A 57,671-nucleotide genomic window follows, 5' to 3' on the forward strand; every position below is an offset into this window, starting at 1 on the left:
TTGATAGAAACTGTGCGGTTACGACTGTCATGAATGGGCGTGGTGGTAATATACCGCTCCGGCAGAATACTCCGCTTTCCACGGGCACGGCCTCAGCCTCCTCGAGGAAAGATCGCCTCTCTAGGGGTCTTCGGACACGTGCTATTCCCGCAGGACAATGGTTTTCGGTGGGGCGAGTAATCGCAGTCCCAAGGAAGGCTTCGGCAGCATAATCATCGCACGAAGAAAATTGTTCTTTATTTTCGAGGAGTCTACGTATTCTGCCTGCGCTGGTTTAGTATTCTAATTATTGTTAGTTATTAATCATATTTTTGGATTTAAGTGGTTCTATTGCCCTTAATCACTTATTACTAGCGAAGGAAATACACGGAGACTCCTTGAAAAAGAAAATCACTTTTTCTTCGTGCGATGTATCGCTTTCGTAGCGTTCCTTGTCCTGCGGGAGGATAGGCATCGGTGAGACCCCGCAAGAGCAAAATAGGGGTTCAAAGGCTAGGAACGCCTCATCCTGAGGCAACGCCTTTGTGACCAACATCCTGTTGGCCCGTGGCTCACCAGTCGCCCCTTGCAGGCAGTAAAAGCGGAGTGTATTTCCGTAGCGGGTATGATGCTTCGTCCAAAATCCTTAGTTACCGCACGGTTTCAATCAACCATGATAATAAACTAAAACTAAAATAAACCAAGCCAGGTACCGATTGCTGCACCTAAATAATTACCGATAATATAGCCAAGGGTTCCAACAATCAATACTGGTGCAACTAGTTTACTCCAACCTTTTGAAATAGCCATCGCTGCCGCTGTTGTTGGTCCACCTATATTCGCATTACTTGCAAGGATAATTTCTTCCAGATTAAATTTAAATAACTTACCAAATCCGAATGAAATTACCATATTTAAACCAACCATGATAAACACTAATACAAATAATAACGGTGCGTTTTGTAAGATTACAGGAAGGGAAGCTGGAACACCGATCACAACAAAAAAGATATATATGAGGTATGTCCCTATCTCCTGCGCTCCATTAATCCTCTCAAAGAAGCCGGAAAAGATTGTTACAGCTAGTAAGGTGACCGTTGTAAGCATTAGGTAATTATCACCTAGAATTCCGTTCAGTGTGTTTAATATAACATTTACATTATCTCCTGATGGGATGAACTGTTTAAAAACTTCAGCTAACTTAAAAGAAATTGCGACAAGTACAAAAGCCGAACCTACTGCAAGCCCTATATCCATTAATGAGATTTCTTTACCCTTCCAATAAGATGCCGCTAAATTGTGATTGTCAGAAGAATTTTCAACCTCTTCCTGATATGGTGCACTATATCGTTTACGAAAAAAGGCTAAGGTTGGAATAACCATCAAGACTAAGAAATATAATGCCATCATTAAATTGTCGGCAACAACTGTTGAAGATATCAATTCTCCAGGAGTATCAAATCGAGCAGATAGTGCAACTAAATTCACGCTGCCACCTATATAAGAGCCCGTCATCATTCCAACAACTTTGTACAAATCTGGTATGAAGTCCTTTAACAAAAAGAAACCGACAATAGCCCCTACTACCGTTCCAATTGAACTAATGAGAAAAATCAGTAATAATCTACCACTTTCATTCCATATTTTTAATATATTAGACTTAAACAGCAATAATGGTATTGCAAGAGGAATGACATAACTCCAAACCGTGTCATATACAGGAGATTCAGTTGGAATGATATTAAAGTTTGCTAGGAGCATCGCGCCAACAAGTGCAATAATTGCACCAGATATTTTGGAAGCCCATTTGTATTTTTGTTCCAAATATATACTAACGGCAGCCCATCCAGCTAAAAATGCCCAAAGAACCCATATATCATCTGGTTGTATAAGTGCATAAATCATGAAAACTCTCCTTAGTATCAATAATATTAAATTATAACGCATATGTATTTTTACTGCTATTTTATCCTGTTATACTTTTGCTAACAAAAAAAGGTCAGTGATTACACCGACCTCCTTAAATTAATTTAACTATAGCGACTAATAATACCTCTTAACTTCTCTGCTATAAAAGTCGTACCTTGTTCCAGATCGCCATCTAAGAAAGTTACTCTTACAAAATTCTCATCCATTTCCAGTGCCTCCGCAAAAAGTCCACCAAGCCCTTTTGCTCGACGGTCAATTTGTAGAACAACCTCCACACGGTCTTCTTGCATAAAAAACATAGCTTCTAACTCATCTAGATCTCTGCGAAATTCATTACTTGGGTAAAACTCAAATTCTTGTACATAACGATGCTTACGTGAATACTCCATCTCGACCTTACGTAAATGAAATCCTAGGACATTTGTCAAAGCATCCAAAACAGTTTTCATATATGGATGTGGTGAAATTCTAACAAAATCTTTATCTGTTGGGTCTATAGCACTTGGTACGTCTAGACCGGTTTGCACCCAAACTTTTGTCCTTCCTAGTGTTGGTGGTGTATGTATAGGTAATCTAAATTGAAAATCTACTTCCTTAGTTTCACCTTCACGAATAGAAAAGGATTCCCCAACAACAAATGAACCAAGTACAACTTTTTCATAAACTTTACGATCGTCCTTTTCACGAACTGCTTCTGTCATGACAAATAAATTAATCTTTTCAATTTGTTGTTCTGCCCCTCCACCTTGAATCACTACTTTTCCACGTACTTCTTCACCCGGTAGAAGCTGATCACTTACTAGTTGTGTATCTACTTTTGCACTACCAATTCCAACACTCGCTAATAACTTCTTAAACATTCCCCATTCCCCCTTACTACATTTTATTAAAATACTTATTTCCATAATACAAAAATATTTTTCTTATAAAAACCCAAGAATAAAAAAATAGGTAGTTTAGCCCATAAGCCAAACCACCTATTTCTCATTAATTCTCTTTAATTTCTTTACGATTTTTCTTAAAGATTTTTGACAAAATCTCATAAACAATTGGAACAATGATTAAAGTTAAAAGGGTTGAACTTGCCAATCCACCAATAACCGTAATAGCAAGACCTTTTGAAATCAAACCACCACCGGCATTACCAAATAACATTGGTATTAAGGCACCAATAGTTGCAATTGCTGTCATAAGAATTGGACGAAGTCGTGTAGCGCCTGCTTCCAGTATTGCCTCTCGCATTCCCATTCCCTCATGTTCCATATGGATTATCCGATCAACTAGTACAATGGCATTCGTTACAACGATACCAATTAACATTAGTAATCCCATCATTACTGTAACTGAGATCGTTTCACCTGCAATTAGAAGTCCAACAAACGAACCAATAACCGCAAACGGTAAAGAGAAAAGAATGGCAAATGGTGCAAGACCCTCACCAAATGTTACAACTAGGATAAAGTAAACAATTAGCACAGCAGCAAGCATTGCAAAACCGAGTTGTGTAAATGTTTCTTCCATATCCGCGGTTACACCAGCCACTCCTGTTGTTACTCCTTTTGGAAACTCTAACTCACTAATCGCTTCATCTATTTCCGCTGAAGCCTTGGAAATATCATCACCAATTATTGTTCCAGAAACAGAGGCATAATACTCTCCTTCACTACGTGCAAGTGTATTCAGGGTTGACCCTTCTTCAACTTCTACAAGTTCAGAAAGTGCCATTGTTGTTCCTAATGCCGTCATTACTTCTGTTTCTAATAACTCATCAATTGATTTTGGCTCTTGTATCTGTTCATCGTGTTTTACTATTACATTTAGATCCTGACCATCTTTTTCAATTGTTGTTAGTATATCTTCAGAACGGTTTGGATTTAATAACATGACGATTTGACCAGTTGTTAAACCATATTGTAATAGTTCTTCTTGATCAACTTTAAATGTATATTCTACAAAAGATTCTTCCTTACTAGAAGATACATCTTTTAATCCGTCATTTCCATTCATCACTTCTTCTACCATCGAAACTGCTTCATTCAACTTATCTAAGTCTTCACTATAAAGTGTGTAACTTATTTCATTTGAAGAAAATGCCATGGCAGAGAAATTCTGACTCTTCCACTCCCCAGATTGCCCAATATTAAAGACATATTCCTCAATCTCTTCACGAACTTCTGGGAAATTCTCTGTATCAGGGTCGAAGATTAAGTACATTAATGCACCGCCTCCACCAACCATCATGGAAGCTTGTGGGTCATTTTCCGAAATCGATAATTGAACAATATCAATATCCTTACGTTTTAACATTTCTTCTTCAACTACTGACACGTTTTCTAGTGTCTCTTTTGGTAGTTCACCTGTTTCAGGAGTGTAGGTTAAATACATTACCTTCTCTTCTTCACTACCAAGGAAACTAAATCCAATCAATGGCATTAATGCTAAGCTACCGATTAACATAATGATCGCTATAGCAGATGTAATAATCTTATGGTTTAAAGTCCAGCGTAAAATTCCTTTATACCAATTAGCTAATTTACCAGCTTCTTTATGTTTGATTTCCTGTTTCTCACTATATAGTTTCTTTTTAAATAAGAAATGTGAGAGTGCTGGAACGATTGTAATCGCAACTAACAATGAACCACCTAATGCAAATGTCATGGTTAGAGCAAACGGTAAGAATAATTCACCGACCATTCCACCTACAAAGATTAGTGGAGCGAAGACAGCCACTGTCACTAATGTAGAAGAAGCGATTGGCTTAAACATTTCAAGAGTAGCTTCACGAACTAAAGCTCTACCATTTAACTTTTCTTCACGTAAATGTAATCGTCTATAAATATTTTCAACTACTACAATGGAGTCATCGATAACTCGCCCTATCGCCACGGTTATCGCACCTAGAGTCATAATGTTAAGTGTAATATCCATCCAATTTAATAACATTAACGCAATAAATATGGAAACCGGAATAGATATTACAGAAATAATTGTTGATTTAAAGTCACGCAAGAATAGTAGAATGATGAGTACTGCAATCAATCCACCAAAAACAGCTTTTTCTACCATGGTCGCAACTGATTCCTCGATTGGTTGTCCTTGGTCAAGGGAAATATCAACAACTAGCCCTTCAATATTTGCTTCTTCTTCCTTCATTAAATCTTTTACTTCATTTACTACGTCAACCGTATTCGCTTCTTGTCCTTTAACAACTTGAATTGCAATTGCATTCTCCCCATTAGTACGAGAAACCGATTGAACCTTACCAATAGTCTCAACAGAAGCAATCTCATTTAGTTTCACAAACGGAAGTGGTTGAGTCTCAGAAGGAGTAACTGGAATTAGCATGTCTTTTAAATCATTCTCTGACATGAATTTCCCATCAATTGCAACAGCTTGCTCTCCCTCTTCAAATTCGTATAGTCCTAAAGATATTGCCATGTCGCTTGCTTGAATCATTTGTTTAACATCATCTTCAGTTATACCGAGTTCTGTTAATCTCTCTTCATCATATCGTAATTCAATCTCTTCAATATGCTGACCGGTAATTGTTGCAGAAGCTACCCCATCTAATTTTTCAAGATTTGGAACGATAATCTCTTCAACTGTTGATGTTAATTCTACAATATCCTCTGTCTCACTACTTATACTAAGAGCAACAACTGGCATCATGTCCATACTTATAGACGTAATAGTTGGTGCCTCCACACTATCAGGAAGTGTCACATTATCAAGAGCAGAGTCAAGAGCTCTTTTTGCCTCGTCCATATCAATACCATAATCGTACTCAACTTGAATACTAGCCATATTGGCATATGAATTGGAATAAACTGCTTTAACATCTTCCAAATTCTCGACTGCTTTTTCTATTGGAATAGAAACCTCTTCCATAACCCTTTCAGGAGTTGCACCAGGATACACACCTGTTACCATTAAATATGGAATAGAGATATCCGGAATCATTTCTGTTTTCATACGAGAACCAGAATATATACCGGACACAATAATGATAATTGTTAACAGCCATACTGCTAGCTTGTTTTTAACTACAAAATTAACAAAACCTTTCACATTTACACCTACCCTAATTTGACATTACAAACTCATTTCTCTATACTAATGACTAATCGGTCATTTTGTCAACTGATTAGAAGAATTATTAGGAGAAACTTTACAATGAGTAAAAAGAAATTAATCATGGATAAATCTCTTGAATTATTTGCTAACCAAGGATTTGAAGCTACTTCTGTTCAACAAATAACAGACTATTGCGGAATTTCAAAGGGAGCTTTTTATTTATCATTTAAATCAAAGGACGAACTTATTATTGCGCTAATCGATCACTTTATGCAGCAGTTAGCAGCGGACATTGACTCTGCGGTCACAAGCTCAAATTCAGATGATATTTTGTATTACTTTTACCATACTAGCTTTCAATCATTCCAAAATCATGCCAATTTTGTAAAAATACTCCTGAATGAACAAACGCATACTTTTAATGATGCGTTACTAAACAAAATGCGCTATTACGATCGTAAAACAGATCAAACCATCCTGACTATGATTGAAAAAGTCTATGGTGAAGCAATAAACAATATTAAATTCGATTTGATTCTATCTATAAAAGGATTAATCAATGGTTATTCCGGTTATTTACTCTTCAATCGCATGGAATTTGATGTAGATCTGATATCTAGATCATTAGTTGAAAAAACGGATATACTTGCAAAGAATATTACCATGCCTTTTATTACGGAAGACAATGGAAAAATGTTTCAACAATTTCAAGAAGAAGAAGTTTCAGAGGACAATCTCCTGCAGTTAATTAATACAACAATCGATGAACTGGAGGATTCAATTGCAAAAGAGTCCCTACTATTACTAAAGGAACAAATTCGAACCCCGACATATCAACAAGCTATTGTTAAAGGATTAATTGAAAATATTAAAAACCTCTCACAATACAAATGGTTAACACATCTGCTAACTAAATACTTTAACATTAACTAATTAAGACACTTCAATATTGATTGAAGTGTTTTTTTACTACTCATGTTAATTCCGCCTCTAGACGGAGTAAAAACCCGCCTTAAGATTAATATCACTTAACTTCAATATGCTGTATAATAAATTCAGATAAGTTAAATAAGTATTATTAGGGGGGATTTTATGTTAAATAAGGCACTCATAGAAGATGTCCTTAATGCAGCATTAACTACTGGTGGCGATTTTTCAGAAGTCTTTGTAGAAGATCGATTTACGAATCGAATGAGTCTGCAAAGTAGTAAATTAGAAAAAAGTCTATCGGGGAGAGATTTTGGAGTCGGGATTCGTGTGTTCAAAGGGCTAAATAGTGTTTATGCCTATACGAATGACTTTTCAAAAGAAGGCCTATTACAGGCGGCAAACGCAGCATCACAAGCAATTCAAAGTACACCAGGAGAACATAACATTGTATTACCATTAGTGAAACAGACCGTTAATACGATACACCCTATCCACCTCATGCCTAACAGTGTGGAAAAAACACGTAAACTACAAGTCTTACGTAAAGCAGATCAAATCGTAAGAGACTATCACTCATCTATTTCACAAGCTATTATAGGGCTGTTAGAAGAAGAGCAGCATGTACTTATTGCCAACTCTGAAGGTACATACGTTGAAGATACCCGCGTCAGGAGTCGTCTTGTCGTAAATGCAATCGCATCCAATGAACATGATATGCAAACTGGATTCTACGGACCTGGGAGATATCAGGGATTTGAATTTATAGAAGAGTTAGATCTTGAACATTATGCTAAAGAAGCTTCTCGTATCGCAGTCACTATGTTACATGCTGATCCAGCTCCAAGTGGTAAATTCCCTGTGGTGATCGACAATGAATTTGGTGGCGTTATCTTTCATGAAGCATGTGGACACGGTTTAGAAGCTGCTGCTGTAGCTAAAAATAATTCAGTATTTGCTAACAAGGTAGGGGAAAAAGTCGCATCAGATTTAGTAACGTATATTGATGACGGGACCATTACAAACGAATGGGGATCTATTAATATTGACGACGAGGGTGAGAAAGCCCGTAAAAACGTACTAATAGAGAATGGTATTTTGAAAGGTTATCTAATTGATAAATTTAATGCACGTAGAATGAATGCTGAATCAACCGGATCTGGAAGAAGAGAATCTTATAAATTTGCTCCTACATCAAGAATGACGAATACGTATATTGCACCTGGTGAATCAACACCTGAAGAGATTATCGCCAATACTGAGTTTGGAATCTATGCGAAATATATGGGCGGTGGTTCTGTTAATCCAGCTACTGGGGATTATAACTTTGCTGTTAATGAAGCTTATCTTGTAAAAGACGGAAAGATTGATAAACCAATACGAGGTGCTACTTTAATCGGAAACGGAGCTAAAACCATACAGAAAGTAGATATGGTAGGAAATAATCTTGGTCATGGTGCAGGTATGTGTGGTGCTTCTAGTGGAAGTATTCCAGTCAATGTAGGGCAACCGATGTTACGTGTTAGTGAAATTACCGTTGGCGGAAAGGAGGCAAACTAAATGGAATTACTTACATTTCGTGATCAACTCTTTGCAGAAGGTGAAAAATTAGGTTTCACAGATCTAGAACTCTATTATGAAAAGCAATCAGGATTTGGTTGTCAAATCTATAAAGGAGAAATAGACGATTATCGTTCTTCAACCGTTAATGGAGTATCGGTTCGAGGTCTCTATAATGGTAAAATGGGCTATGCTTATACCGAAAAGCTAGATGAGGATTCTGTTTCGTTCCTCTTAGATAATATCAAGGAGAATTCAAGCTTAATTGAAGATGATCCTCAAGACTTATTTGAAGGAAATACAAACTATGAAAAAATAGATTTCTACTCTACTAGACTTTCAGAAATATCTATCGAAGAAAAAATTGATTTTCTTAAAAAAGTGGAGAAAAAAATCTATGATTATGATAAGAGAGTTGTACAAACTGATTATGCTGCTATTCAAGATCAATTAGTAGAAAAAGCTTTATTTAATAATAAAGGCCTTGCATTACAAGATCGTAATAACTTTTTATTTGTAGTATTCTCAGTAGTAGTAAAAGAAAACGATGAGATTAAGTCTGATTTTTACTTTAAATTAACAAAAGACTTACATTCATTAAACCCAGAAGATATTGCCAAGGAAGCAGTAGAAAAGAGTTTGAGCCATTTAGGCGGAAAATCATATTCAAATAAAACGTATCCGGTTATATTGAATAACTTTGCTGCTTCGAGTTTGTTGGCTACCTTCTCACCTTCTTTTTCGGCTAAGTCAGTTCAAGATAATCAATCTCGACTTAAAGGAAAGATAGATCACAAGATAGCCTCTAGTGTAGTAACTCTGGTTGATAATCCGCATTTACCTGATGGAATACGTAGTGGTACTTTTGATTCTGAGGGTGTCCCAACTAAACAATTAACCATTGTAGAGGATGGGGTTTTAAAGACGTATTTTCACAATTTAAAAACCGCTAATAAAGACGGGGTGGAACCAACCGGTCACGGACATAAATCATCCTACAAAGACTCAGTTGGTGTTAGTCCATCTAACTTTTATGTTGAACCAGGTAACAAGTCATACGAGGAATTATATGCCGGACTCGAAGAAGGAATTATCATTACAAGCTTAGCAGGACTTCATTCTGGAGCAAATCCAATTTCTGGTGACTTCTCTCTAGCAGCAGATGGGTTCTATGTCAAAGATGGCAAAATTGTTAGTCCAACAAACCAAATGACTATAGCTGGTAATTTCTTTGAATTAATGCAGGATATTGTAGATGTTGGTTCCGACCTAATTTTTTCTCCTATGGATTCTTATGGATACATTGGTTCCCCTTCATTAACAATAAAGGGATTAGCTGTTACAGTTGATTAAAGAAAAGGTAGCCTAACCGGCTACCTTTTACTTTTTCACTCGATATTCCATCCCATCCTTACTTCTATCAAGAAACTTATAATCAATTAAATACCTTCTAATCGTTGCAAAATCAAAATAAAAATCTTTGAGTAATTCATTTACCTCTTTTTCTGTGTATACCTTTTCTGAATTAAAACTATCTATTATATATTCTAAGATTATATACTTTCTTTTCTCTTTGCTTGGAAATGTATTTAGTTTCCCTTCACTAAGGTAAGATTTTATGACTTTTTCTCTTTCATTATCAGTGATATCAAACTTTATTGTCATCCTTCTCCCCCACTTTATTAATATTTAAGGCAGTACCCATGCAAATTCATCTTTTTCAAGCAGCTGATATAATTTGTTACTTCCCACAACTTTAAAAGAATCAACATCCCCGTAGTCAATTATTATAGCTTTCTCATAAACTGTTAGTTTAAAATCCGTATCTCCCTCTAATATCAAATCATAATAACTATCTTTATTCTTAATATCAACATCGCTAACACGAAGCTTTTCCGGCGATAATTCAGATAATAATTTAGAAATAATTCCATTATCTTCTAGGACAACTTCGCGCTTCTTTTCCATAATATCAAGGACATCTCTGGCATTTTCATTCCAAGAATAATTCACGATTTCGACTTGATCGATTGAATCAGGACTGAGTGTTTCTATTTCCTTCACAACCATTTTATACGGTTCCAAAGATTGATGTACAAAGAATATAGATCCAACAAATAGCACTAATGCACTACAAGTTAATACTAGTGTTAGTAGGTATTCTTTCTCTTCCCTTTCATGTTTATATTCCATGTAAGTTCGATAGCCAAATAGTATAACTAGATATCCCAAAAACAAGTACAATTCTGCTGATGTATAGTTCATATAAACCAAAATTATTATAATAACAAATCCCAAAAACAAAGTTCGTTCAACCCACTTATGGGCTTTACTATAATACCTAAGAGGAGCAAAGTCCTGTTGAATATTATACTTTTTCTTTAATATTGCACTAACGATAAACATAATTACCAGAACAACAATAGTAAAAATTAACATCTCATACCTCCAATACTTTCTGAATCTTATTAATAGTTTATCACAAAGGATTAAGTATGGCTTCAAGTAAGATAAATGGTACTATAAATACAAACGGCTGTAATTACAAAGTTTGTTACTATTGATTAGAAACTGCGCGGCTAATAATTTTTATTTGGGAGCACCTAACCCCGCTACGGAAATACACTCCGCTTTCCGCGGGCGGCTGGTGAGCCTCCTCGCGCTATCGCACTGCGGGGTCTCACCGATGCCTATCCTCCCGCAGGAGTCTCCGTGTATTTCCCTCGCTAGTAAGAGTTCATATATTAGCACTATTTCTAAAGGTCATAATTTAACAAATAACTATAATTAGAAGACTCGACTAGCGTAGGCAGAATACGTAGACTCCTACGGGAATAGCACGTGTCCGAAGACCCCGCAGAGGCGATCTTTCCTCGAGGAGGCTGAGGCCGTGCCCGTGGAAAGCGGAGTATTCTGCCGGAGCGGTAGCATAAATTCTCACCAGTTCTAATAAAGTTTACCGTGCAGTTTCTATCTACTATTTGTTAAAAGTAACTAACCGAATAACAACAATCTTTATTAAACAGTCAAACAAACAGATGTGAAAAAGGATGATGTATGATGACAATTACTGAAGGATTTGTTCAAGTAACTGGAGGGAAAGTATGGTATCAACGTCATGATAAAAATACGAATAATGCACCAGTCATTGTGCTACATGGCGGACCAGGCTCATCACATTGGTCACTACAAGGATTGAAGGAATTAGCGGAAGTTACACCGGTTATTCTATATGATCAATTAGGATGTGGAAATTCAGATCGCCCAAACGATACGACTCTTTGGAATATTGACCGCTTTGTGGAAGAAGTAAGACAATTAAAAGATGGGCTTGGACTAAATGAATTCCACCTTTTAGGTCATTCATGGGGTACAACACTTGCGGCAGCTTATTATCTTAAATATCCAGAAGGTGTTCAAAGCATCATTTTCTCTAGCCCATGTTTAAGTGCTCCTAGATGGGCTGAAGATCAAAAGAGAAATCTAAAGAAACTTCCGATAGAAATTCAACAAACTATTGAAGAGTGTGAAAAAAAGGGGAATACAGATTCTGACGCATACAAAGAAGCAACAAAAATCTTTAACAACCATTTTGTATGTCGACTATCAGAATTAAAAAGACCTCCCTTTCTAAAAGAAGGATCAAAATATAAAAACTCTGAAGTATATAATATTATGTGGGGTGCATCAGAGTTTGATGTAGCAGGTAACTTAAAGAACTTCGATTGCACACAGGAACTACATGAGATAGAAGTGCCAACTCTATATACTTGTGGTAGATATGACGAAGCTACACCGGAGTCTACAGAGTATTTTAGTAGTTTAACACCTAATAGCAAGTTTCATATTTTTGAGAAGAGTGCTCACATGCCATATATTGAAGAAACGGATGAATTCATGAAGATCATGAAATATTTCCTATCATCTAATGCTTTATAAGTATTAGAAGAATATCTAAAGACATGGTGGAACTAGTATAAGATTAGTTCCACCTCATTTAGATATTCAACGACTTCTTAACTTACTCGATTATAAATTAGCTAATTAAATTTTATTATATTATTTTGCCAAGTATGTGATTAATCCTGGCAACCAGTCTTGAAGATTTGTAAATTGAAACCCATGATTTTCTGCTCTCTTGTTATTTAATGTCCAAGTTTCTGTAATAGCATAAGGAGATTCTAACTGTTCAGAGGTAACCGCCAACTCATGCCCTGTCTTATCGGATATCAATTTAACCAACTCTCCCATTGTAATGAATCCATTTGCACATACATTAATAGGACCAGTAATATCAATGTCTGCAACCCAAGTTAAAAACTCCCCTGCTTCTTTTTGATGCACAAAACACATTTCAGCTTCAAGATTTGGGAAATAAACCTGCTTACCTTCTTTTGCACTATTTACATAATGTAGTAATCTTTCGGTGTAATCATGTTCACCAAGTACAATGGGGATGCGCATTGCCACTACTGGTACGGTTGTCTTTTGGAAAAAGTATGCTTCCGCTTGTCTTTTTCCCTCTTGATAAGATACTTCCTGTCGGTCTACCATTTTTAGCTCATATGAATATGAATCAAATACTTCCTCATCCATATTTACTCCGTAATCATAGACTGATAATGTTGAAGTGAAAACGTAGCGTTTCATTTTCCCTACTAAAGCTTGTGCGATTATTTCTGCATCGTTGGATGAAAAACATAACTGGTCAAACACTACATCCCATTCCTTGTCTTTAACGGCATTTTCTACAGATGCTTTGTCAAATCTATCAACCTTTAGTCGTTCCACTTTGTCTCCGAATGGATCACCACTGTTTTGCCTAGTAGCAACCGTTACCTTTATCCCTTTTTCTAATAATGCCTCTACCAGATTCACACCAAAAAACCTCGTACCACCAAATACTAATGCTGTTTTCATTTAGAATCTCTCCCCCTTTATTTTTATATTTTATCATGGACAAATAATAAAATAACTAACTATTTGGCATCGATAATAATCCCATAGCACGAAACGAACGGTTATCTAATAGATAAAAAAGAAAAACTCCTTATTATTCAGGAGTTTAACTTATCTTTTTACTTTTAAATCCTTGAACAGAAAGTTGCTGTTTAAAGGTTTCAAGCTTCTTTCTACTCTTCCCATTTACATTACTAGCATAAGCATATTCTCTTAATTCCTTCATCTTTTCTTCCACTAACAATCTATTTATATCATAATACATGTTATTTCCTCCCTTGGTTTTCTTACTATTATCATACTCACTTTGAACACCCATAACCTCGGGACCGCGACTGATTTTTTCACACAAAAAATCCCTACTATTACTGTAGGGATTTTCAGACTTAAGACTGAAACCAAGTTTTAATTACATGTTTTCTACTGTTATTTGTTGTTCTACATTTCTTTTTCTTCCTTGAAACGATTGTTGTATGTTAAACAACACTAGAACAATAATAAGTAATACAGCACATGAAATATACAACACTTGGAAATTAAACATCGCAACAATCATTCCAAGTACATAAGATCCTGTCGCAATACCAATGTCCCAGAAGATATAAAAAGTAGCTGTTGCATGACCACTTCTTCCTGGTCCACCTGCTTGGATACACATAGTTTGAAAGCTTGGAAGTAGAGATCCACTTCCTAAACCAATTACACCAGCCGCAACTAAGAACATCCAAGGAGAAGTAGAAAATCCTAACATTACTAAACCAATACTAAAGATTATTAAACAGGGAAGGATTACATATTTCGGTCCTTTTACATCAAATAATTGACCAAGTGATGGGCGAGCTAATATCATCACTACCGCAAACACAACAAAGAAATAACTTGCAACACTTGCTAAATTGTTTGCTTCCGCAAATACACTAACATAAGATAAGATACTAGAATATGAAATTCCAACAAATAAGCTAATAAAGGCAATTGGTAAAGCCTTCACTTCGATCAAGTTATTAATGGTAAACTTCTTCTTTGTTTCTTTTGGTGCTGGGAAAACAACTTTTGGTACCTTCACTTGAATCGCACACACGACACTGATTAATATAATGAAACTAATAAGAATAAATAATGATTTAAATGAAATAAATTGAATTAGAGTTAACCCTAAAAATGGACCTACTACCATTGCTATATTAGTCGCCATTGCAAAATACCCTAAGCCTGCACCTTTTCGTTCATTTGGGACAACATCAGCCGCAATTGCACTAACAACTGTTGTTAGTACACCAAAAGATAGTCCATGAAGGAATCTAAGTATCATTAATCCCATAAAACTATCAACCATAAAATAAAAAAACATGGTACCTGTAAACAAGCCCGTGCTCCACATTAATGTTCTTTTTTTACCCACTTTTTCAATCAGACCACCTGATATTGGTCTCATGATAATGGCAGCAATTAGCATAACCGTTACCACTAATCCGCCTTCTGCTTCTGTACCACCTAATTCTTTCAATACATATATAGGTAGCGTTGTAAGTAATGTATAAAAGCCGATAAATATAATAAATTGAACCAATGAAATATTAATGAAATCCTTAGTCCAAATCTTACCTTTTTGATGAGTCATGCTGTTATTTCTCCTCTATTCTATTTTTAAAAGCATCTCAAATAATGCTTCTTTTTCCTTTTCTGATAAGTTAATGAGTATTTCTTCATCATGAATAGAAACTGTATTCTCAATCTCCTTATATTTTTCTTTTGCCTCTTTCGTTAATTCAATGTAACGTTCACGACGGTCTTGACCTTCTACTCTGCTAACCCAGCCATTCTCTTCCATTCGTTTTACTGTTCTTGTTATGGTTGGAGCATTGACATGAAAATAATTCATAATCTCTTTTTGTGTCTTTGTACCATTTTTATATAGATAGTACATAATGGAGCATTGCGAATTATATAAACCATGTTCTTGTAATCTTTCATTTAACTTTTTGTTTATATACCGAACACGTTGATTTAATAAATGTAGCAAATCCTGATTAAGCATGTTAACCTCCAAATAGTTACCTAGGTAAGTATTTTACAATATTACCTATATTACACGTTTCCCTTCCTCTTGTAAAGTAGTTCTGGTGTAATGAAAGTTTATTTCTAATAGTATTACAGGGTAGTCTTTTGTATTTCAACAAAACTAGTCCTTTTTCTCAACACAATGTGACAACCTTTATATGTAATATCTGATATTATGGTGAAAATAATGAATAATTAGAGTTGGGAGAGGCGACATGGAGAGAATTTTTGGACCATTTAGAATAGATACGGACTTTTCTGATAGACAACAATCGATTATTGCTGAACAACAGAAGGATGACATATGTTTTTATCGTTTTATCGGTGGAAATCCAAGCGAGACACAAGAGCTACCCAAACAACTCCAATCACTAAGGGAAAGAAAACCCCTTCTAATTGGCGTCTTTCGATTTCCATTTCGATTTGAAGGTAAAAGAAGACAAATGACAGCTAGAGAGCAGTATTTTATAATGAAAGAATTCTGTGATGCGGTCATTTTCTTTGACAGTGAAGGACTGATGGAAACTATTGATCCATCAACACCAATCCATGAAGCAAGAGAAGTATTTGATACAATTGAAGAACTAACAATAAAAGCGCTAAGGGAAATGATTGACGAAACCGGTAAAGTAAATATAGATTATCAAGATGTTAAGGCATTTATTTATCAGAATAGATGTCCTTTATTCTTACATACTATTGAAGGAAGAAATTTTGATGAACCGTTAAAACATTTAATTCAAACACCATATTTACCAACTGACTTTACCGAGGCTGAACAACTTATCCTAAATATTGGATACACACGAGATGTAGACATGGAAACATTTAGACAAATCAACTTACGACTAAATGATTTATTCGATAAAGCAGAGTTATTTAAGATAGGTTCTTATTTTATGGACGAGCCTGGACAGCGGTTCAAAATCACAATGCTTGTAAATGGGCTGAGTGATCCGGTTAAAATGCCTGAAGAAGAAAAGAATAAGCCTTCTTCAAGTAAATATAGAAATTTTATTCGGAAATGGTTGGTAGAAAATCGTTAGAATACCTAAAAAATTCGTTACGTATTGTTAGATTTATTTTAGTTGAACCCTAAATCCTTATACATTTTTTGTATATAACCGTTCAAACTAATGTTCAAGGAGGGATTCTCAAAATGAAAGATAAAAAGAAAAAACATAAAAGCAAAAAGGAACTTAACGAGATGAAAGGTAAGGTAAGATACCCTAAAAACAGACAATAATACGGATGGACAGTTCCCTTAAGAGGACTGTCCATTTTATTGTAACCCCTTTCAATTTACAGAATAAATTTTCTTTTTAGTGTTCGTTCAATGTTATAGTAGAATAGCATTAATTTATTCATTCAAAAGGAAAGAAGGGGAAATTATGAAAAATATAAAGTTTGGTTTGTTAACAAGAATTATTGTCGCAATTGTACTAGGTATTATTATAGGATCCATTTCTAACGAATGGTTTATACAGCTTTTTGCAACCTTTAATGGTATTTTTGGTAATTTCCTAAGTTTTATTATTCCTTTTATCATTATCGGTTTTATCACACCCGGAATTGGTACTCTCGGTAAAGGAGCAGGTAAGCTATTAGGTTTGAGTGCGTTCTTGGCATATGGCTCTACATTAGTAGGTGGTTTAATCGCATATATAGTAGCAAAATCTCTTTACCCTACACTGTTAAACGGACAATCATTAACAAATTTTGCTGATCCTACCGAAGGATTAAGTGAGCCTTTCCTCACTATTTCAATGGTCCCACCTATGGAAGTTGTATCAGCATTAATCCTTTCCTTTGTAGTCGGCATTGGTCTTGCTGCCATAAAAGGAGACAAGCTCTTAAATGTCTTTTTAGATTTTAGGGGAATCGTGGAATTAGTTATAGAAAAGGTTATTATTCCACTTCTTCCTTTCCATATCTTCGGAATCTTTGCTAACATGACACATACTGGTCAGGTAGCAACCATTCTAAGTGTCTTTTCAAAAGTAATGGTTATGATTATTATTCTTCATATTGTATATCTAATCTTACAATATTCTGTTGCAGGTTCGATTAGTAAACAAAACCCAATTGGTATGTTAAAGACAATGTCACCAGCATACTTTACTGCTTTGGGAACCCAATCATCTGCAGCAACTATTCCTGTAACCCTTACACATGCAAAGAAATTAAAAATGAAAGATAGTATTGCCGATTTTACTATTCCATTATTTGCGAATATCCATCTATCTGGAAGTACGATAACATTGGTTAGTTGCTCATTAGCAGTTATGTTTTTACATGGTGAATCTGCTACGATAGGAACATACCTACCTTTTATTTTCATGTTAGGAATTACCATGGTTGCAGCACCTGGTGTACCAGGAGGGGCTGTAATGGCAGCTATAGGTTTACTAGAGAGTATGCTGGGATTTAGTCCAGCTATGGTATCTCTAATGATTGCGTTGTATCTAGCACAAGATAGTCTCGGAACTGCTTGTAATGTTACTGGTGATGGTGCCATTACATCCATTGTCAATACAGTTTATAAAAGATAACAATAGAACTAAAATGGTGAAATTTCTACAAAAAGTGGCATTCCTCTCCAAAAAGCGGGGCTTTAGAGGGGACTGCCACTTTTTTCTGTGATATAATTTTCGTATAAAAATCTAATCCCCTATAAAGGAGATGTGACATGGCCCAACAGGTTAGCGAATTTTTTGAAGACTTTGGATATATAGGGATGTTCATTCATTCTTTTATTGATGCAATTATTTTCCCTATTCCTGCATTTTTCACTCAAGTTTCTCTCAGTATGTTAGATCCTCAATCAGGTATTTGGCTAGCAACTGTAGGTTATATTGCCTGCTTATTGGGTACACCTGTTGGTTATGTAATTGGAAAAAAACTTGGCGAACCAGTATTAAATAAGTTTCTAAAACCAAAGTGGGTTGAAAAAGCAACCGAATCCTTTACTAGAAATGGAGAAGCAGCAATTCTAATCGGTGCATTTACACCAATCCCTTTTAAAGTTTTCACTATTCTTTCTGGATGTTTTCATTATTCTATCTGGAAATTAATTGGATATGCAGCAATCGGACGAGCTGTTAAATTTTATGTGGTTGGGGTAGCTTTTTATTTATTCGGGCAAGCGTCCGAGGAGTTTGTCACAGAATATCTTACATATTTCATGGCTGCAATTGCGGTTATACTTATTGGCTTATTTTATTTCAAAAAGAAGCTTGATAAAAAGAAAAAGCAACAACCAGAAAGCCAAGAAAATTTCGTTGGATAAGAAGGCAGAATCTCTATTTCTTGCCTTCTTATTTTATTTGAATTATTACTTATCCTTAACTGATTTGATTAAGCTAAATATCTGACTGGTTACAAATTGTAAATTTGAATACGTGGTTGCAGTATCCATCGCCTCTTCAATAGACATGGGTTGATTCACAATTGAAAAACAAGCAGTTAGCCCATTATCCTTAATTGGATGGTCTTCTTGCTTGATTGCACCTACAATTGCAATGACTGGAATATTTAAGGATGAAGCTATCTGTGCAATACCACTAGGAGCTTTTCCCATGGATGTCTGGCTGTCTAGCATTCCCTCTCCCGTTATAACCATATCTACTCCTTGTATCTTTTTTTCCAAATCAATTACATTCAACATCAAGTCTATACCAGACTGTAATTTTCCGTTTAAGAAACCAGAAAAAGCAGCACCGAGTCCTCCTGCCGCTCCAGCACCTTCTATATTATGTATATCTACTTTCAAATCACGGGACACAATGGAAGCATAATGACGCAAACCAGCATCTAATTGTTTGACCATCTCCGGAGTAGCACCTTTTTGGGGACCATAAATATATGCAGCACCATCATTTCCATAGAGCGGGTTCCTTACATCACATGCCACATGAAAGGTACATTCCCTTAAGAGTGGATGAACATTTTCGGAATCAATTTGTTCAATTGATGCGAGCACTCGACCGCCAAATGATACCTCTTTCCCATGATGATCTAGAAATCGAAAACCAAGTGCTTGAAGCATTCCAACACCAGCATCATTAGTTGAACTTCCCCCTAGACCAATAATAAATTCCCGATATCCATTCTCCATTGCATCGATAATTAGTTCACCAACGCCGTATGTCGTGGTGACCATAGGATTTAATTCACCTTGAGATAATAACGGAAGTCCACATGCCGCAGCAACCTCAATAAAGGCAGTGTTACCATCTTTAGAAGTTCCATATGAAGCTTTAACCTTATCTCCTAGTGGTCCAATTACTTCCTTCTCTAGGATTCGGCCTCCAGTAGCATGGACAAGTGCCTCTACCGTACCTTCACCACCATCCGCCAGTGGGGTGATGAGTATATTTGCATTTGGATAAGCGTCTCTTATCCCGTAGGCAATAGCTTCACTACCATGAACAGATGATATGCTACCTTTAAATGAGTCGATGGCAATTAGTACTTTCATTAAACAGCACTCCTAATTATTTTAGGTACAAAGTATTTTCCTTTATTCCATAATATTACATTAGGAACGATGTAAAAAGTATAAATTGACTTATTTCCCATTAATATTCCTTATGTACTTGTCTTGAGTGAATGGAATAATATAATACATCTGCCTCTTTATCCCATTCAACTGAGACTTGTATTTCTGCTCCTTTACTATTTCTCACTACAAAACTAGGGTGACCATGTTCTCCTGCATTTTTTAAACCCTCTTCAAATAAATTTGTCACATCCTCACCTAATAACTCATTTAATTGATGAATGGTTTGTTCGTGGTTAAGATGATTCAATTGATTATCTCCTTCCATTATGTAATAAGTAATCTTATTAAATCCTACTATATTAATTGGGACTAGTTTCACACTAGTCCCAAATCGCTTACTTCTCTTCTTTTAATTCTTCTTCTGCAAGTTGTTCAAACGATTTTACTTTTCCATGTGGATTATTAGCGTTTTTACGAGCTCTCTTTTGCCTTTCCTTTTCTCTATTTGAGCGGGTCATAGTTGTTTATCTCCTTTATCTCAGCTATCTCTGATTATTAGCTCTGGCTTTCTTTGCTTTTTCTTTATGTGCTTGGTTTGCTTTTGCACTGCCAAATTCCTTTGAAAACTCTGTATCCTGTTTAGCAGAATCAAAACCTTTTTTATTCTTTTGATCTGGGTCATTTTTCTTGTTTCTTTTTGCCATAGCTTTCCCTCCTTTTTTCTTTAGTATGGAATAGGAGTTGTTAACTATGCTAATTTTCGAAGTAAAAAAAGGCGATAAAATCATCGCCTCTTAAAACCTATTACTCCCCTAATATCTCTCGTGTCTTATTTAGTATTTCTTCATCCTTTAACCTGAATTTAAACTCTACACGACGCGAAGCATCTGCACTATATTCCCCATTTTCACCAGTACGAAAGTCAGTATAAGATTTGCTATTGACTGTTAATTTCTCCTCTAAATGTTCTTGGATATTTTTATATGGAAAGTCATCCCCTAGAATGTAGGAAGCAACACTGTATGCACGATTCTGAGCCAACTCTAGATTATATAAGTACCCACCACTCCTATCTGTATGCCCTTCTATGATAATTTCGGCTACATATTCTTCATAGCCACTCGCAAGAAGTACATCTAAATATTTAGGGACAAATTCATCTAAGAAATGATAGGATTCAGGCTTTAAATTGGCCTGGTCAAACTCGAATAATATGTCTGTTTCAAATATGATTGCCCCTGTTTTTTCATCAACAGTAATTCCAGTTCCACTGAATTCTTCTTTTAGGTCATTAACAAGCTGAACACGAACTCCCATAATTTGATCAATCGTTCGCTTCATCTCTTCAATTTGAAATGACTTAATCACCATCATTACAATGAAGATCAAGATGAAGCATAGTAATATTACAGTTAACACATCCGTAAAGGATGGCCAAAAATGTCCCTCATCGCTTTCTCTTTTAAATAGTCTCTGATATTTAGTATCCATTTTGGTTCATCCCTATTCCATTTTGCCTTGATGGCCCTTGGGTACTAACAACACTCAACTGTCTAATAAGTGCTTGCATCTCTCTCCCCAATTCTTGAAGCATTCTCTGAGTATATTGTGCATTACTTTGTTGAATCTGTTCGTTTATTCTACGAATTTCCATGAATTCACGTTTTAAATTTTCATTCGTTTGATCCATTGAACTGGAGATACTTCGAACTACTTGGTCTATTCTGTTTCCAAATGAACCTTCTAAGCTCGTGACATAATTGGACAAGGTATCCTTTAAGATTCCTACACTTGCTTCTATTTGATTTTCCCTGTGATTAAAGCCCTGGTTCATCTGTGATATTTTAGAATCAAGTTCTTGCATTAATTGGCTATTTTTGATGCTAACTTGCTCAAATGTTTTGGTTACATCTCGTAGCTGTCTTTCAAATTGCATAGATTCGGTGGTATGTTCTTTTATGTGGTTACTAAATGTTCGATTAAAATGTTTTAATTCCTCAAAACGGTCTGATAGTAGATGTTTATATTCGTTTTGGGTTTGATTAATAATTTGTAATGCTTCTGGAAGATCCGATATAGTTTCCCCTAGACGGTCAAAATCTCTGGATAATTCACCTAGATAATTGGTAATTCCGCCCATTTTGGATGATAAATCACTACCAAATATATTTTTTAGTTCATTATTATTGTTCTCCATCCTTTTTACTAATTGATTACATTGATTCATAATTTGGCTGAAAGAATCTGAAATACTCTTTTGACCTTGAAGAATCGAGGACGTGAAGGTCTTGAGTTCTGAAACAGAACCCTCGAATCGGTCCAAGGTTTTCTTTTGTGTCTCGGATACTTCTTTTACCTTCTCATATGTTCCTTCCACCGTTTGAACCATTCGTTCATTCTTATCATCCACATTCTTAAAATAAGTGAACAAAGAATCAAAGTTATCATTTAATCGTGACGTGCCCTCTCCAAATCCATTTGTTATCTCTTTCATATCTTGAAATAAGATTTGAAACTCTTTTACATTTTGGGTAAGTCCCTCATTGAATTGAGCTAAGTCTTTGGCAGATTGCTGAAGTCCAGTCGTATATTCCTGGAAACCTTCAAATGCCTTCTCAATGCTCCCTAAGGACCGTTGGTTTGTTTCTTGAAGATTCAAGATTGATTCATTAATTGTTTCTGAAACATGAATTAATCTACTTAAGTTATGCTCTTCGTTTCCTTCTAAATTGGACTCTACTTTTAACATGATATCTGTAAGCATTTGTTCTGTATTTAGTGTCTTTAATAAAATGGTCATAATTAAAGATGACCCCATACCCACAATACTTGTATAAAATGCGACATCAATACCAGTTAGTACCGCTGCGATATTCTCAATTAGTTGATCTCCTGTAGAATTAATACTTCCTAATGAGATGGTTAATCCAATAAAAGTACCCAAAACCCCTATTAAAATAAAAACAGATACGGTCATTTGGATCATTTTAATTAAGTTTATAACGGGGATTCCGAATAGACGCCAACTTGAGAATCTCTCTTGAACAAAAGTTTCAATTGCAACAGGGTCATCCTGTTGCTTCTTTTCATATTGATCTTTAAATGAACTTAGCGGTTCAATATCCAACCTATCTGTATCATGTACGTAATTCCTTACCTTCTTCAACTTGGTATACAACGCGAGATGAGCAAATATAGTGATCACAAACCCCAAAAAGAGCACCATAAAAATAAACTCTATCAACGGACTAGCTAAAACAGCCTCCGCCTTTTCCTCCGATGTAAAAATCTCCAAAATAAACTGCACCACAACCACCGCTCCCAACTATAAAGATTCCATAGTACATCCTATTCAAGAAACAACCAAAACATGCTTATAAGGTGCCTGTCACTCCCCGAACTTTGTAATATACTGTCGAATGAGTCGGAAAAATTACCACAAAAAAAGCCACTATGAATAGTAGCCTTTAAGAAAAAAATATAATTTCTGACTTTATAACATCTGTTAAATGAAGAATTCCATATGAGTAATACGGTAACATTCTTTTATCCATAGGAGATCCAGGATTAATGAGCAGCGTCTTTTTAACATACCTTACCAGAGGGATATGGGAATGCCCGAAAACAATAATATCTACGGATTCCTCCTGAAACGCTTCTAACACGCGTTTTTCCGTAGTCTTTTTTTCACCATGCCCATGAAAGACGCCTATTTTAAATCCATTTATTACAAACATTTCCTTCTCAGGAAAGTATTCTTTAATCTCTTCTGAATCCACATTTCCGTAGACTCCCTTTACCTCAGCAAACTTTGAAAGAGTATGGTAAACATTCATAGAACTCCAATCTCCAGCATGAATGATCAAATCTGCTGTCTTGCATTCCTTTAATAGTTGACCTGGTAGTACCCTTCCCTTCTTTGGTATATGGGTATCTGAGGTTAATACAATTTTCATAGTGAATCAACTAACCTATTTATCAATTCATCTGGAGACATAAGTTTCTGCCCACCGCCCTGTGCAACTACATCACTTCCTCCACCTTTTCCATTAATACATGGTAATACCTGCTTGATCAATTGATTCATACTAACTGAAACATTTTTTCCACGACCACATACCAATTGCAATTTTTCATCTGATTCATTTACCAATAAAACAATCATCATATCTGACTTTGTTGTTATATTTTTGGCTAACTGCTGTAGCTCTGTGATTGGTCGATTTTCAAATACTTCTTTTATTAGCTGGTACTTTTCTATCTCCTTAGCTTTTACAGTAAGAGATTCAGCCTCATATTCAATAAGCTGTTGTTTTAGGGAAGCAATTGTTTTTTCTGCTTCTTTAAAATCCTCTAGAATTCGCTTTGTAGCTCCCACCACCTCTTCTTGAGGAGAGCTTAACAATACAGAAAGATTTTGTATCACTTTATGTTTTTGGTGCAGTTGAGTACGAACCCTTCTACCACAGACAAAATATACACGCACATGACTTTTTTGCTTCTCCCAATGTAGTATTTCGATAGAACCTACTTGTCCTGTTGCTTTTGGATGAGTGCCACCACAGCCGTTATAATCAAAGTCTGGAATAATGACCAGACGGATATTTTCTGAAACGGATACTTCTTTTCGCAGCTTATAATTAGATAACTCTTCTCGATTAACCCATCTCGTTTCAATAGGGCGGTTCTCAATGATAATAATATTCGCTACCTTCTCCACTTCATATGCTACTTCTTCTGTAAGATTATCTACAGCGATATCTATTGAACATAGTTCTTTTCCCAAATGAAAACTAACTGTTTTATAACCATATTCTTCTTCAAAAGCAGCAGACAGAATATGTTGACCGGCGTGTTGTTGCATATGGTCCATCCGTCTTTCCCAATGGATTATACCTATGCACTCTGAACCGACTTCCATAGATTCCGAAATATAATGCCTAATCTCCCCATCAATCTCTTCTACATCCATAACTTCTACTTCATTTAACGTCCCGGTATCATGAGGTTGACCGCCACCAGTAGGATAGAAGGCTGTTTGATCCAAGACAACATAGAACCTTCCTTTTTCATCTTTTTCGGATTTACGAATATGTGCTGTAAATCGCCCCAGATATTGGTCTTGATAATATAACTTTTCCGTTACCATATACACACCTTCTAATTAAACTTTTTTGATTTCTATTATAAATATACATTCCAGTCATCACGAATAAAAGTTTCGACACTTCCTGTTTCGATTAATCTGATTACATGAAAAAAGTAACCCTATTGAAGCTCGGTTACTTATTTCAAAACTAATATTAAACATTCTTACTTATATTCACTTGATGAGGGTACGGAATATCAATACCATTCTGTTGTAGAGCCTCTTTAATTGCTTGCCTTAAATTACGCTCTACAGCCCATTGTTCGCCATTTTTTGTTTTTCCAATTACACGAAGTACAATTTCAGATGTCCCAAAGGCTTGTACTCCAATTACGTTTGGACCTTCTACAATATTCTCATCCTCAGTAGCAATTTGTTCACATACTTGCTGTAAGATTTGAGTAGCTGTATCAATATCCGTGTCATAGGAAATTCCAATATCAACAAGTGCTCGCATATTTCCCCGGGAATGATTGCTTACATTAGTGATTTCACGGTTCGGAACAAAATGTAGTGTCCCATCAAAGCCCCTTAATTTTGTAGTACGTAATCCGACTTCTTCAACCACACCATCTTTACCAGCAACTGTAACATAGTCACCAACATCAATCTGCTGTTCTAATAGTATAAAAAATCCTGTAACAACATCACTTACTAAACCCTGGGCACCAAACCCTATGGCGAGACCAACAATCCCTGCACCAGCTAATAATGTTGTAATGTCAAAGTGAAAAATAGAAAATACAAACCCAACAAAAATAAACAACAAGAAATAAGCTAAAATATTTTTAGCTATAGATTCAAGGGTTTTTGCCCTTCCAGTCGACATCTCATTTTTCTTCCGATTAAAAATTCTTTCAATAGCCCTGTTTCCTATTGACTTAACAATAAAATAGACAATAACAATTGCTATTAATTTTAAGGCGATAATTCCTATCTCCATTAGTAATTCTGCCCAATCAATTCTTTCTAACCAATCTACCATCTAAGCACCTCTAATACTAGAATCTAGTAGTCTAAATTTAATTGTAAGTAGCTACTATTATAAGCATTACCCAAAATCTATTAATCTAAAACAAATCTTTTGTCAGAAAAAGTCATGATCCAGGCACTCTTTAGTAAAGTGCCGGGATGCCTGGATATTATTAGATTTTTGGATAGTATTGTTGATACGTTGGATTTGTGTAATATGGCGGTCTTTGCCCAATCTTGGGTAGCTTAAACTTGTGATTCCCATAAGTGACCGTTACCTTTTTATCAGATTGATTGATTAATAACAGCTTTATTTCAGGATTGTAATAATAGTCCATTTGATTAACCTCCTTTAATTCCCTGTCATAGTGTATTCTTTTCTCCTAGTAAATGGGACTGTTAATATGATTAGTTAACTAGGCACAAGATCTCTCTAAAACGAATAAAGTATCATTGTAATGAGGAGAGGAGGATTATTATTCATGTCTAAAGGTAATCCCAACCCACATGAGTATCCGATGTATCCAAACTATGGAAAGATAACTAAATATCAAGAGGTCCCTATCACGGTCCCAGAGCAGAGGCAATATCGACAACCAGGTGTTGAAGGCAAAATGGTTCCAAGACCAATTATTGAAAATCCAAATTATCAGGGTACTGGAAAATTAAAAGATAAAGTAACATTAATATCTGGTGGTGATAGTGGTATAGGCGCAGCAGTAGCTATTGCATTTGCCAAGGAAGGTGCAGATGTTGCTATCGCATATTTAGATGAACATGATGATGCAAATCGAACCAAGACTAGAATTGAAGAAATTGGTAGGCGATGTTTACTATTACCTGGAGATCTTCGTGAAAAGAAACAATGTGTAGATATTGTTAAGAAGACTATGGAAACCTACGGGGATATACACATACTCTGTAATCATGTTGGGATTCAGTTCCAACAGAAAGACTTACTAGATATTACAGATGAACAATTTGATGATACATTTAAAGTTAATGTATATTCTCATTTTTATACAACACGGGAAGCACTAAAATACATGAAACAAGGAAGTTCCATTATCAACACGACCTCTGTTGTTACTTTTGCTGGAAATGATCAATTAATTGATTATACAGCAACAAAAGGAGCAAATGTAGGATTCACAAGAGCACTTGCAAGAAATTTAGCTGGAAGAGGGATACGTGTAAATGCAGTAGCGCCGGGTAGAATCTGGACACCTTTAATCCCAGCCAGTTTTTCGGCTGATCAGGTCACACAAGTGGATAATCTAATGGATCGCCAAGGCCAACCATTTGAATTGGCACCTACTTTTGTTTATCTAGCTTCTGATGATTCACGATTTGTTACTGGGCAGGTTTTACATGTTAATGGAGGGGAGGTATTTGGTTAACCGGTGCCCAAACTACACCGGTTAACTTCACACTTTTATTCAGCTATCTCAGTTTGCTTCCAGTAATTATTAATAGTTTCCACTAAATCATCCATCGAGCAATCAAGAATTTTAACTGGGATATTCACTTGGGTATCTAATAACCCTTTATTCATTTGATTTAACATTTTCTTAAATGAGCTAGACCTGTCAACTATTAAATCAGGGTCAACAGTGTATATGCCCAAAAATGTCTGCCCACTAAAGCTTACAAAATCAATATTAGCAATCTCATCCCATCTTACAAGCCCTGCTCCAATATAGGTTGATTGATCTGTAATTCCTTCCTGATTAACAATAAGGGCGGGTTTACGTCTAAACGTATTTATTACATAATACACGAAACATAAGCCGAAAAAAGTAAATCCTAAAGCTCCTATAATTATAAGTCCTAAGCTATCATTACCACTATCCGTTAATCCACCCATCAATAGAAGTCCACTTACGGCAACAAATATGAAACAAAGAATTCCATATAAAATCTGCTTTCCCCTCTTAGCATAAATAACGATTTCATTCATATACATTCTCCTTTCCCATCATTAAGTATATCCTTAGCACTATAGCGAACAAGGGTAAAAAGTCCTTTTGTAATTCAGGACTAAAGTTTGAAATTGTTACAATTAAAGAAAGTGACCAAAACAGAATTCTTAGCTAACCTAACAAAAATTCATTAAGTATTCTACGATGACTTCCTACCATTTTTTCTGGCAGTTCACTTGGGTTAAAAAATTCAAACGTAATAGATTCTGATTCATCAATAATCAAATCACCTGTATATTCATCCGTTTGATAAGCAACCGTCACAACATAAAACTGATCACCATTTTCAGCCACAACCATATCCTTTCCAGAATGGACATTAATTAACTGTAGCCTACCTAAGGATAGTCCTGTTTCCTCATATACTTCTCTTCTTGCTACATCTTCTGTTGACTCCCCGAGCTCCATGAGTCCACCTGGAATTCCCCAAACACCATTAGGATATTTTCTCTGCTGCAAGAGAATCCTACCTTTATTATCTGTAATGACAACAACGGCACCTACAAATATAAGTGGTCTATGACCAACTAACTCTCTTAAATCTTCTATGTACCCCATGACACTTCCCCCTATTTTTCTATTGCCTTCCTAACTGCCCAAACCTGATGTTTATAGAAAAAAAGCCTTTCCATATCATCTATATGAACCCATTCCATCATGTGGTCCTCTTCAGTTGGATTTTGTACCTTTTCCCCAAGTTCTATTAAATAGAAATATCCATCACTTAAAATATACTCACCTTTACTTGAGGTAAAGTAATCCTTTGCTGTACCAATGTATGAACCAACGGTAACAGAATAACCTGTCTCTTCCAGTAACTCACGCCTGATACAGGATTCATCACTTTCATTTCCTTCCACTCCGCCCCCAGGTAGAAAATGAATTCCTCTTCCGTTATGAACAGTTAGCACTCTATCATTTGTAGAGTTTAAGGCTATAGCATATACACCTTTTCTTAATAGGTATACATGCTCTTTAACTGGTTGTCCAAATGTGGGCTTCATATTAACCAACTCCCCTGTATATTTAACTTAATTATAAGCTAAATACAAAAAGAAACGCCAAAATTTGACGTTTCTTCCCTAATTTTACATTTTATTGTTCACTTCTTCATATTTAGTACTTCACCAGTCATTGCATTAACATCTACTTCTGCTTTACCATTGCATGTTATTAACTCTAGCTCATATACATAAAGTCCATCATTTTTATCAAGTTCCATTTCTATTACTATTCCCTCAATTACACTCTCCGCTATGTCAATTGCTTGAAGTTCAGAGATTATTTTTTCTGCTACAGCATTTTCCATCTCTGTTTCCTCCACATCATCTTTACTAAATTTATCTTTTATGGATAATACCTTACCTTTATTTGCATCTAAGTGGATTTCATATTCTAATCGGTTAATTTCTACATAAAATATGTTTTTGCCTATGCCATTACTATAAACATTCTTTCTAATAAAACAATAATAACTTCATTAGAATTTGATTAGAAAAAAACCTAAAAATAAATATCCCTCACTACTTTTATAGTGAGGGATACATTTTCTATTACTTTTTACCATCATTTAGTTCCATAGCTTCTTCTGGACTGGACATGATTGTTGAATTTTTATATTTCAATCCAACGTCACGGTCTGACTCAACTCGTCTACTTTGTTTTAACTTTTTTTCCTGACGATCTTTACCCATCTAAGCACCTCCTACTAGTAAGATGCTTTGTTTAGGATGAATTATTCTCTTAACATATCCAAATGCAAATCATATTTATGATCTAAAAGATTATCTAGTAAATGACAAATCAATAACTGTGGCCAAGCTTACATTCCCAAATAATTCAAGATTGCATCACGCAAAAATTCGGTACCACCATCAACTTCTTTGTCATAATAAGCCTTAAATCGTTCGTCCGCTACATACATTTCAGCAAGACCTGCATGTGCTTCTTTCGAATAACTGGTCCACGAATACATAAGCCATTCTTTGTGCTTTTCGGCAAGCTGCTTTGCTTCGGGCGAGGTTGGATCTCCGGTAGCATATGCTTTTTCTAATAGCTCAAAAACTTCTTCCCCCAGTTTGGTCATGGCAGCATACTCTTCTTGAGACATCCCTCTTAATTTTGCATTACTTGCATCAACGGTATCGTCACCGTATTTTTCACGTATTTCTTTCCCATATTGCTTTTCGTTATCTTCAATTAGTTTTTCCTTAAATCCCTCAAATTTTTCATTATCTTGCATTGGTACTCCTCCTTCAATACTGGCAATCGTCTTTTCTACTGTTGCCATAATTTTGTCAAGACGGGCTCTTTTTTCCTTGAGCTTGTCAAAGTGACCTCTTAATGCTTCACGACGTTCAAAACCTGGTTGGTTAATGATTTCCATGATATCTTCTAGACTGACATCCAACTCTCTATAGAATAAGATTTGCTGAAGTTGGTCTACTTCCTTTTGCCCATAAATTCGATAACCTGACGAATTAATTCGAGCCGGCTTTAATAATCCGATTTGGTCGTAATACCGGAGCGTGCGGCCGCTTACTCCAGACATACGGGCTAATTTCTGCACGGTATATTCCATCGTTCACCCTCCTGACAATATTAATCATAAACCTTTACGCAACGTAAAGGTCAAGAAGAAATTATAAAAATAATGAAAAAGGTGCACCATCTATGGTGCACCTTATGATTCCTCCACTAGTTTGGGTTTACCTGCATTTACTAATACCTTACTGCCAATCAAAAAGAAGCCAGCTATAAACATAAGTACTCCAGAACCGATTAGTAACCATTCAATAGCTAAAACATCAGCAATCGGACCAAAAATCAGCATACCTAATGGCATCATGGATGTAGATATCATACCCACAACGCCAAAGACTCTACCTAGATACTCTGGTTCTACTTTTTCTTGAAGTAAGGTTGTTGCTGGTGTACTGAATATCGGCATGGTAACACCTGTTATGGCCATGAGCACTAAATAAATAGTAAAGCTAGGGATTATTCCTAATCCCAATGTTAGTATCGCAAATAAGAAACTACCTAAAGCCATAGTATGAATCTTATTCTTATACCCGCCCCAAGATGCAATAACAACGCCACCTATCATCATTCCAATGGAAAAGGCAACCTCAATTGCGGTTAATCGCCAGACATCATCACCAAAACTACGCGTTACTTGTAACGGAGTTAAGAAGGACGGAACCGCCGCAAGGATGAAGAATAGAGCAAAGAAAAGGAAGAATTTCTTTAAGAATTCATGATTATTAATATAAATAAATCCTTTCTTTAAGTCTGCGAAGTAACTAACCTGTTCACTCTCAGTTGCCTTCTTATGTGCTGGTATATGAAGCATAGTTAAAAATATAGTGATTGCTATAGCAGCTGTTATGACATCAATGAAAAAGATAATTTCAATAGATGCTAGACCCAGCAAAGCCCCGCTTGCCATTGGCGCTAAAAGCATAACTAAAGCTTGAATACTCCCATTTGCGCCATTCACCTTAGTAAGCTTATCCTCCGGGACAAATTGTGGCAAAATTGCTCCAACTGCTGGAGTTTGTATTCCTGTACCTAAGGCTCTTACTGCAGCAATTAAAAACATCAGCCACAGTGATTCATAGCCCATCATAAAAAAGATGGCTAAAATTAATGTTACAAAAGCTATAGATGCATCTGAAATAATTATTAGCTTCTTGCGATCATAACGATCTGCCCACACACCTGCAAATGGCGAAAGGATAAAAGTAGGAATAAATCCACACAAAATATAGATCGTCATCATTATTCCAGACTGTGTATTTAATACTACATACCACATAATCGCATATTGAACTAAAGATGATCCAAATAGCGAAATAGATTGACTTCCAAGAAAAAGAATACTGTTTCTTTTCCATTGCTGCATGATTGACTCACTCGTATTTCCCATTATGTCACGCCCTATTATATTTTCTCCTATTAATTTATACACTAAAATTAATTTAAACACAATCACTTCGGATATTTTGTAAGTTTGTTCTCAATCTTCCACAAATCGTTCCTTAAATGAGAAAGAATCGCATTGGTGGTTCAATGCGATTCAGGTACTAAACTATAATAATTATTTATTTGGCCAATTCTTCTAGTTGCTTATTTAGCTCATCTAGTCTCTCTTCCTTCTCATCAGATTCCATAGTTTCATCCGATTCTATCATTTCAATGAGCTTTTCTAGACTACTCACTTGAATGGATAAGTCTTCTAATTCTTCCCCTAAGATTAAAGCTAATTCAAACTCATTAAGCTCCAAGTAGCTACTTGCTGCTAACCATTTAGCCCTTTCACTATCTTTAATTTGTTCATATAGTCCAATAACACCTTGATAGTCTTTATTTAACCACGCTTGCTCAATAGTAACGTTAGGATCGTCTGTCTGAAAACTTAATAACATATTATGAGCATCAACATTATTCAATGCTACTAATTTAGCAATAACCGCTTTATAGTGTTCCTTATCAAGATCTATTGCTTTCACTAATGAATCAGGGTTATCAGATTCCAGATATAAACTTGTCAATAACTCTTCTCCTTCTTCTGAAAGAGTCTTCATTGATTCAAGAAGTGATATGGCTTCCTCTGTTTCTCCGATAAACGACAATCTATAGGCTTCATTCAATTTTGTAGATTTAGATAACAGATCGTTAAGTTCTTCTTTTTCTTCATTTAATTCGTTTTCTTTTTCCGAGAAGGAAGACTCCTTTTCATTAAATGCTTCTGTAAGAGGAATTATTTGTGTTACATATAAGAAAAGTAAGCCAAATAGAAAACCTAATAACACACCGGACAACAAGGATACATGTTTTCCTCTTTTTTTCACTTTTTCTTTTTTGGGCATTGGAACATTTGAATTACTACTATCCGTTTTTTCTTTATGTACTTCTATTTCACTATTTTGGATAATAAATTCGATTTCTTTTATGGTATGTGCATGATTAAGTTTTGTAATGAATGCCTCATCCCTTGTTTGAAGAGATTGATTTTCTGGTAGGTAAGGAGAATATCCAGTAAATAAATAAACAGCTAGTTCTTTCATTTCTTTTAAAAGTTGTTTCTCATTGAATTCGTTTGGGGGAAGAACATGTCTAATTCCGCGATGTACTAATTTGAAATCTCCTTGTTCATTTACATATACATTCTTAGGATGTAATGTTGTTGTAAATTGAGTTCCTATCAGTTTATTAAGTTTTGACAAATTCCTAATAACTTTAATCTTGAAGTCAGTAGGAGCATTGTCCAGTGTTTGTAAATTTTGAAACATATGATTTCGTTTAAAATATAGCTTAACTGATTTTTCATCCACGATAGCATGTTGGCAAGGAAAGAAAAGTTCATCTGGTCTTTTTAATTCATCCAACTGCTCAGACACTTTTAACTTAGTTTGTTCACTTGGGATTTCGAAAACAACCATTTCTCCATTATCGTGAAACGTATTAAATTCTAGATTATATTCATCTGTCAACATATAGCCCCCTTTGCCCCTATTTAGATCATTAGTAAGGAAATAGCAAATAAAATCACAATAAATAGTGCTGTAATCCCTATGGATATAAGTAGTCTGGGCTTTCGTTTAGCCATTTCATCGTTAGCTCTAAATAATAGCTTTTTTGCTTCCTCAGCATGTTGAATACGTTTATCTGGCTCTAATTCTACTAATTGATTAATGCACTTTTCTAGACTAGAAGGAAGTCTTTTTACGAATTGGGAGATTGGCTTTTGTACGACATAGACATATTTCCCTCCAGATAACATGTAATATAGTAAAGAACCGAGAGAAAATAAATCTGTTCGTTCGTCTGTCTGTTTTTTTTCAAACTGTTCTGGTGCTGCAAAGCCCACTGTTCCAATCTTTACAGTGTCCTCCATTTTTCCACTTTGAAATTTCCTTGATATCCCAAAATCTATTAATCTGATATTACCGTCGTTACCAAGGATAATATTTCCTGGTTTAATATCACGATATATAATTGGTTCTGATCGATGATGGAGATAAGTTAATATGTCACAAAGCTGTATTCCTATATGGATGACTTGATCGATAGAGATTTGGTAATCTTTTGACAACAAATAGTCTGATAAGACCGTACCCTCGGCGTATTCCATGACAAGATAGATATAATCAGATGAAGAAAAGAAATCAATCATTTTCGGTATATTAGGATGATTTAATTGGCTTAGTATGATTGATTCATCAACTAACTTCGAAGCTAATTTGTGACCCTTTTTAACTACTTTAACAGCCCTAAGGCGACCTGTATCATAGATATCCTCAACAAGGTATACATCTGACATACCTCCAGAAGCAATATGTGTCAAAACCTTATACTTTTCTTCTAATATATCTTTCCTATTAATAATGATGCCGTGCTTACTCATCTTATTTCTCCCTGCTGATCGGTTGTCATTAAAATATATGGCATTCGCCAAGCCTCCTGATCAAATACCTTTGTTTCTACTAAATAGGTAGAACTTTATTAAGCTTTCCTATCCATTAGTGAAAGCCACCAAGCTCTTTTATTCCTACTGCTATCTTGATATTGTAGGTCTCTCACAAGCATAAGTGTCACATTATCATGAGCATGAGAAAAGTTTGAAAAATTTATTAGATAATCGCATACAGCTTGATAATTTCCATACTCTTTTTCTAAATTGAGAAGCATATTCTTAATCTCCTCATTCGAGAATAAAGAATAGAAACCATCACTACATAATAAAAACAAATCGTCCGTGCGGTAACTACCTAGTGTTGAATAGGGTTGGATTTCTTCTCCAATCCCCAGACATTGTAAAAGAACATTACGCTTTGGATGATTTCTTGCTTCTTCTCTAGTTAACCTTCCTTCTCTAACTTGCTTTTCTACCCATGAATGATCTTCCGTTAATTGATGAAGTTCGGGCTCTCTTTCTAGAATCTCTGTTTGTTCATGGAATGCATGTTGTGGTATCTGTTGAACAAACTCTTCAATCCTCTGACTTAAATCCTTCATTTGATAAACCCTACTATCCCCAACATGTACAATTCCATAATTCCCGTTATAAAGGACAAGTAATGAAAGTGTAGTTCCCATTTTTTTATCAATATTCTTCCCAGCTTGAATAATAGCTTTATTAATATGTGAGAATAACTTTTGGACTTCCTTCACTATTTGAGTGGTGACGTTTCTTCTCTTTAAAACCTTATCTATACGTCTTTCCCACCACTCCTCAATCGCACTAATAGCAAGACGGCTGGCGGTATCACCAACTTGATATCCACCCATGCCGTCTGCTACAACAAATAACGCTATCTCATTATCCTTATTATCCTTGCGAAATCTTATTAAATAGGAATCTTCATTTCTTGTTTTTCGGGTACCTTGGTGTGTCGCTATACCTGTATGCCAATTTATGCTCATTCAGATGAACTCCATTTAAACGTATAATTTGCTTTACCCAATACAAATTCATCATTCTCATTTAACGCATATACTTTATAAGGTACCAATGTTTTTCCATTTAACTTTGTTCCATTTTTCGAACCTAAATCTTTTATCCCATAACTAGTAGAATCAACCCTGATAATCTCTGCATGGATTCTAGAAACACCAGTTGCCTCATCAGTATAATGTACGGAATCTGCATTTCTACCAATTAGGAAATTCCGATTATTAATTACAATGGTTTTGACTTTTCCATCGTCTCCGGTTCGGTGTAGTAATGCTAATACTTCATCTTTCTCTTGAAAATCAAGGTTAGATTCATCTTCTAATAACACGGTGTCATCTGAATCAATCGTTAATAAGGTCGTATCCATAGAAGTAGCTACACTTGGTTCAGGAGAATAAAAGTCTTGGAAACTAGATGATTCGACTCTATTTTGTTGTGTTGGCACTTGATTATATGTTCTTTCCAATGGTTGAGGTGGCGTTTGATTATATACAGTGGGCCTTCCAGCCATATTCGGTTGTTGCGGTAATGATTGTGATTGAGGTGTCTGTTGTCTTTGTATGTTTGTAGTTTTTCCTTCATCCACTTGTTCACCATCAACCGGTATTTCAATAGGAGTTACACCTGGTCGCCAAATTTTAGCGAATACAATCAATCCAACAATGATTAAAACAGATAAACCACCACAAACACCCAGAATAACAGTACTTGGATTCGTGTCATATAATTTCCAAATAAGTGCTAATGCCAATGCTGCACCGGCAAACATATATACTTTTTGCCTAGAAGTCAGTGGTGGTAGTTTCTTTTTAATTTTGTTCTTTGATTTCTTATGACTTCCTGGCACAACATCATCGTAATTTGGCTCTATGGTCTGTTTTCCAGGCTTTTTACCATAATTTTCTTTTAGACCCTGGATATTGCTTGCTGCTTGATCCATAGCCATTCCAGAATTAGGCGTGTTATAAGAATCATGCGATTGGAATTGATTTACATTCGATCGCAATGAGATTAATTCTAGGAATAATTTCTTAAGCCCCGTAAGACTAAAGGAAGCATTTTTAATATAATTTAAGATACTCTTAAACTCATTTCCTTGTAACCCTTCTACCTCACCCGCGATATCGGTTAATAATTGTTTCATTTCTTCAGCTAATGATGTTTTCTTCTTTACATCCTTAATCGGTAAATATACTAATGAAACGTCACTTGCATTTTCGCCCACATAGATTAAGTCTGAACGTAACACAAAGTTATCTTGATTAAGCATATATGAACTACTGTCTTCTAACGCCTTGATAATGGATAAGAACAACTGATAATAATCATTCATATTAGTGCTATTATTTCTGAAAAAGGAGGTAACTTTATTTTTAGAATTAATATTAAAATGTAGTCTAGTTGTTAAATCGATATTTTCAACAGTCATGGACAGTAGATGTGGAATCCGATTTGATTGCATCATTTTCATTTGAACTGAGTTTAAGTTATTGACAGATAATTTCTGTCCATCCTTCTCTTTAAATACGATGGATTGACCATTTTGATGTACGTATTCGAAAGTTAAATTATAGATAGTCCCCATTATTTTATTTTCCTCCTATATTATGAAACTTGTAAGATATGGTTAGCTATACGCATAAAACATATAATAATAGGTGAGTATGACTGCGGGTATCACGGCATACATAAAGGGGAATCGTGTACTTTTAGTTGTTTTAAATTCCTCTAAACTACTAAGGTCCTTTGACAGTATGGAACCTACAAAAGCAAAAAAGGCACTTGTCATTTTCTGTAAAAAGGTTCTAGTGAATAGTAATATAACTATCCCAAGCAAACCAGCAACAATAATGGAATACATCATCATATATAACGCGATCTGTACTCCTACTATCGCTCCAATGCCCGCAAACAACTTCACATCCCCTGCACCTATTGCCTTAAAGACATAAAGGACAAGGAAAATTGCCCCAGCAACCAGTAATCCCAAGAAGGAGAAGATTAACCCATCAATTCCCCCACTAACCATATGAAAAACAATCCCTACTAGCACTCCACCAGCAGTTAACCAATTGGGAATCGTATGAAACCTGATATCATAAATGAGTGCAATAATTAAATAAACAAACAACAAATAATCTTGAACTTGGAGCATCTTTACCCTCCGATCTACAAATGGATCTTAGTAAAAAAACTACGATCCATTCCATACTCTTTCATAAGCAGTCTTTTTCAATACAATTTCCTTCTCCACAAACGGGATAGATAGATCAAACCTATATTCAACATTAATCTCTAGAAAAGCACCGGTACCACCGACTAAACTCGGTATCTCTACATTTGTAACTTTCAAATTGGATTCATCGAAAAAATCCCCCCCGCCGGTAGCCTGCCTAAACTTTTCTTGAATTGTAGGTTCAATAATCTCTTTCAGTCTACTCTCAAATAAACTTTCAATAGAACCTTGTACATCAATGCCTAAAAAATTCAGTCCTTCTTTTACCCAATTGATAGCACCGGATATATCTACTTGATTCTCTTGTTCAATGGTCTGAATCTTGTTATTGATAAAATTTGTTGCACCATCTGTTGTAACCTTTACTGGATAAGCATAAGCTACAACAAGTTCTGTAGTTTCAGAAGCAGCCTTATATAATGCCATATCTGCAACTGAGAGGCGTATAAACATCGTCAAAAATATAATAAAAAACAAGAAAAATGGCAGTATCATTGCCGCTTCTAACGTAATACTCCCATCCTCTTTCCTTAGATGTTTTATGATCATCACCTCTTTCTTATATAAGTAACGTTTGTTAATTATCAATGTCATGTTAATTTTGATTCTTAACCTTCACTCTGTTTCTAGTTCATTTGCCTTAATTGTCCACATTACTTGGTTACTACTTCCCTCAATTACCTTTCCAGGTTTTCAAAACAAGCTTAATCCAGGACGTACCACTAGTGGTATCTTAAACTCTTTAACTAGCCTCTCTTTATATGTAATAGAATGAAATCTATTTGTTCATTAAGTATTCATATGCACCCTATATGTTTGCTAAAAACCTACTTATGTAGTTTTTTATGTTTAGTGTGACTGGGACTGAACTATATTTTATCTAAAAAGATAATAAATAAGTTTTTTATGTCCCAGCCACTATGAACTAGGGTAATTCACCTAACCATTATTGGGCTTCATCAGCTTTAATAGTCCAGATAACCTGGTTACTACTTCCAGCTGCTACGTTACCAGGATCCTTTCTAAAATAGTACTCTTCTGCATCATATACAAATGTAACAATCTGCCCAGACATTTCTTCTCCTGGCCCAATAGTTCCAGACATCTTTTCTAGACTATCGAAATGTTCTGAAGCATCAGAAAATCCACTGCCATCCAGATAATCTGTTACTTCGAGTGAGTATAATAAATCTTCTACTTTTTGTTCTTCCTCACTAGTGTTTTTAACCGTAATGTCCAAACGGATAAATCTATCTAACTCAGAAGCTGCTCCATCAATAGTATCTTCTAATTTTGCTGAAACTAATGTAACCTCGTAAGTTCCTAGAGTTGTATCGAAAGTTCCTGTATCACCGATTGTCAGATCGAGTTGGTCCCCTGCCTCGACATCAAACCCTTTATCTGATGTTTCTTCATCTTCTGTTGCTTCTGATTCATCATCTTGATTAGAATCATTTTCAGTATCTTTATTCTCTAAATTTGATTCCTTAGGATCATTATTATTATCTACTTCATTCTTATCATCATCCCCACAAGCAGCTAAAATAATTGTCATTACAAACATCAACATCATAATCATCATTGTTTTCTTCATATCTTTGCACCTCTATAATTGTAATTTGTTAATATGAATAATTAACTTCTTTCTCTATAAAAAACTCATTGCCTTCTACCCTACCATTAATTACATTAGTAGTTTCAAGTATATCGATAACTTGCGGCAAGAACCATAATTTCACAGTTGATGTGGCTTTTGCAGATACATATGTGGGACTTTCTCTTAAGTCTTTACTAGTTTCTTTGTCTAATACAGCCATTAATCGCTCAAACTTTCCACCTTCTAAGTGTACAAACATAAACAGCCTTAAATGATCCTTGTAATCCATCGTTGGTAATGATCTTCCAGGAAATAATTCAATAGCCCTTCCCCTTGTAATATTTCCCATGTCAGTAGCCGTTCTAGTAAATGCATATCCCAAAGCATAAGCCCAAATAAACGGTCCAAACCCACGAGCTTCTGGCCTCATAAAGCCAGCAGCTAGATTAATAGCAAAGCGTACTGCAAATATTTCAGATAAAGCGGCAAAATAATTCGCCCCATATGATTCTAATCCATAAATGATGTACTCCACTTGATTATTAGCATAGGTGTAAGCGGAACTCCCATTCACTGAGAAATCATGACTCTTAAAACGCAATAGAATGTATTCATTAACATACACTTCGTCCCTCGCTGTTAAAAGCAAATCACCTAAATTTCTAAATATAGCATCAACGAAATTCAATGCTTCATCTGCGGTATCATCACGATTCTCCATAGAAAATTCTCTATTATTTGCTTCAATTGCTTCACCATATTCATTTGCTTTTCCACCAAGTTCTACTAATAATTGTGTATCAGATATCCCATCGGATACCGTATCAATTTGGTTTTGTATATCGTCTAACTGGTTTTTATTATCTTCCATACCTTCATCAGCTTTTTCCTCTTCTTCAGTAATCTTTTCCTCGTTGTCTTTATATTCTTTACGCCCATCAGTTAAGATCGCCAATGCCTCTTCTATCTTACCAAGGCCCTGATTATGATATGTTTTGACATCCTCAACAGCCCCGAGAACATTTATATGATCTGTGTCAAAATCCGATTCTACATATGTTTTAAATAATTTTAACTTATTTAGTAGAGCATTAGATTCAACTCCATTGTTTGTTATTTTTCTTTGAGCCTGCTCCACTTTTTCCTTTAAATTGGTAAACATCTCTTCTGGATATATATAATCATCCAAACTTCCCTCAGTATTCTCATCTACCGTACTTTCTCCTAAGTTTTCACTGATGTTTTTAGCATCGTCATAGTCATTACCTGACTCATGATTATCAAGTGCATATTGCATATCTTCATTTATTCCCTCTGCACCGATAATGAGCTCTAGCGCTTCTTCTAATTTAGGAACAATAGTCTCGGTATCCCCTATAAGACTGTTTAATAGATTAAGTGAGTTTTGTCTAAATTGGGATGTCTTGTTTCTTAAATCTTCAATTTTCTCTTCTATTTCCTTACGTTGCTCTCGATCGAGATCACCATTCAGTTGTCCTTCTAGAGTTTCAATTTCTCTTAAATCTTCTTTATATTTATTGTGGTACTGAAAAATATCATAAGTTACAGAAACATTAGGATAAGTGGAACTGCTAGATTCCGCTTCCACTTTACCCCTCATATTTTCTAATATCTCTTTAGATTCTTTCAGTAATTTTTCGACTTCATCTAACATTTCTTCCCGAGATTTTGCTTTTTCGTTTAACTCTTTAGCAATTTTTGCATAATCGGAAGCTTGCTCTACCTGCTCTGCCACAGATAAGAAATCTTTAATTATCGCTTCCCCAACCTCGACAGGTGCCTTATACTTCATTTCCTCCAATATCTGATACCTTAGAATATCTTGATTAGCCAAACTTCTTTCTAAATGAATATCTAAAGAGATTTCCCCCTCAACCGGTTTAAGACTTAGGAAATCAAAATGATCTCCCTCACCGGTTGAGAGGTTTTTAGCAAATACCTCTTTAAATATTGCCTCTGCCTTACCCTGATCACCCTCAAAACCAAATAGTCCTTTATTTTGTAGGGATGTATTATACGAAGACATCGTTGAGCGCAATGCTGCTTTTGAAGCTTCCTCAGTTTGTCGCTCTGCAATCATAATACGCGCGTAATCAATCAATACAGCATTAAATAATAATAGGAGTAAGGCAATGATAATTAAGTAAATGGAAACTGCCCCATTTTCATTAATTATAAATTTGCTCCATAATTTCTTAAATATTCGTTTCACCTATACCTCCCCCTGCCAATCCAAATAATTAATTACCTGCATCATTCCTATTGAAAAAAGGAATATATTTAGATGCATATTCTTGAAACTTTCCAAAACCATAAAGGATAAAGTCAGTATTTCGAATAATTTCCGTTTGGTCTACAACTGGATGTCTTGCAGTTGCACCAACTTTATTTATCCCAAATATATCAGCAATTACATCAGGGAGAGCAAGGTCTTTATCTAGTGAAACAACGATTTCTTGGACAAATAATCCATTCTCAAAACTGACATTCCCGGCATATTCTCCAACTCGCTGTTTTTTCTTAGTGACAACACCATTGTCACTAAGATTTAAACCAAATTTATTAAAACCGTTGTTTGACGTAATCCTCCAATATAAACCATCCCCATTATTTATTACATAATCCGACTGCCCTAATTCCCCAGTCTGAATATTCATCGTACTGCTTCCCCAAGTCTGTGCCATGCGGGAAGCAATTTGATTTGCTTTATATTGAAGAGTAACTTTTTCATAGATTACTAAACTAAAAAATACAAACAAAAGAACAATAATGAGAAGAATTGGAAAGATTATACTGGCTTCTAATGTGAAGCTACCTTCATTTTCTTTCCTAAATCTATCAATCATTTTTCTCATTCTAATCTTCCTTTATTCTCCGCCTGGGTTAAAACTATCAATATTTGAATTACCAAAGTTTAGTAACTTAGTAATCCAATCCATAATTGTTTTTCTAAATAAAAGAGCAATGGCAACTATGACAGCGATGATTAATAAAATTTCCAACGTTTGTAACCCCTCTTCATCTTTCCAAAACTTTGACATAAAATTCTTTACTTTCTCCATCTTTTTTCCTCCTAAAAGTTAAGTAATTTATTAAATTTATAGATAACCTGAATTACATAATTGTAATTGCAGGATAACCAACGATAATCATGACAGCAATAAAAATCAGCACAAGTGGGAATACCAATTTGGATGATGCCTCTTCTCCTTTTGTTTTGGAGATATTCTTTCTTTTTTCCCATAATTCACGTGAGATTTCTCGCAATGCTAGAATTAAATCATTTCCACCTTTTCGGTAGTTTAATAGAATAGTTGTGGTAAACATGGATATTTCCTGAATTCCACACTTTTTGTTTAGATCATTTAATACTTGATGAAATGGTTCATTACTAACCATCTTGTTCACCGCTTCTGTTAATTCCATAATAAGTGGGGAATTTGGATCAGTGGCGGTTGTTACACATCGTAATAGAGCTTGTTGCACAGTTTCCCCAGCATTAATCAGTAGAATTAACTTATTCACCACTTCTGGTAACTCCATTAGAATCTTGTCTTTTCGCTCTTTTTCCTGACTTGCAAGTTTTTTCACCATGGCATATGGAAGAGCTAAGGTGAAGAACAATCCTGTCACAAAAATAGTCGAGTCACCGTCAGCTAATGCCGAAAATAACAATGAACCGATTAAACATAACAATACTATAGATATTAATTGCGCGAAGTACATACGTGTATGTTGTAAAGCAGTTCTATTTCCGTATAAACTAATCATTTTCTGTTGAATCTTAGCAATTTGACTATAAAAGCGTTCCATTATTTTAAATTTATCTAGTATGTACAAGGATATTGGTGCGAGAAACAATAATGGATATACACCTTTAAATTGCTCAATGACCATTTCATAACGCTTTCCAACCACAATAAATAAAATAATAAGAATGATTAATAGAACGATAGCCGGAATAAGAAAGTAAATCATTGCTTGATCACACCTTAATGTTCATAATTTTTTGGCTTAGCCAATAAGCAAATATCAATATGATTAAACAAACTGTCATGATGATAGGTCCGTTCGTAGACCATTTGTACATCGGTGCTAGGTAATCACCCGCACTGTATTTTAAGAGTAAAATCATACCTAAAGGTGCAACACTAAGGATTCTCGACTCAAAACGTTTCTGAGCTATCATTACGGCTACTTCTTGTTGGATATCAATTTTTTCACTAATGATATCAGATGTTCTTCGAATAACCTCGACTAGGTTACCACCGGTTCTTTTACACGTAATAAAAACATTAGCAAAATTAATAATGTCTTCAATATCAGAACGTAAACTAAAGTCTCGTATGGCATTTTCAACGGTTTCTCCATTTTCTATTCGACGGTTAATGATTTCAAACTCACGGATGATATACGTATTAGGGTCTGGATAAAGCAAATATAAATCTGCAACAACTTCTTTTAAACTATTCTCTATGGATCTACCAGCTGCTAAAGAGGTTGACAAAGACCCGATTGCTTCTTTAAATTGTACCTTTAACTTTTCCTTACGCTGCTCTAATAGTGTTTTCTTTTGAATCTTTGGGTAGAACAGTCCCAAACTAGCAATAACAAAGGCCACAATATAACTCTCGTAAAATAAATAGCCAATGGCGAAGAATACCCCACCTGATACAATGGCATAAAAAACATATTCTTTTATGGATAATCGATACACCGAGTAATCAACAAGATGGGTCTCTATTTCTCGATTTGATTTCTCATTTATCTTATCCAAGAAATGTTGCTTTTTTAGTAATTCGAGCTCTGTATCAGGTTTAAGATTCTTAATTGCTTCTGGTTCCTGCTTCTGTAACTTCTCTTTCTTTTTTCGATTAGCAACAACAAAAATATATGTAACGATGAGACCAAATAATATGATTAAAATAACTATATCAGTCATTTCATCCCCGCCTCTTCCACTTTTCCTACTGTAATACCAGCTAATTGTGCTTTTGACTTATTCCGCATCTGATTACCGGTAGACACTAATTTACCGATTATTTTTCCATTTTCCGTTTCGCCTTCCTCCACGAATTCATACAATGGATTCAGTTCAACATCCCCATCTACAACATCTAACACTTCACTAATTGCAACTACCTTCCTTGTGTTATCACGTAAGCGCATTAAATGAATCATGATTTCTACTGCAGAACTAATTTGTTTACGAATAACTCCCACTGGTAGCTCTGCACCGTTAAGTACCATTGTTTCTAACCGACTTAACATATCCTTCGTCGAGTTAGCGTGACCGGTTGATAAAGAGCCGTCATGTCCAGTGTTCATTGCCTGTAGCATATCTAATGCCTCAGCTCCACGAACCTCACCGACAATAATCCGGTCCGGTCTCATCCGTAAAGATGCTTTAATTAGATCACGGATGGTGATTTCACCTTTCCCCTCGGTGTTCGCATTTCTAGTTTCTAGACTCACCAAGTTAGGAACATTCTTAATTTGTAACTCTGCAGAGTCCTCAATGGTGATAATACGTTCATGTGTAGGAATGAAATTAGACAGGACATTCAGGAAAGTTGTTTTCCCAGAACCTGTACCTCCACTAATAAAAATATTGTATTTAGATACTACTAGCTTGTGTAAAAAGTCAGCTGCTTCTTGTGAAATTGATTGAAAGGCTATTAAATCATCAATTGTCAGAGGATGTTCCGGGAACTTACGAATTGTCATAACCGGCCCTTTTAGTGCAATTGGTGGTAGTACGACGTTTACACGGGAACCATCACTTAATCTAGCATCAACAATCGGTGAAGACTCATTGACAACACGGTTAACTCTAGAAACAATTGCCTGAATGATATCCTCTAGTTTTTGTTCACTTTCAAACTTAATATCTACCTGTGAGATTCTTCCATCCCGCTCAATAAATACTTCTTTATGATTATTAACCATGATCTCCGTAATTGATTTATCATCAATTAACGGTTGTAGAACATCATAGCCGCGAAATGCATTAAAAATCCGTTCTACAAGATACTTAATATCATTAGATTTCAACTTTTCTTCTTTCGCTAAATCAAAAACAGCAGCTTCTACATATTCAATTAACTCTTCATTAGAAATAGAGTGCATTAAATCCAGTGTTTCCCGTAATTGTTTAATTAAGGTTTTGACAATTTTGTCATAATCCACTATGCGGCACTCCTTCCTGCTCTGGCATAATCAATTTTCTAATAATCATTTGAACTTCTCGATTGAAATCATCGTTTCCTAATAACTCTGATTTGGATTGAAATTGGATCCAATTTTGAATAAATGGTAAGTAGCCTTCAACGGACAGTTCCGCCTCATTATAATCACCGATTAAGTTGCCATTAAACTTATTAACAATAATAGACATCTTATCCTTTACCGCATTTTCTTTTCCAAATATTCTTACCTCTTCATCTAGGAAAGCTTTTGTTTTCAACAGTCCAAGATGGTCATTGCTTACCACCCATAACACTAGGTCTGATTCTCTCATTGCTGTAATATTTCTCTCATGTATGGAACTATCTAAATCCATAATAATGTAGTCATATGAACCAATTTCCAAAAGACCATTTATGATTCTTTCAATTTCTGCATTGGTTAATTCCAGCATTTCCTGGGCATTAATTTCAATATCGAAGAAATCAACCATTGCTTGTGTATCATACTTTTTTAACTTTTCAATTTTAGATAGCAGTTGATTACTAGCTGTCTTAGCATAGTAGAAAATTTGTAGGGAAGAATCGTCCTGATCGTCAGTCAAAAATAACTTGGTTGTATTAAATGTTTCTAAGTTTAGATAGAAGACTTTTGCGTCATTTAGTGCTATTTGCTTTGCTAAGTTTACTGCCACAGTAGTTTTTCCAGTTCCACCTACAGGGGAATAGACAGAGATAATCTTTGTTTGACTATTTCTCATCAATAATTTCCCTGCATCCTCGTTAGTCTCATAATATAAACCTAAAATATCCCCAACAAGTTGGTCTAATCGTTGGTAGCGATATATTGAAGGTAGAGATTGATTATTAGTTGCCAATGTATCATCTTCTAATAATATAATGAGCATTTCATTTAACCTCGGAATATCCCTTTGATACATATCAGAGCTAATTAATAAGATATCAACCATATCCCCTTGTTCAATGTAAGAATTTAATGTATCCAAACTAGAAAAGTACGAGACGATAAATTGACTGCTTGATTTAGAATTTCGAATGAATGCTGCCAGTGATTCTAAATAATCTCTGTTACCATCTGCGATTACAATGCGAATCTTCTTCAATGTATAACACCACCGTAATATTGTAATTAACTTTTAATCTTCCATAAATTTTACTAAACTTCGAAGCAAAATAAATAGGAATACCCAAAAACAGTAATAAGTACCTATTTCCGCCGTGTAAATACCCTTAATTAGAGATATCCGAAATGATTTAAGCTACATAACCGAACAATGCTATATGTTATTAAAATAAAGTTCGGAATATGCTCTCTAACATTGAAAGAAAAATGTCGAATAATGATACCAATTTCATTCTGGAATATTTTAGCATAATTTCAACAATTATCACTTTTACGCACACAGTATATTATTCCTAGTCCTTTAGTACCGAAAACCACCTTCATTAACACAGATGTAATCTAAATGTAATCTAAATGTAATATTAAACCGCCAAAATTTTACTTTTTTCTATGACAAATAATCAAATATTAGTTAAAAAGTTACATTTGATTTTCTGGTATCTATGTTAAGATTATTAGTACGAGTATTTTGATAATTAGAGGTGAAGGTCAATTGAAGTGTAATCATTGTAAGCACAAACTAGCATCTAAAGACATAAAGTTTTGTCCAGAATGCGGTAATGAAATTGAAATAAAATCTAGTAAAAAAAGACCAAGAAAGATTATTTGGAGCATTTCTATCAGTCTTTTAGTTATAGTTTCCCTGGTCACTTTATACGTTATAGGCAATAAGAAATTTGATCCAACACTTAAACTAGATGCTTTTGAAACAGCGATAACAAGTGGAGATCAAACAACTCTGTCAGAGATATTAATACCATTTGAGGATTCCTTTGAAATAAATGAGAAAAATGTAACAAAGTTAATTGAATTTTATCAAGATAATCCAGAAGCACTCCAATCAACCTTACAGAAATTAAAAAAAGAATTGGATGGTCAACTAGCCGACTCTAGCAATTTTGCAACGATTCAGTTTAAAAAGGATGGTAAGAATTGGTTAGTATTTGACGATTATAAATTAGTTGTTATTCCCGCTTTTATTGAGGTAGTAACACCGGATAATGGGATTGATATTTTGATTGATGGTGAAAAGGTAGATACAACAGGTGAAGGTGGGTTTCACAAAAAGACATATGGACCTTATATGCCGGGGACTTATGATGTAAAAGCATTATTTGATATTAATTATGCTTCTACAGAAGAAACCCAAGAAACAACATTATTTAATATGGACACAAATACTACTAAACATGAGCTAGACCTTAGTGTGGGAACGATCCGTATTGTTTCTACATTCGAAGAGGATGCCACATTATTCATAAATGATAACAAAACGGATATTATCATCAACAAAGGAAATCAAGTAGTTGGTCCCTTTCCCCTTGACCAAAATCTTGAAATTCATTTAGAAAAAGAAATGCCATGGGAAACCGTTATAAGTAAGTCAGTAACCATATCGGAGGCAGAGCCTGAATATAGCATTCAAAAGGTTCTTACTGTTTCAGAAAAAGAAGTAGATAAAATTATCACCATTGTTAATGATGTTTTTACTACACATACGGAAGCAATTACCCAACATGATGCATCCATATTAGAGAACAATATTACTGACAACTTTAAAGAAAAATTAGAAGAACGAATTACGAAAGTTGAAAAGGATGTTCCAGACTATGAAGGTAAATTGTTAAAAGCACAATATCGAGTTAATTGGATTGAGGATCCTGTTTACAAGGAAGAGCTCGGTGCCTATGAATTCGATATTGATGTCATGTTTACCTATTATGAGCCAAAAGGTAGCTTAGGCAGACTGTTCGAAGGAGATAATGAACACGAATATGAACGAGGCTTGAATGTCGTATTAGTATATAATGAAGAGAAAAAAGACTGGTTCGTTGACCGTTATACGATGGAGCATTTCTTTGTTTATGATGAAGACCCTGTATATGAATTTGATTAAATAGCAAGGTGCTATGATGTTGATATCAACACCATAGCACTTTTTCCTATTTTAAACCTTTTAATGCTTTCCGTACTTCACCTGTTGCTCTTAAAACACCTAACACTTTTAGAGTTTTAACAGAATTTCTTATTAATTCTGCATCCACATTATCATCAAATACTAGCATTCCAACCACTTTAATATCCAACATTCGCCCTGATTCCATTACTTTCTCAAGATCTCTCCGAGAATAATACGTTACCCCTATAGTAAATGTTTTATCCAATATAATTCTATCTAAAATCGTAGCATGTTCTGACAATTGATTACGTATAGCATTTTTAATAAAATCTGTACGATTGGAATAAAACCCCTGCTCCACCATTAAGTCTATTTTCCCTAAATCCACCACATTTAAATTCACTGTAACTTTTTCTGTATCCGCCATATAATTCCACTCCAATTCTTTACTACATTATAACATAACTCCACACACCATCCAAGTGGATGGTAAATAAAAAAACAAAAAAAGACAAAACCTCTTTCTAAACAGGTTTTGTCTCTTATTTTTTTAATTACATTTGGTCCTCAAGAGTTGGTCCCATCACTCCAGGGACCTTGAGTCCTGCTTGTCTTAAGAGGACAGTCATTTGGCCACGGTGATGTGTTTGATGATCGATCATAGATCGCAACAATGACCCTCTAGGTACTTTCCCAGCAAAGCTATCTATTGCTTCTACAAATTGCTCGTCCGTCAGTTTTTCGACTTCTTGCTGCAGTTGTTCTGAAGCCCTGCTATACGCAGCTACAATCTCATTTGCATGAGAAGGCACATCGTTTGGTTGCCCTGCAGCATCGACTTTCAGACCAACTTGACCACCAAAAAACGATAGAGAATTTGCTAAATGCCAGCCTAGCCAACCAAGTGTATTATGTTCTTTAACAATTGCTTGCTCTAACTTGTCATCTGTTAATGCTTCAAGAACTTTAAGGGTACCCTGTGAAGCATGTTTCCACTCCTGTAGAAAATCTTCTTTCATTCGATACATATGTAATACTCCTTTCACCTTTTATCATAATCATTTTATCCAATTTTACTATTAATTGCACTGGACATGCATATATATAACTAACTAGAAGTATGAAAGGAGGATTTATATGAAAACGAAGCTAGCCATGCTCGGGGCATTGTTAGTTCTAGGACTGACCGCCCTATTAGACACACCATCAGATACCAACACAGCTTCCATGTACTATGGACTTGGGAATGAGGAATCGGTTGATGCAGATGCACAGTATGTACAACGTGCGACATCATACTCTTATGAATTTTTATTAGATGTAATGAAGGAAGTCAATGAAAATATTGTAGAGACCTACAGAGAATACCAAATCCATAAAGATGATGAAGGAAATATTATCTCTAGAATACCAACTTCTAATTACCAATACCTAAGATACGAAAAAGAATAATCTATTAATAAAGTATAAGAAAAAAATAACGCATGAAATGTAGGTAATTTCATCGTTATTTTTCCTTTTATAGCAATAATATTCTTATCTTTATATACTCCAAAATACCGCAATGGCTCCTTCACCAGCATGAACTGCTAAGGAGGAACTTATTTCACCAATTACAATTTCAAGGTCTGGCACTTCCGATTGGATTAAATCTTTTAAAGCATTCGCCTTCTCTGGTGCATTGGCATTAGCAATGGCAATTTTCTTAACAGAATGTTCCTTACAGGATGTTTTTATTAATTCTACTATTCTACGTGTTGACTTCTTCTCGGATCGGATTCGTTCTACTAACCCTAGTTCACCATTATTACCAATGGATAAAATTGGTTTGATTTGTAAAAGGTTCCCAATCACAAATGAAGCTCCGGACATTCTTCCTCCTTTAAATAACTGCTCCAATGTATCTAGCAGTATTAAGTTCTTTTGTCCGGTTACTTTCTCACGTAATATCTTCGCAATCTCATGACTGTCCAGTCCATCTTCAGCTAATTCTAATCCTTTCTCTAATAAACTAGTTATTGCAAAAGAAAGGGAATGTGAATCAATAATCTCTACATCAATATCAACTTGCTCAACAGCCGCTTTTGAACTAGAAATAGTACCACTTAATTTCGATGAAACATGTATTGCAATGACTTGTTCGTAGTCTTCTTTTAAATTCTCATATATTTCTACAAACCTGCCAACATTTGGCTGTGAGGTCTTAGGTACTTCCTTTTTCGTACGAATCATTTCATATAGCTCATCACTAGTTAAATCAATTGTATCTTCATATTCCTTACCTTCTGAAATAATTACAATAGGGGCAACATAAACGTCCGGATGTGCTTTTAGGTAATCCGTTAAATATGCTGTACTATCTGTTACAAAAGCAATCTTCTTGTTAGCCATTTTAGGCTCACCTCTCTATTTCATCTCTTTATAGAATAATTATACAATTAATCATTAATTATACCAAGTATTAATAACTGGTAATAATTATTTGAATAATAATATTATTTATTTTGATGAGCGAAAGCATAAGGAATGGATAGCTCGTGATGTGACTTGGTTCTTCGTATAAATACACTAATAATTATGAAATCAAATTTCCCCCTATCTCTTTTCCAGGAGGAAAAGTATAATAAGATAGAATGTACCATAGAAGGAAAAGGTGTTATATATCATGAGTTTATTAACTGTAAAAAGTTTAAGTCACGGGTTTGGTGACCGAGCAATATTTGAAAACGTATCTTTCCGTTTATTACAAGGAGAACATATAGGATTAATCGGTGCGAACGGTGAGGGTAAGTCAACTTTCATGAATATCATAATCGGTAATTTAGAACCGGATGCCGGGAACGTTACATGGGCAAAACATGTACGTGTTGGTTATTTAGATCAACATGCTGCCTTAAAACAAGGATTGTCTATTCGCGATGTATTACGTACAGCCTTTCAATATTTATATGATATGGAAGAAGAAATGAATCAGCTCTTTGCCAAAATGGGAGAAGTAGATCCTGATGAATTGGAAAAGTTACTGGAAGAAACAGGACGAATGCAGGATGCCTTAACTAATAATGATTTCTATACTATTGATGCTAAGGTTGAAGAAGTTGCTAACGGACTAGGTTTAAATGATTTTGGTCTTGACCGAGATGTGCATGATTTGAGTGGAGGGCAGCGTACCAAGGTTCTTTTAGCCAAGCTACTATTGGAAAAACCTGAAATCCTGCTTCTGGATGAGCCAACTAACTATTTAGATGTAGAACATATAGAATGGTTAAAAGGGTATTTACAGAAGTATGATCATGCATTTATATTAGTCTCACACGACATTCCCTTCCTGAATAGTGTCGTCAATTTAATTTATCATGTAGAAAATCAGGAATTAACAAGATATCCTGGTGACTATGATGAATTTTTGAGATTGCATGAGCTTAAAAAACAACAGCAAGTAGCTGCATTTAAGAAACAACAGAAAGAAATTGCAAATTTAAAAGACTTTGTAGCTCGAAATAAGGCAAATGCTGCAACTGCAAGAATGGCCCAATCACGTCAGAAGAAATTGGATAAAATGGACGTAATTGAATTAGATGCAGAAAAGCCAAAGCCAGAATTTCATTTCAAACAAGCTCGTACCCCAGGAAAATTCTTATTTGAAACGAATGATCTTGTCATTGGATATGAGGAGCCTTTATCTCGCCCATTAAATTTAACAATGGAACGGGGTCAGAAGATTGCCTTATATGGTGCAAATGGAATTGGTAAAACAACCTTGTTAAGAAGTATCCTAGGTGAGATTCCCCCTATTTCTGGTTCAGTACAACTCGGAGAACATCTGCACATTGGTTATTTTGAACAGGAAATTAAAACCGAAACGAATAATACTTGTATCGAAGAAGTTTGGGATGAGTTCCCCCATTTTACACAGTATGAGGTTCGGGCAGCTCTTGCAAAATGTGGACTGACAACGAAACATATTGAAAGTAAAGTGCAAGTATTAAGTGGTGGCGAAAAAGCCAAGGTACGCTTATGTAAATTAATTAACAATGAGTCTAATCTACTTGTACTAGACGAACCGACAAACCATTTAGATCAGGACGCTAAAGACGAGTTAAAACGTGCATTGAAAGAATACAAAGGTAGTGTTCTTCTAATTTCCCATGAACCAGAATTTTATGATGGTGTTGTAACAGATATTTGGAATTGCGAAGATTGGACGACTAAAATGTTTTAAAATAAAAAGAATGTCATGATATTGACATTCTTTTTTATTATGGGTTCCACTGATAAATCTCTAAATCTATTTGATCATGAATCCCAACTTCCACACCTTCTGCTTCAAGTTGTAGTATTTGCTCTTGATACGTTGCTTCATCTTTAATAACTACTTGTCCTTTTGCATTAATTACTCGGTGCCATGGTAGGTGGTGTTTATTGCTCATTGAATGAAGAATTCGAACTACCTGTCGAGCTGCCCTTGGACTTCCAGCGAGTCCTGCAATCTGTCCATATGTCATCACCTTACCTTCAGGGATGCTTTTAATAATGTGTACTACCTTTTCTGTGAATGGTGTCAAAGTACACTCCTCCAGTTTATTACCTATCCTAAATAGATTCTCGACTTTTAAGATTTGGTTGGCCTAGCCCATACCAAGACGAAGATACCTGACCAAAACCTGTCAATTCTTTCAATCTTAAGATTAGATTTTTCTACGAGCTTCACGATATTTCGATTACAATGACATCCAGAAATTCTATTATATAATGGATTGATTCCTTTCATTGCCATTGATAATAATGGATTTGTGCTCAGTCCATGTTCCATTAATAAGATAGTTCCACCTTTTTTGCACCAGGAATTGAATTTATTTAATGTATCTACCGGATCTGGATAACTACATAGTGTTAATGTAGAGACAATGCTGTCATACGAATTCACTTCTAGCCGAATAGTCGATATATCATGATTAATAAAATCAGCATTAACATTGTACTTCAGCGCTGTCTCTTGAGCACTTTCTATCATCTTTGTACTAAAATCCACTCCAGTAATTTCTGTCACTTTGTCTTTATCATAGTATGGAAAGTTCGCGCCTACACCAACGCCAACCTCCATCACCTTCCCATATGCATCCTTAATAATCTGTCTTCTCCAGTTATTCAGAGTTGAATTATTAAGGTTGTTTTCGTATATACTAACTTGCTTATCATACTTGTTGATGAGCTTCTTTTTATCCATAAATAAGAATCCTCCATGTTTAGGATCGTACATTTGGAAGGAATAACGAAAATCTTATTACCTATTTTTACTATATAATTACTTATTACTATTCATGTTATCTTATTCTTCTTCTACTCTCCAATTATCCCAATTCCAAAATCCAACTTCGTCTACATCAAGATGACTAACCCAACTTTCACTTTGTAATTGGAGTATTTCTTTCGTTGGGCCAGTAATAACAACACCATAATGTTGAATACCATTAGTCTTCAAATAATCTACACGTTTAGCCAATCTAATATCACCAAAAACTAGTTTATCAGCTTTTCCTTCATGTTCACTTAGAAAAAGAAGCGTCTTTAAGAACTGAGTGTGTAACATATCTGTATCCCCCTCTTCATAAGTAGGTGAAGAATAACCTTCTGAGACAACTTTACTACCGAGAAACCCTTTTTCCTCTTCTCGGGAATCTAGTCTCATATCATCATCATGCCAGATTGGGATGTCAGGAAATCCAATTGGTTCCGTTATTACCCCTTCATACCATCTATCATTCTCTTCTAATCCAGTGTCTACAGCAAACCAAAGGATATCCATGTTTTTCCTGTAAAATTTCTGAAATACTTCCTCTGTGTTCATTAACTTTGAAAAAGATAGATAGGCAGAAGCAACCGTTCCTTCGGGTAATTGCTCTAATTGATCCCAATCTGATATGCCACTAACATCTTTACCCGGATAAATAAACGCTGGCTGTTCCTGTGAAATTCTTCCAAAATACTCTTCTTCAGGAAATGCCATTAAGGAGAATAAAAAATTCACTTTCATTTCCCCTACTTTTACTGTCTCATCCCCAATTCTTTTTTCTAAGTCCCTACTAGCCTCCATTCCAAAGAATGGTTTGACATTCGTACTAGTACCTCCATAAGCAGCATAAGGATTAGTAACTGTCATGGTATAATCAATCACATCTCCGAATACTTCCGCTCTATCAGGCTTCCCCCATGCAAAATAAATCATGGTTAATACAGAGGTTACAATAGTAACCAAAATGATAAAACAAATCACGGTGAAGGTCGTTGAAATCCTTGCCTTCCATTTGCTGAGTGTAAGAATCTTTCTTTGTTTAGTATCACTTAATAATGGCACTTTTGTGCCGTCCACCTCTTTTTCTTCGAGATATTCCTGATATTTTTCTAGTCTCTCTAATTCTTTTTCCATTTCTTCCATTTCCGTTTCTGATAGGTTTCCTTTTTCATAGGCTTCTAGTCTTTTTTTAAAGTCATCCTTCATCCGCTTCATTCCTCCTTCTTCTAATTGCTTGCCTACCACGAAATAATAATACTTTAAAATGTGATTGCTTAACCTTCAAGACCTCTGCAGCCTCTTGTTGAGATAACTGATGGAAATCATGTAGTAAAACAGCAAGTTTATGCTTTTCTGGAAGTGATTCTAATAAACTAATAATCTTCTTGACTTCCTCTTTAACAATTATGTCCTCTTCCATACCAGTCTTACGTTCTATAAGGGATACAAAATAACTGTCATCCTTAATTATCGTTTTTTTATGCTTTCTGTAATAATCAATAAATACATGATGTGCTATCGTAAATAACCAAGTTTTAACATGTTCACCTTTATAATTCTCAATATATAGATGCGCCCTGACAAAGGTCTCTTGGACAAGGTCCTCTGCAGTATGATGATTACGACTTAAGGAAAAGAGAAAACGATACACATCTTGAAAATATGTAGAATAAACGTAATTAATATCTTTCTTCATTTTCTCCTCCCCTTTACCTATTAAACGAATATGACTTGATTTGGTAACAACTTTCCCAACTTTTTTCAATTTGTATCCATTATACGTTACACAACCTAGATGGAGGAGAAATAAAAAAAAGAGTTAAGAGATTTCTCTCTTAACCCCGGAGTAGTGTAATGAATTTCTAAACTAAATATAGGAGAACACAAAAGAAATGACAGATAGTCCCTGCAAGAACAAATAAATGCCAGACCATATGATGATATTTAAATCCTCGCCAAACATAAAATATTGTTCCAAACGTATAGCAAAGACCACCAACCGCTAGCAATACAATTCCACCAAACTCAATATTCTCAACAATTTTATTCCATCCTAAAACAACTAACCAACCCATTAATAGATAAATTAATGTAGAGGTAAATAGGAACTTTTTCACGTAATACGCTTTAAACACTATCCCAGCAACCGCCAAGCCCCAGACAACTCCAAACATTGACCATCCAAGGGCACCTTTTATGACGAGTAAGGTGAATGGCGTATAAGTACCAGCAATAAACAAGTAGATGGAAGAATGGTCGAATATTTCAAATAAATCTTTTGCCTTTCCAGGTGGAAATGCATGTACAAGTGTTGAAGAAGAATAAAGGATAACCATCGTTGCTCCAAAAATTGTAAAACTAACTACATGTACAGCCGTACCATTAAATGCCGCAAAAACGATTAATAGTACTAAACCTGCAATACTCAAGAGTACCCCAATTCCATGTGTTACTGCATTTGCAATTTCCTCACCTTTAGAGAAAGTATGTGTTTCTGCCAATACCAATCATCCCTAACTTTTTTCTTTTTAGTCTTTAATACCATTAACTATAGCAAAAATCATGACAACAAAGCAAAATAACGACTACCCATTTGATTTAGAGTTTATACACATAATGACCAGCTATCGTCTTGTTACATTTGTTCTGGTGCTTGAATACCTAACAAGCGTAGACCTTCTTTCAGCACTACCTTTACGGAACACACTAAAGATAGACGACTAAATAGTTGATCCTCCTCTAATATTTTAACTGTTGCATAATACTTATTAAATGACTTAGATATATCTAACAAAAATTTAGCAATTTGAGATGGGTCATAATCATTCATTGCTTTGTCTATTACTTCTGGAAAAGATAATAACAATTTAATAATTGGCCAAGCCTCTTTGTCATGTATTCTGAGTTGTTGTACTTTCTCATATTGATAGTTTCCTTTTTTTAGTAATGATGCAGCACGTGCATGAGTATACTGCACATATGGACCTGTCTCCCCTTCGAAACGAAGCATATCTTCTAGCGAAAATTCAATATCATTGAGACGATAATTTTTCAAGTCATGAAAGATTATTGCTCCAACCCCTACCTGATTTGCCACTACTTCCTTATTTTCTAAATTTGGATTTTTCTCTTCTATATTTTTCAAAGCTAGGCTGATTGCCTCTTTAATTACCTCTTCCAGTAATACAACTTTCCCTTTACGTGTGGACATTTTCTTGCCATCCTTCAGGATCATTCCAAATGGGATATGTGCCATGCCTTCTTGCCATTCATATCCCATCTTTTTTAAGACAGCAAAAATCTGTTTGAAATGGAGTGTTTGTTCATTACCAACGACATAAAGAGACTTGGTAAAGCGATATTGTTCCTGACGATAAATTGCAGCAGCTAAATCTCTTGTTGCATAAAGTGTTGTACCATCACTTTTTCTAATTAAACACGGTGGTAATTCTTCTACCTCCACAACATGGGCACCATCCGATTTCAATAATAATCCCTTCTCATGCAGTTCTTGGACTACAGGAGCCATCCTATTATTGTAGAATGCCTCCCCATTAAAGGAATCGAATTTAATACCTAATTGTTGATAAATATTCATGAATTCTTTTAGTGACTCTTCGCGAAACCATTTCCACAACTGTAATGCTTGTTCATCCCCCTCTTCTAACTCTTTGAAAGCTGCACGCCCCAGATCATTTAGAGTTGGATTTTTTTCCGCTTCCTTATGAAACTTCACA

At 35.2% G+C, this 57,671-nt stretch carries 60 protein-coding genes (1 of these 60 running past the window's edge); 11 read left to right on the forward strand and 49 right to left on the reverse strand.

The genetic code is table 11. The annotated features are described in order from the left end of the window. Positions 1-669: 669 nt before the first annotated feature. The 3 genes from BN999_RS04325 to BN999_RS04335 all read right to left on the reverse strand — a co-directional run bounded on the left by BN999_RS04325 (position 670) and on the right by BN999_RS04335 (position 5,976). Entirely contained in the window at positions 670-1,884 is a 1,215-nt protein-coding gene (locus BN999_RS04325) for a DUF819 family protein (RefSeq protein WP_096270151.1), read from the reverse strand. A 125-nt stretch (positions 1,885-2,009) separates the two neighbouring features. Further along, entirely contained in the window at positions 2,010-2,768 is a 759-nt protein-coding gene (locus tag BN999_RS04330; RefSeq protein ID WP_096270152.1) for a sporulation protein, read from the reverse strand. A gap of 127 nt (positions 2,769-2,895) precedes the next feature. Next, positions 2,896-5,976 (reverse strand): efflux RND transporter permease subunit, encoded by a 3,081-nt coding sequence (locus BN999_RS04335; protein WP_096270153.1) that lies wholly within the window; start codon positions 5,974-5,976, stop codon positions 2,896-2,898. Between the two features lie 105 nt (positions 5,977-6,081). On the opposite strand from BN999_RS04335, the gene BN999_RS04340 reads away from it, so the two are divergent. The 3 genes from BN999_RS04340 (at position 6,082) to BN999_RS04350 (ending at position 9,822) form a co-directional block, all read left to right on the forward strand. After that, positions 6,082-6,915, forward strand: coding sequence for a TetR/AcrR family transcriptional regulator (locus BN999_RS04340; RefSeq protein WP_096270154.1), 834 nt, complete (start codon positions 6,082-6,084; stop codon positions 6,913-6,915). Between the two features lie 159 nt (positions 6,916-7,074). Continuing rightward, positions 7,075-8,469 carry a TldD/PmbA family protein gene (locus BN999_RS04345; RefSeq protein ID WP_096270155.1) on the forward strand — a complete coding sequence of 465 codons (1,395 nt, stop codon included), beginning with the start codon at positions 7,075-7,077 and terminating at the stop codon, positions 8,467-8,469. Further along, positions 8,470-9,822, forward strand: coding sequence for a TldD/PmbA family protein (locus BN999_RS04350; RefSeq protein ID WP_096270156.1), 1,353 nt, complete (start codon positions 8,470-8,472; stop codon positions 9,820-9,822). Between the two features lie 27 nt (positions 9,823-9,849). Here the strand turns inward: BN999_RS04350 and BN999_RS04355 are convergent, their stop codons facing one another. Then, positions 9,850-10,134 (reverse strand): DUF2087 domain-containing protein, encoded by a 285-nt coding sequence (locus BN999_RS04355; protein ID WP_096270157.1) that lies wholly within the window; start codon positions 10,132-10,134, stop codon positions 9,850-9,852. A 24-nt stretch (positions 10,135-10,158) separates the two neighbouring features. Next, positions 10,159-10,908 (reverse strand): DUF4181 domain-containing protein, encoded by a 750-nt coding sequence (locus BN999_RS04360; protein WP_096270158.1) that lies wholly within the window; start codon positions 10,906-10,908, stop codon positions 10,159-10,161. A 621-nt stretch (positions 10,909-11,529) separates the two neighbouring features. On the opposite strand from BN999_RS04360, the gene BN999_RS04365 reads away from it, so the two are divergent. Beyond that, a complete protein-coding gene (locus BN999_RS04365) occupies positions 11,530-12,408 on the forward strand; it encodes a proline iminopeptidase-family hydrolase (protein ID WP_096270159.1) in 879 nt (292 codons plus the stop codon). A 120-nt stretch (positions 12,409-12,528) separates the two neighbouring features. Here BN999_RS04365 and BN999_RS04370 read toward each other — a convergent pair whose 3' ends face one another. The 4 genes from BN999_RS04370 to BN999_RS04380 all read right to left on the reverse strand — a co-directional run bounded on the left by BN999_RS04370 (position 12,529) and on the right by BN999_RS04380 (position 15,466). Next, positions 12,529-13,389, reverse strand: coding sequence for an NAD-dependent epimerase/dehydratase family protein (locus tag BN999_RS04370; protein ID WP_096270160.1), 861 nt, complete (start codon positions 13,387-13,389; stop codon positions 12,529-12,531). A 145-nt stretch (positions 13,390-13,534) separates the two neighbouring features. Beyond that, on the reverse strand, positions 13,535-13,693 hold the full coding sequence (locus BN999_RS20500; protein WP_176481869.1) for a hypothetical protein: 159 nt from the start codon (positions 13,691-13,693) through the stop codon (positions 13,535-13,537). Between the two features lie 144 nt (positions 13,694-13,837). Next, entirely contained in the window at positions 13,838-15,049 is a 1,212-nt protein-coding gene (locus BN999_RS04375; protein WP_096270161.1) for an MFS transporter, read from the reverse strand. Positions 15,050-15,064: 15 nt separating this feature from the next. Further along, complete coding sequence (locus BN999_RS04380; protein ID WP_096270162.1) at positions 15,065-15,466, reverse strand: MarR family winged helix-turn-helix transcriptional regulator; 402 nt, start codon at positions 15,464-15,466, stop codon at positions 15,065-15,067. Between the two features lie 238 nt (positions 15,467-15,704). On the opposite strand from BN999_RS04380, the gene BN999_RS04385 reads away from it, so the two are divergent. The 3 genes from BN999_RS04385 (at position 15,705) to BN999_RS04395 (ending at position 18,778) form a co-directional block, all read left to right on the forward strand. Next, a complete protein-coding gene (locus BN999_RS04385; protein ID WP_096270163.1) occupies positions 15,705-16,535 on the forward strand; it encodes a cell division protein FtsZ in 831 nt (276 codons plus the stop codon). 345 nt (positions 16,536-16,880) lie between these two features. Then, on the forward strand, positions 16,881-18,041 hold the full coding sequence (locus BN999_RS04390) for a dicarboxylate/amino acid:cation symporter (protein ID WP_096270164.1): 1,161 nt from the start codon (positions 16,881-16,883) through the stop codon (positions 18,039-18,041). Between the two features lie 137 nt (positions 18,042-18,178). After that, the gene (locus BN999_RS04395) at positions 18,179-18,778 is read left to right on the forward strand and encodes a YqaA family protein (protein ID WP_096270165.1); all 600 of its coding nucleotides are present in this window, start codon (positions 18,179-18,181) and stop codon (positions 18,776-18,778) included. Between the two features lie 45 nt (positions 18,779-18,823). Here BN999_RS04395 and BN999_RS04400 read toward each other — a convergent pair whose 3' ends face one another. From BN999_RS04400 to BN999_RS20510, 10 genes are all read right to left on the reverse strand, one after another. After that, entirely contained in the window at positions 18,824-19,969 is a 1,146-nt protein-coding gene (locus BN999_RS04400; RefSeq protein WP_096270166.1) for a glycerate kinase, read from the reverse strand. 100 nt (positions 19,970-20,069) lie between these two features. Then, a complete protein-coding gene (locus tag BN999_RS04405; RefSeq protein ID WP_096270167.1) occupies positions 20,070-20,300 on the reverse strand; it encodes a hypothetical protein in 231 nt (76 codons plus the stop codon). Between the two features lie 88 nt (positions 20,301-20,388). Then, positions 20,389-20,511: a DUF6254 family protein gene (locus BN999_RS20975; RefSeq protein ID WP_255247396.1), complete on the reverse strand. Its 123-nt coding sequence runs from the start codon at positions 20,509-20,511 to the stop codon at positions 20,389-20,391. A gap of 24 nt (positions 20,512-20,535) precedes the next feature. Beyond that, on the reverse strand, positions 20,536-20,697 hold the full coding sequence (locus tag BN999_RS20505) for a hypothetical protein (protein ID WP_176481870.1): 162 nt from the start codon (positions 20,695-20,697) through the stop codon (positions 20,536-20,538). 100 nt (positions 20,698-20,797) lie between these two features. Beyond that, entirely contained in the window at positions 20,798-21,484 is a 687-nt protein-coding gene (locus BN999_RS04410; protein ID WP_096270168.1) for an OmpA family protein, read from the reverse strand. Then, entirely contained in the window at positions 21,474-23,303 is a 1,830-nt protein-coding gene (locus BN999_RS04415; RefSeq protein ID WP_096270169.1) for a MotA/TolQ/ExbB proton channel family protein, read from the reverse strand. Before BN999_RS04415 ends, BN999_RS04410 begins: the two co-directional genes overlap by 11 nt. A 157-nt stretch (positions 23,304-23,460) precedes the next feature. Then, positions 23,461-23,949, reverse strand: coding sequence for a metallophosphoesterase family protein (locus BN999_RS04420; RefSeq protein ID WP_096270170.1), 489 nt, complete (start codon positions 23,947-23,949; stop codon positions 23,461-23,463). After that, positions 23,946-25,142, reverse strand: coding sequence for an alanyl-tRNA editing protein (locus BN999_RS04425; protein ID WP_096270171.1), 1,197 nt, complete (start codon positions 25,140-25,142; stop codon positions 23,946-23,948). The genes BN999_RS04420 and BN999_RS04425 overlap by 4 nt, the downstream gene beginning before the upstream one ends. A 154-nt stretch (positions 25,143-25,296) precedes the next feature. After that, a complete protein-coding gene (locus BN999_RS04430) occupies positions 25,297-26,127 on the reverse strand; it encodes a mechanosensitive ion channel family protein (RefSeq protein ID WP_096270172.1) in 831 nt (276 codons plus the stop codon). 160 nt (positions 26,128-26,287) lie between these two features. Further along, a complete protein-coding gene (locus BN999_RS20510; protein ID WP_176481871.1) occupies positions 26,288-26,452 on the reverse strand; it encodes a hypothetical protein in 165 nt (54 codons plus the stop codon). Between the two features lie 144 nt (positions 26,453-26,596). On the opposite strand from BN999_RS20510, the gene BN999_RS04435 reads away from it, so the two are divergent. Then, the gene (locus tag BN999_RS04435) at positions 26,597-27,514 is read left to right on the forward strand and encodes an SDR family oxidoreductase (RefSeq protein ID WP_096270173.1); all 918 of its coding nucleotides are present in this window, start codon (positions 26,597-26,599) and stop codon (positions 27,512-27,514) included. A 35-nt stretch (positions 27,515-27,549) separates the two neighbouring features. Here BN999_RS04435 and BN999_RS04440 read toward each other — a convergent pair whose 3' ends face one another. From BN999_RS04440 to BN999_RS04540, 21 genes are all read right to left on the reverse strand, one after another. Next, complete coding sequence (locus tag BN999_RS04440; RefSeq protein ID WP_096270174.1) at positions 27,550-28,074, reverse strand: STM3941 family protein; 525 nt, start codon at positions 28,072-28,074, stop codon at positions 27,550-27,552. Between the two features lie 133 nt (positions 28,075-28,207). Then, a complete protein-coding gene (locus tag BN999_RS04445; RefSeq protein WP_096270175.1) occupies positions 28,208-28,654 on the reverse strand; it encodes an NUDIX hydrolase in 447 nt (148 codons plus the stop codon). An 11-nt stretch (positions 28,655-28,665) separates the two neighbouring features. Then, positions 28,666-29,100 carry an NUDIX domain-containing protein gene (locus BN999_RS04450; protein ID WP_096270176.1) on the reverse strand — a complete coding sequence of 145 codons (435 nt, stop codon included), beginning with the start codon at positions 29,098-29,100 and terminating at the stop codon, positions 28,666-28,668. A 98-nt stretch (positions 29,101-29,198) separates the two neighbouring features. Continuing rightward, complete coding sequence (locus BN999_RS04455) at positions 29,199-29,405, reverse strand: PepSY domain-containing protein (RefSeq protein WP_096270177.1); 207 nt, start codon at positions 29,403-29,405, stop codon at positions 29,199-29,201. A gap of 244 nt (positions 29,406-29,649) precedes the next feature. Continuing rightward, on the reverse strand, positions 29,650-29,790 hold the full coding sequence (locus BN999_RS04460; RefSeq protein WP_010098795.1) for a YpzI family protein: 141 nt from the start codon (positions 29,788-29,790) through the stop codon (positions 29,650-29,652). Positions 29,791-29,918: 128 nt separating this feature from the next. Further along, a complete protein-coding gene (locus BN999_RS04465) occupies positions 29,919-30,677 on the reverse strand; it encodes a MerR family transcriptional regulator (RefSeq protein ID WP_096270178.1) in 759 nt (252 codons plus the stop codon). Positions 30,678-30,779: 102 nt separating this feature from the next. Beyond that, positions 30,780-32,027 carry an MFS transporter gene (locus BN999_RS04470; RefSeq protein ID WP_255247397.1) on the reverse strand — a complete coding sequence of 416 codons (1,248 nt, stop codon included), beginning with the start codon at positions 32,025-32,027 and terminating at the stop codon, positions 30,780-30,782. A gap of 175 nt (positions 32,028-32,202) precedes the next feature. Further along, the gene (locus BN999_RS04475) at positions 32,203-33,594 is read right to left on the reverse strand and encodes a type VII secretion protein EssB/YukC (protein WP_217988460.1); all 1,392 of its coding nucleotides are present in this window, start codon (positions 33,592-33,594) and stop codon (positions 32,203-32,205) included. A 23-nt stretch (positions 33,595-33,617) separates the two neighbouring features. Beyond that, positions 33,618-34,508: a serine/threonine protein kinase gene (locus tag BN999_RS04480; RefSeq protein WP_096270180.1), complete on the reverse strand. Its 891-nt coding sequence runs from the start codon at positions 34,506-34,508 to the stop codon at positions 33,618-33,620. A 98-nt stretch (positions 34,509-34,606) separates the two neighbouring features. Beyond that, positions 34,607-35,527, reverse strand: coding sequence for a PP2C family protein-serine/threonine phosphatase (locus BN999_RS04485; RefSeq protein ID WP_096270181.1), 921 nt, complete (start codon positions 35,525-35,527; stop codon positions 34,607-34,609). Continuing rightward, positions 35,524-37,143 carry a DUF6382 domain-containing protein gene (locus BN999_RS04490; protein ID WP_096270182.1) on the reverse strand — a complete coding sequence of 540 codons (1,620 nt, stop codon included), beginning with the start codon at positions 37,141-37,143 and terminating at the stop codon, positions 35,524-35,526. Before BN999_RS04490 ends, BN999_RS04485 begins: the two co-directional genes overlap by 4 nt. Positions 37,144-37,185: 42 nt before the next feature. Next, positions 37,186-37,713: an A24 family peptidase gene (locus BN999_RS04495; protein ID WP_096270183.1), complete on the reverse strand. Its 528-nt coding sequence runs from the start codon at positions 37,711-37,713 to the stop codon at positions 37,186-37,188. 39 nt (positions 37,714-37,752) lie between these two features. Further along, the gene (locus tag BN999_RS04500; RefSeq protein ID WP_141249039.1) at positions 37,753-38,388 is read right to left on the reverse strand and encodes a hypothetical protein; all 636 of its coding nucleotides are present in this window, start codon (positions 38,386-38,388) and stop codon (positions 37,753-37,755) included. Between the two features lie 352 nt (positions 38,389-38,740). Further along, positions 38,741-39,388, reverse strand: coding sequence for a DUF4352 domain-containing protein (locus tag BN999_RS04505; RefSeq protein WP_096270185.1), 648 nt, complete (start codon positions 39,386-39,388; stop codon positions 38,741-38,743). A gap of 28 nt (positions 39,389-39,416) precedes the next feature. Next, positions 39,417-41,624, reverse strand: a complete 2,208-nt coding sequence (locus BN999_RS04510) for a DUF5702 domain-containing protein (RefSeq protein ID WP_096270186.1) — start codon at positions 41,622-41,624, stop codon at positions 39,417-39,419. 28 nt (positions 41,625-41,652) lie between these two features. Continuing rightward, on the reverse strand, positions 41,653-42,267 hold the full coding sequence (locus tag BN999_RS04515; RefSeq protein ID WP_096270187.1) for a TadE/TadG family type IV pilus assembly protein: 615 nt from the start codon (positions 42,265-42,267) through the stop codon (positions 41,653-41,655). Positions 42,268-42,279: 12 nt separating this feature from the next. Beyond that, positions 42,280-42,474: a Flp1 family type IVb pilin gene (locus BN999_RS04520; protein ID WP_096270188.1), complete on the reverse strand. Its 195-nt coding sequence runs from the start codon at positions 42,472-42,474 to the stop codon at positions 42,280-42,282. Between the two features lie 52 nt (positions 42,475-42,526). Further along, a complete protein-coding gene (locus BN999_RS04525; RefSeq protein ID WP_096270189.1) occupies positions 42,527-43,390 on the reverse strand; it encodes a type II secretion system F family protein in 864 nt (287 codons plus the stop codon). Positions 43,391-43,397: 7 nt separating this feature from the next. After that, on the reverse strand, positions 43,398-44,354 hold the full coding sequence (locus BN999_RS04530) for a type II secretion system F family protein (protein WP_096270190.1): 957 nt from the start codon (positions 44,352-44,354) through the stop codon (positions 43,398-43,400). Continuing rightward, on the reverse strand, positions 44,351-45,541 hold the full coding sequence (locus BN999_RS04535; protein WP_096270397.1) for a CpaF family protein: 1,191 nt from the start codon (positions 45,539-45,541) through the stop codon (positions 44,351-44,353). Before BN999_RS04535 ends, BN999_RS04530 begins: the two co-directional genes overlap by 4 nt. Before the next feature lie 49 nt (positions 45,542-45,590). Continuing rightward, complete coding sequence (locus BN999_RS04540) at positions 45,591-46,721, reverse strand: AAA family ATPase (protein ID WP_096270191.1); 1,131 nt, start codon at positions 46,719-46,721, stop codon at positions 45,591-45,593. Positions 46,722-47,234: 513 nt separating this feature from the next. Here BN999_RS04540 and BN999_RS04545 point away from each other — a divergent pair. Beyond that, on the forward strand, positions 47,235-48,638 hold the full coding sequence (locus BN999_RS04545) for a zinc ribbon domain-containing protein (RefSeq protein ID WP_096270192.1): 1,404 nt from the start codon (positions 47,235-47,237) through the stop codon (positions 48,636-48,638). Between the two features lie 46 nt (positions 48,639-48,684). Here BN999_RS04545 and BN999_RS04550 read toward each other — a convergent pair whose 3' ends face one another. Together BN999_RS04550 and BN999_RS04555 are read right to left on the reverse strand one after the other, a co-directional pair. Then, positions 48,685-49,068, reverse strand: a complete 384-nt coding sequence (locus tag BN999_RS04550; RefSeq protein ID WP_096270193.1) for a CopG family transcriptional regulator — start codon at positions 49,066-49,068, stop codon at positions 48,685-48,687. 127 nt (positions 49,069-49,195) lie between these two features. After that, entirely contained in the window at positions 49,196-49,669 is a 474-nt protein-coding gene (locus BN999_RS04555; RefSeq protein WP_096270194.1) for a DinB family protein, read from the reverse strand. A gap of 109 nt (positions 49,670-49,778) precedes the next feature. On the opposite strand from BN999_RS04555, the gene BN999_RS04560 reads away from it, so the two are divergent. Further along, positions 49,779-50,093 carry a hypothetical protein gene (locus BN999_RS04560; protein WP_096270195.1) on the forward strand — a complete coding sequence of 105 codons (315 nt, stop codon included), beginning with the start codon at positions 49,779-49,781 and terminating at the stop codon, positions 50,091-50,093. Positions 50,094-50,183: 90 nt separating this feature from the next. On the opposite strand, the gene BN999_RS04565 is transcribed toward BN999_RS04560, so the two are convergent. Then, positions 50,184-51,032 (reverse strand): DegV family protein, encoded by an 849-nt coding sequence (locus BN999_RS04565; RefSeq protein WP_096270196.1) that lies wholly within the window; start codon positions 51,030-51,032, stop codon positions 50,184-50,186. A gap of 274 nt (positions 51,033-51,306) precedes the next feature. On the opposite strand from BN999_RS04565, the gene BN999_RS04570 reads away from it, so the two are divergent. Next, a complete protein-coding gene (locus BN999_RS04570) occupies positions 51,307-52,863 on the forward strand; it encodes an ABC-F family ATP-binding cassette domain-containing protein (RefSeq protein ID WP_096270197.1) in 1,557 nt (518 codons plus the stop codon). Between the two features lie 37 nt (positions 52,864-52,900). On the opposite strand, the gene BN999_RS04575 is transcribed toward BN999_RS04570, so the two are convergent. The 6 genes from BN999_RS04575 to argS all read right to left on the reverse strand — a co-directional run. Beyond that, the gene (locus BN999_RS04575; protein WP_096270198.1) at positions 52,901-53,206 is read right to left on the reverse strand and encodes an MGMT family protein; all 306 of its coding nucleotides are present in this window, start codon (positions 53,204-53,206) and stop codon (positions 52,901-52,903) included. A 47-nt stretch (positions 53,207-53,253) separates the two neighbouring features. Further along, complete coding sequence (locus tag BN999_RS04580; RefSeq protein WP_096270199.1) at positions 53,254-53,868, reverse strand: class I SAM-dependent methyltransferase; 615 nt, start codon at positions 53,866-53,868, stop codon at positions 53,254-53,256. Positions 53,869-53,970: 102 nt separating this feature from the next. Beyond that, positions 53,971-55,149, reverse strand: a complete 1,179-nt coding sequence (locus BN999_RS04585; RefSeq protein ID WP_255247398.1) for an anti-sigma factor — start codon at positions 55,147-55,149, stop codon at positions 53,971-53,973. Next, complete coding sequence (locus BN999_RS04590) at positions 55,130-55,630, reverse strand: RNA polymerase sigma factor (protein ID WP_096270201.1); 501 nt, start codon at positions 55,628-55,630, stop codon at positions 55,130-55,132. Before BN999_RS04590 ends, BN999_RS04585 begins: the two co-directional genes overlap by 20 nt. Positions 55,631-55,796: 166 nt before the next feature. After that, the gene (trhA, locus tag BN999_RS04595; protein ID WP_096270202.1) at positions 55,797-56,435 is read right to left on the reverse strand and encodes a PAQR family membrane homeostasis protein TrhA; all 639 of its coding nucleotides are present in this window, start codon (positions 56,433-56,435) and stop codon (positions 55,797-55,799) included. A gap of 134 nt (positions 56,436-56,569) precedes the next feature. Beyond that, positions 56,570-57,671, reverse strand: the 3' portion of a protein-coding gene (gene argS, locus BN999_RS04600; protein ID WP_096270203.1) for an arginine--tRNA ligase. The gene runs 578 nt beyond the window's last position; 1,102 of the gene's 1,680 nt are visible here — the last part of the coding sequence; the start codon falls outside the window, past its right edge; the stop codon is at positions 56,570-56,572.

Source organism: Paucisalibacillus globulus, assembly GCF_900184735.1.
In the GTDB taxonomy this organism is placed as follows: Bacteria; Bacillota; Bacilli; order Bacillales; family Amphibacillaceae; genus Ornithinibacillus; species Ornithinibacillus globulus_B.

What these genes read in the sequence shown, in the direction of transcription:
- BN999_RS04325 (WP_096270151.1), bottom strand. Translation starts at nt 1,884, where the DNA reads ATGATTTATGCACTTATACAACCAGATGATATATGGGTTCTTTGGGCA.
- BN999_RS04330 (WP_096270152.1), bottom strand. Translation starts at nt 2,768, where the DNA reads ATGTTTAAGAAGTTATTAGCGAGTGTTGGAATTGGTAGTGCAAAAGTA.
- BN999_RS04340 (WP_096270154.1), top strand. Translation starts at nt 6,082, where the DNA reads ATGAGTAAAAAGAAATTAATCATGGATAAATCTCTTGAATTATTTGCT.
- BN999_RS04345 (WP_096270155.1), top strand. Translation starts at nt 7,075, where the DNA reads ATGTTAAATAAGGCACTCATAGAAGATGTCCTTAATGCAGCATTAACT.
- BN999_RS04350 (WP_096270156.1), top strand. Translation starts at nt 8,470, where the DNA reads ATGGAATTACTTACATTTCGTGATCAACTCTTTGCAGAAGGTGAAAAA.
- BN999_RS04355 (WP_096270157.1), bottom strand. Translation starts at nt 10,134, where the DNA reads ATGACAATAAAGTTTGATATCACTGATAATGAAAGAGAAAAAGTCATA.
- BN999_RS04360 (WP_096270158.1), bottom strand. Translation starts at nt 10,908, where the DNA reads ATGTTAATTTTTACTATTGTTGTTCTGGTAATTATGTTTATCGTTAGT.
- BN999_RS04365 (WP_096270159.1), top strand. Translation starts at nt 11,530, where the DNA reads ATGACAATTACTGAAGGATTTGTTCAAGTAACTGGAGGGAAAGTATGG.
- BN999_RS04370 (WP_096270160.1), bottom strand. Translation starts at nt 13,389, where the DNA reads ATGAAAACAGCATTAGTATTTGGTGGTACGAGGTTTTTTGGTGTGAAT.
- BN999_RS20500 (WP_176481869.1), bottom strand. Translation starts at nt 13,693, where the DNA reads ATGTATTATGATATAAATAGATTGTTAGTGGAAGAAAAGATGAAGGAA.
- BN999_RS04375 (WP_096270161.1), bottom strand. Translation starts at nt 15,049, where the DNA reads ATGACTCATCAAAAAGGTAAGATTTGGACTAAGGATTTCATTAATATT.
- BN999_RS04380 (WP_096270162.1), bottom strand. Translation starts at nt 15,466, where the DNA reads ATGCTTAATCAGGATTTGCTACATTTATTAAATCAACGTGTTCGGTAT.
- BN999_RS04385 (WP_096270163.1), top strand. Translation starts at nt 15,705, where the DNA reads ATGGAGAGAATTTTTGGACCATTTAGAATAGATACGGACTTTTCTGAT.
- BN999_RS04390 (WP_096270164.1), top strand. Translation starts at nt 16,881, where the DNA reads ATGAAAAATATAAAGTTTGGTTTGTTAACAAGAATTATTGTCGCAATT.
- BN999_RS04395 (WP_096270165.1), top strand. Translation starts at nt 18,179, where the DNA reads ATGGCCCAACAGGTTAGCGAATTTTTTGAAGACTTTGGATATATAGGG.
- BN999_RS04400 (WP_096270166.1), bottom strand. Translation starts at nt 19,969, where the DNA reads ATGAAAGTACTAATTGCCATCGACTCATTTAAAGGTAGCATATCATCT.
- BN999_RS20975 (WP_255247396.1), bottom strand. Translation starts at nt 20,511, where the DNA reads ATGACCCGCTCAAATAGAGAAAAGGAAAGGCAAAAGAGAGCTCGTAAA.
- BN999_RS20505 (WP_176481870.1), bottom strand. Translation starts at nt 20,697, where the DNA reads ATGGCAAAAAGAAACAAGAAAAATGACCCAGATCAAAAGAATAAAAAA.
- BN999_RS04410 (WP_096270168.1), bottom strand. Translation starts at nt 21,484, where the DNA reads ATGGATACTAAATATCAGAGACTATTTAAAAGAGAAAGCGATGAGGGA.
- BN999_RS04420 (WP_096270170.1), bottom strand. Translation starts at nt 23,949, where the DNA reads ATGAAAATTGTATTAACCTCAGATACCCATATACCAAAGAAGGGAAGG.
- BN999_RS04425 (WP_096270171.1), bottom strand. Translation starts at nt 25,142, where the DNA reads ATGGTAACGGAAAAGTTATATTATCAAGACCAATATCTGGGGCGATTT.
- BN999_RS04430 (WP_096270172.1), bottom strand. Translation starts at nt 26,127, where the DNA reads ATGGTAGATTGGTTAGAAAGAATTGATTGGGCAGAATTACTAATGGAG.
- BN999_RS20510 (WP_176481871.1), bottom strand. Translation starts at nt 26,452, where the DNA reads ATGGACTATTATTACAATCCTGAAATAAAGCTGTTATTAATCAATCAA.
- BN999_RS04435 (WP_096270173.1), top strand. Translation starts at nt 26,597, where the DNA reads ATGTCTAAAGGTAATCCCAACCCACATGAGTATCCGATGTATCCAAAC.
- BN999_RS04440 (WP_096270174.1), bottom strand. Translation starts at nt 28,074, where the DNA reads ATGAATGAAATCGTTATTTATGCTAAGAGGGGAAAGCAGATTTTATAT.
- BN999_RS04445 (WP_096270175.1), bottom strand. Translation starts at nt 28,654, where the DNA reads ATGGGGTACATAGAAGATTTAAGAGAGTTAGTTGGTCATAGACCACTT.
- BN999_RS04450 (WP_096270176.1), bottom strand. Translation starts at nt 29,100, where the DNA reads ATGAAGCCCACATTTGGACAACCAGTTAAAGAGCATGTATACCTATTA.
- BN999_RS04455 (WP_096270177.1), bottom strand. Translation starts at nt 29,405, where the DNA reads ATGGAAAATGCTGTAGCAGAAAAAATAATCTCTGAACTTCAAGCAATT.
- BN999_RS04460 (WP_010098795.1), bottom strand. Translation starts at nt 29,790, where the DNA reads ATGGGTAAAGATCGTCAGGAAAAAAAGTTAAAACAAAGTAGACGAGTT.
- BN999_RS04465 (WP_096270178.1), bottom strand. Translation starts at nt 30,677, where the DNA reads ATGGAATATACCGTGCAGAAATTAGCCCGTATGTCTGGAGTAAGCGGC.
- BN999_RS04470 (WP_255247397.1), bottom strand. Translation starts at nt 32,027, where the DNA reads ATGGGAAATACGAGTGAGTCAATCATGCAGCAATGGAAAAGAAACAGT.
- BN999_RS04480 (WP_096270180.1), bottom strand. Translation starts at nt 34,508, where the DNA reads ATGAGTAAGCACGGCATCATTATTAATAGGAAAGATATATTAGAAGAA.
- BN999_RS04485 (WP_096270181.1), bottom strand. Translation starts at nt 35,527, where the DNA reads ATGAGCATAAATTGGCATACAGGTATAGCGACACACCAAGGTACCCGA.
- BN999_RS04490 (WP_096270182.1), bottom strand. Translation starts at nt 37,143, where the DNA reads ATGGGGACTATCTATAATTTAACTTTCGAATACGTACATCAAAATGGT.
- BN999_RS04495 (WP_096270183.1), bottom strand. Translation starts at nt 37,713, where the DNA reads ATGCTCCAAGTTCAAGATTATTTGTTGTTTGTTTATTTAATTATTGCA.
- BN999_RS04500 (WP_141249039.1), bottom strand. Translation starts at nt 38,388, where the DNA reads ATGACATTGATAATTAACAAACGTTACTTATATAAGAAAGAGGTGATG.
- BN999_RS04505 (WP_096270185.1), bottom strand. Translation starts at nt 39,388, where the DNA reads ATGAAGAAAACAATGATGATTATGATGTTGATGTTTGTAATGACAATT.
- BN999_RS04515 (WP_096270187.1), bottom strand. Translation starts at nt 42,267, where the DNA reads ATGAGAAAAATGATTGATAGATTTAGGAAAGAAAATGAAGGTAGCTTC.
- BN999_RS04520 (WP_096270188.1), bottom strand. Translation starts at nt 42,474, where the DNA reads ATGGAGAAAGTAAAGAATTTTATGTCAAAGTTTTGGAAAGATGAAGAG.
- BN999_RS04525 (WP_096270189.1), bottom strand. Translation starts at nt 43,390, where the DNA reads ATGATTTACTTTCTTATTCCGGCTATCGTTCTATTAATCATTCTTATT.
- BN999_RS04530 (WP_096270190.1), bottom strand. Translation starts at nt 44,354, where the DNA reads ATGACTGATATAGTTATTTTAATCATATTATTTGGTCTCATCGTTACA.
- BN999_RS04535 (WP_096270397.1), bottom strand. Translation starts at nt 45,541, where the DNA reads ATGCACTCTATTTCTAATGAAGAGTTAATTGAATATGTAGAAGCTGCT.
- BN999_RS04550 (WP_096270193.1), bottom strand. Translation starts at nt 49,068, where the DNA reads ATGGCGGATACAGAAAAAGTTACAGTGAATTTAAATGTGGTGGATTTA.
- BN999_RS04555 (WP_096270194.1), bottom strand. Translation starts at nt 49,669, where the DNA reads ATGTATCGAATGAAAGAAGATTTTCTACAGGAGTGGAAACATGCTTCA.
- BN999_RS04560 (WP_096270195.1), top strand. Translation starts at nt 49,779, where the DNA reads ATGAAAACGAAGCTAGCCATGCTCGGGGCATTGTTAGTTCTAGGACTG.
- BN999_RS04565 (WP_096270196.1), bottom strand. Translation starts at nt 51,032, where the DNA reads ATGGCTAACAAGAAGATTGCTTTTGTAACAGATAGTACAGCATATTTA.
- BN999_RS04570 (WP_096270197.1), top strand. Translation starts at nt 51,307, where the DNA reads ATGAGTTTATTAACTGTAAAAAGTTTAAGTCACGGGTTTGGTGACCGA.
- BN999_RS04580 (WP_096270199.1), bottom strand. Translation starts at nt 53,868, where the DNA reads ATGGATAAAAAGAAGCTCATCAACAAGTATGATAAGCAAGTTAGTATA.
- BN999_RS04585 (WP_255247398.1), bottom strand. Translation starts at nt 55,149, where the DNA reads ATGAAGCGGATGAAGGATGACTTTAAAAAAAGACTAGAAGCCTATGAA.
- BN999_RS04590 (WP_096270201.1), bottom strand. Translation starts at nt 55,630, where the DNA reads ATGAAGAAAGATATTAATTACGTTTATTCTACATATTTTCAAGATGTG.